Raw genomic sequence first — 57,671 nt, 5'->3', positions numbered from 1 at the left:
AACAAGGAATAATCATTTCTTCTAATGAAATTCCTCCGTGTTGATAGGTGTTTTTATAATACCCTACATAATGGTTGTAATTGTTTACATAAGCCAAGAACAAATCATTTTTAGCAAAAATATAAGAACTTGTCATATTTATAATAGGCAAACCGATTTTTCTTGGGTCTTTTACTGCATAAACATCTTTACTTTCGTAAGTAAGACTACGTCCTGTTTTGTATCTTAAATTCAAACTGGTGTTTTTGTCACCTACAACTTTAGATGGATTACGCACATTGATGGTACCATGATCAGTTGTTAAAACCAATTTGAATCCTAATAATTGTGCCTGTTGAATGATTTCTAACAAAGGCGAATTCTTGAACCAACTTAATGTTAAAGAACGATAAGCTTTGTCATCAGAAGCTAATTCTTTGACTACATCCATTTCTGTTTTAGCGTGTGAAAGCATGTCAACAAAGTTGTATACTACGGTAACCAAGTCGTTGTTTTTTAAAGCTTTGAAGTTTTCGGCTAGTTTTTTTCCTGCTGCTAAATTGGTGATTTTGAAATAATCCTCAGTAATATTAAGTCCTAAACGTTTTAATTGTGCTGTTAGAAACTCGGCTTCATAAAGGTTTTTTCCTCCTTCCTCAGGGTCATTTTTCCAGTATTGCGGAAACTTTTTTTCCATCTCTAATGGCAATAAGCCAGAGAATATAGCATTTCGTGCGTATTGAGTGGCAGTAGGAAGAATAGAGTAATAAGGCACTTCTTTTTCTAGCTTATAGTAATTTGCAACGACATCTTCAAACACTTTCCATTGGTCGTAACGCAAGTTGTCAATTACTACAAAAAGTACGGGCTTGTCTTTTTTGACTAATTCTGGTACAACTAATTCTTTAAAAAGAGTATGTGACTGAATAGGTTTATCTGCTTTTGGCTCAAACCAATCTTCATAATTGCGTTCAATGAATTTTCCGAATTGTGAATTGGCTTCCATTTTTTGAGATTCCAAAATTTCAGTCATCGCTTGGTCGTTGATGTTTTCGAGTTTGAGTTCCCAAAAAATCAATTTTTTATACAATTCAATCCAGTCTTCGTATGAGTTGACCATAGCCATTTCCATCGAAATCTTACGAAACTCTTTTTGATAATCGAGTGTTGTTTTTTCAGTTATTAGTCGAGAATGGTCTAGATTCTTTTTTAAACTCAATAAAATCTGGTTTGGATTCACGGGTTTGATTAGATAATCAGCGATTTTAGAACCTATGGCTTCCTCCATAATATATTCCTCTTCGCTTTTGGTAATCATAATCATTGGCACAGCCGATTTTTTTTCTTTCATTTCTGAAAGGGTTTCAAGGCCGCTCATTCCAGGCATATTTTCGTCTAGGAATACGATGTCAAAATTTTCGCTTTCAAATATTTCAATCGCGTCACGACCGTTGTTACATGTGGTTACACTATAATTTTTTTTCTCTAAAAAAAGGATGTGTGGCTTGAGATAATCAATTTCATCATCAACCCATAATATTTTTATTTTGTCCATATTGTAGTTTTAAAATCTGTGGTCTAATTAACAATCAATGTGCCAATTTACATTATTAGAACTATTTTGTTCCTAATATTTTTATAAAATTATTTTGCTAATATTAATTTAATTTGGTGATGATTTTTAAAACAGATAGGGACATAGCTTTTTAGAGAGAATAAAGGCGTAATGCTTTACATAGTAAATCATAGCTTATAAAAACTTAACTAATTTTTGAAAAAAAGACTTAGAAATTGACTCTGAAACTAACATTTGGCGTCAAGCCTAAGGATGTATTGTTGACTTCGACTGCTTTATCAGTATTGGATTGATCCACACGATAATAGCGATTAATGATATTTTCTTCATTGGTCAAATTGATAATTCCTGCACGGAGAATTCCTTTTGCGGAAGCGGAAATAGGGAATTTATAACTGATTGATGCGTCTAACCTTTTGAAATCATCGAGATTACTGCTGTTTGGATTATCATAATTGACAATCGTTGTGTTACCTGATTTAGTAGTTTCACTTCCAGAAACGGGTTGTGTATATGGATGACCGTTTCTCCAGATTCCACCAATAGATAAGCTTAGGTTTTGCATTACATTGTAATTAAAACCAAAAGTCACCGAATGGCGAATGTCTACATTATTGGGGAAACTTGGTGGTGTAAAACTATCAAATTCATAGTCGTTTTTGCTCAAGGTATAACTTGTCCAAATACTATAATTGGATGTTGTTTTGTTGGTTAAAAATTCAATTCCTTTGGCGGTATAACTACCATGTGCATTTTTATATTGGAAATTGTTATAAAAGCCTTGATTAGAAGCTGTAATCCCTTCAACAATTTTGTAAAAACCCGTTAGGTCAATGCTGAATGTTTTCTTTTTAAATTCGATTCCAAAGGAAGTTTGTTTGCTTGTAGCAATTGGAATTGTGGTATTGTTTACCAATACCCAACGTCTTTTTTCAACTCCCAAAAAATCATCTTCAAAGTCAATGATTTGTGTCGTAGTTTGGTTTTTGAATTCTCCCTCTAGTTTTAAAGCCCAATGATTGGAAAGTTCTTGCCTTAAATTGATTCGAGGTTCAAAAAGTAATTTACGGAATTTTTGAAAATAATTAAATCGCATTCCCAGTCTTAAAAAAGTACGGTTGTTGCGGAATTCAGCTTCGGTAAAAACAGCTTGGTTAATCAGTACGGTTTTCTTTGTACTAGAGTAAGACGGAGCGCTAACCGTGGTTTGATTCAGCATTCCTGTTTCGGTGATTTGATATCCTGCCAAAAGCTGAAGTTGTTCTTTAGGCTTGTATTTGATATTGACTTTAGCTCCCGTTTCTAAAACTTCATTGGCTTCGGTCAATAACTGATCGTTTAGGAATCGATAATCTCTTGAGTTGATATTATATTTTGAATAATAGGTGTTGAAGTTGGACGTCCATTTGTCAGTCCATTTTGCGTTCCACTGCGCACCAGCACCGAGGTTTTTTTGTCCTAAAAAGCTTGATTTAGCTTCTGAATTGTTTTGGTCATCCTGAAATTCGTTATAGTCTAGGGCATTGTTAATTCCGATAATATTGGCTCTTAATTGATGATTTTCGTTCAAATCGAATAGTAATTTGGCAGTATAATCATAAAAATAAAAATCTGATTTAGCATCAGCGTTTAGGTTGTTGTTAATTTCAGTGTCTTGAAAACTTCTTTTGTAATAGTTTGAAAAGGTTGGTGTGTTCAGCGCATCCGTGATAGAACGACGTCCAGAAAGGTGTACTGACCATTTTTTTGCCAAAGGAATTTCTAAAAAAACATCGGCATCAATAAGATTAATTCCTGCTCCACCAGAAAATTTGGTGCTCAGTTCATTTTTGGTAAACATGGAAATAGTACTTGAAACGCCGTCGCTGAATTCGGCACTTGTTCCGTTTTTTGTCACAATAACTTTTTCGGTAAGATTAGGATTGTAAGCTGAAATTAAGCCAAAAAAATGACCTGAATGATACATTTTAATATTGTCCCAAAGCGTTAAGTTTTGGTCATTCGTTCCTCCGCGGACATTGATGTTGGCTATGCTTTCGTTCGTGCTTTCAATTCCGGGTAATACTTGGATAGATTGTAAAACATCAGGTTGTATGAGTCCTGGTAAAATTTCGAATTTCTTAGTGGTAAGTACAATGCTTCCATCGGTGAATTTTTGTAAACCGGGAGTAAGATAGGTATTGATTAAAACAGGATTTAGTTCTTCCTTAGTAGGTTTTAGAAAGATGTTTTTACAAACGTTAGAAGTTGAAAAAAAATCTTTAGCAGCGATTTGTTGGCTTTCATAGCCTAAGTAAGAAATAATTAGGTAGGCATTTAAATCCACATTTGATAGATTGAAAACTCCTTTGGAATTAGTAGTTCCCTTTAAGGTGTTTCCTAAAATAATAGAAGCACCCGATAAAGGATTATTTGTGTCAGAAGCAACAATTTCACCACAGAAAGAAATGGTTTTATTAGCAACAGAAACGGTGATATAGCGGGAGTCTAATGCCTTGAAATTAAGTAAGCTGTTGGCATTCAAATAATCTATAGTTTGCGCTATAGTAAGACCTGTATTTGGTTTTTGAATTTTGATATTAGCAACATCCGAAACGGCATAGGAAAACTTCACATCAAACTGTTGTTCAATTTGTTTTAAGTAGTTTTCTAATGCTATTTTAGCAGTGTTTTTTTGTCCATAACTCGAAATTCCGAGAAGGAAAAGTACACAAATGAGCCATTTTTTAGTTTGCATTTTTGTAAAATATAACGGTTTTACCTTCTATTTTATAACGTATTTGTAATGGAATTGTGATAGCGTCTAATGCGGTTTTTTCGTTTGTATGTGTAAAAGTTCCTGTAAATAGTGAATCCGTATTAATGTCTTTTGTATTGATTTTAAGACCATATTGTCTCTCTAATTCATTAATTACTTGAATTAACGGAATGCGATCAAAACTAGATTCTTTTTGTAGCCAAGATGGAGCGTTAGCTTCAAAATCGGCTACGTTTTCAATTTGATTATTAATTAATCTAAATGTTTTTCTAGGAGGTAATTTTACGGTTTCATTATTATGAGTCACACTTACTAAACCCTCGTAACAACGAACTTCAAAATAGTTGTCGCGTTGTTTTACATTGAAATGCGTCCCTAAAACTTTTACGATTCCGTCAACGGTTTTGACACTAAAAGTCTTTCCTTTTTGTACCAAAAAATAAGCTTCACCTTCTAACTCCAAATCGCGTTTTTCGTCCCAATCGTTTTTCTTAAAACTAATTTTAGAAGCAGCGTTCAAAATCACTTCAGAGTCATCTGGTAACTGAAAGGTTTGTGTTTGTGCTATTTGTGTTTCAAAGGTAGTTGGACTATTATTCCATAAGAAATATGCCGATGTCAAAACGATAAAAAGTGCTGCTGCCACTTGAAACCATCTTGTAAGGTTCAGAGGAATCACTTTAGATTTCTTGTTTTTATCACGAGCTTGAAATGCGGCCAAAGCTTCCTTAGCATCTACTGTTGGTGTTTGTAGATGGGAACTGTAATGGGCTATTTTTTCGAATGTTTTAAAATCGGGGGATTTTTTTAACTCCTCGATTTCTTGGCTCGAAAGTTCGCCATTAAGCCATTTTAGTATTTTTTTATCATTTTCCATAATTGAAACGTTATACTGATAAGACAACTCAAATTAGAATTACCCTACTTTATAAATTTAATAATTAGATGTTATCGACTTGTGATTTCAGGATTTTTAATGCTGCTGACATTCTTTTTTCGACGGCTTTTTGTGAAATATCAAGTAGTTCCGCTATTTCACGGTATTTTTTTCCTTCAATTCGATTCATCAAGAAAACTTCGCGTTGTGATTCACTTAAGGAAGCAATAGCATTTTGAAGTTTTAGTTTGAATTCTTCTTCTTCTAATAAGTATTCAGGATTTTGATTGGTGATGTCTAAATTAGGAACTTCTTTTTCATATTGAAAAACTACCTTTTTATGCTTGATGGTATTCAAGAATAAATTATTGACAGTCGTTAATAAGTAAGTCTTGACTTTATTAAAATCAATTTGAGCGCAGTTTTCCCAGATTTTTGTAAAGGCATCTTGTACCAAATCCAATGCTGCATCACTATCACCACATTTATAGTAAGCAAAATTGGTTGCAGATTGGACATTTTTGATATAAAAGTCATTAAAATGTTGTTCTTCACAAAGACTTATTTTTTCTTCGTTCATTAGGGAAGGTTTGGGTTTTTATATTGGTAAAAGTAAATTATTTTTTAGATAGCTGGTGTTGATATTATTTTTTTTCCATTTGTATAAAATAAAGTGCGGGTGTAAGGTTTTGATAATTAGTTGGTTATTTGTTTTTTGGTTTTTTTATATACTTTTTTTTAAAAGTAGGGTAGGGTAAAATAAATATTGGTTGTCTTACTAACAGAAAGGGTTACTAAATAAGACTCAATAAAAAAATAAAAACATTAAATTTGAAAATTATGAAAAAGTTAAGAATTATTACAGGAATGGCATTATTAGCCGTATTAGGTTTCACATCATGCCAAAGCGAAGTAGATGAAGTACAAGGTGAAAATCCAAATTCAGTAAATTCAACTACTGCTACAAATATTAAAAGAGTGTCTATGTATGATGGTTCTTTTGATGATTTCTTAGATGGAGCCTCTTGTTCATCAATCGTCTTGCCAGCAACGGCTAAAGTAAATGGTATCAATGTAACTTTGTTAAGTCAATTAGATTACCAACAAGTGATTTCTATTTTAGGAACATATAATGATGATCAAGATACTGTTGTGTTTAATTTTCCAATAAAAGTTAAAACAAGCAATTACTCAGAAGTAACTGTTAACAATCAAACAGAGTACAATGCAATTATTAATGCTTGCACAACAGCTGAAAATGAGGGGAAAGCTGCAATTTCTTGTGTCAATTTTGAATTTCCTATTACCATTTTAACGTATAGTTTGACTTTTGAGCAAACTGGAAGTGTAGTGATTCAATCCAAAGAAGAATTATATGCCTATATGAATAATACGAGTAGTGATGTGTTATTTTCATTAAAATATCCAATTTCGATAAAATATAGTGATAATACTAAGGCTACAATTTCGAGTAATGCCCAATTGCAATCAAGTATAAATGAATGTACTGCTAAAGATGATGCTAAAGATGCAGCCAAAGAAAATGCAAAACGATTAGAAAAAATATTGGTTGATGGAGCTTTTAAAGTACAATCATATGTAAAATTAGGAGTAGATACCGCTAATGACTATAAAGATTTTACTATTGATTTCACTAATGATTATAAAATTAAAGCAACTAATCTAGTAGTTACAACGGTTAATGGAACTTATGCTGTTAGTTCTCAAACAGATGTGTTCTTGCAATTGAATTTTACAGGAAACGCTAATTTTAATTTGTTGAATAATACATGGAAAGTAGTTAGTTTTACGAGTTCAACGATTACCTTACAAAGCTCAACGAATGCTGCTATTAGCTTAGTGTTGAAACAAATTTAATAACCGAAAACGGTTAAGATAAAACAGCTTCTTTATTATTAAGAAGCTGTTTTTTAAACATAATTTAGGATAAAATAAATCAAGATGAAAAAAGGATTTGTAGTACTGATTACGGCTCTAACTTTGTTTGTATCATGCTCTAAAAATGATGCTTCCACTGATAAGCTTGTAGGAGGAAACCCAGTAAGTAATAATCAAAAAGCTACTGGACGTTCAGCGTTTGATTTATTATCTGATAACCAATTTAAAAGTATGGTTATTGAGTTGGTTTACGTTGAGGGGTATGAACCTAATGCTACTACAATTACTAATTTTGTTGCTTTTTTGAATGAACGCATACACAAACCTGATGGTATTAGAGTGGTAAAGAGAGCCATGGCTTCTCCAGGGAAAACAACTTTTTCGAATCAAGAAATTATCGCTATCGAAGAAGAAAACAGAACACTTTATAATTCTGCAACCGAGATTGCCGTTTGGGCATTTTTTGTAGACGGTGAGTCTGTTAGTAGTACGGAAAGCTCAGTTGTTTTAGGAACCGCTTATCGTAATACATCCTTTGTTATTTACGAAAAAACAGTTCAAAAACTATCTGGAGGCCCTTTTAAGCCTAGTCGAACTTTACTAGAAACAGCTGTTGTTGAACATGAATTTGGCCATATTTTGGGTTTAACCAATTTAGGGACTAATTTGCAAAGCAACCATGAAGATACAGAGCATGCTAAGCATTGTAATGTAAAAAGCTGTTTGATGTATTGGGAAACAGTGTCAGGTTCGGGGTTGATTTCAGGAGGAACTGTTCCTAAATTAGATGCACAATGCTTGGCTGATTTGAAAGCCAATGGAGGAAAATAATTGATTAAATTTAAAATAGATAAAAATGAAAACGAAATTTTTTTTACTAGCAGTTTGCTTCGCTCATTTTACAGCCCTTTTTGCCCAAGAGACTTCAAATGAAAAATCCAATGTTGGTATTAAAGGAGGATATAATCTAGCCGCAGTCAATTTTGATGGCGATGGAGAAACGGATCAAAGACATGGATTTCACATTGGTTTATATGGGGAGTCATTTGTAAGTGATAATTTTGCTATCCAACCAGAGATTATGTTTTCACAACAAGGATATGTGATTAATAATGGTAATGAAAAATTTACTCAAAAATTAAATTATATAAACATTCCATTAATGTTTAAAGCTTATCCAGCTGATAATTTTTTCCTAGAAGTTGGTCCTCAAGTAGGATTAGCAGTTACCCATAAAGAAGAATACAGTAATGGTTTTTTGAGTAGTAATAATGAGTATGATCCTAAAAAATTCGATTGGGGAATGAATTTTGGTACGGGTATAAAATCAAATTCAGGATTAAGTATAGGTGTTCGTTACCACTTAGGATTGGGAGATTTGTACGAACAAAGTAAAGCATTCAATAGAGTATGGCAGTTTTCTTTGGGGATTGATTTTTAATTTTTTGTACTAAAGAGTATATTTTAAATACAAAGGGTTTGACTATTTTATTAGTCAAACCCTTTTTTACATTTGTTAGTTACTTTTAAACTTCGTTTAAAAGTTTTGTATGATAAGGAAATAGATAGGCATTCCGATAGTGATGTTTATTGGGAATGTTACCGCAAGTGCCATTGGTAAGAATAATCCAGGATTTGCTTTTGGAACAGTAATTTTCATTGCTGCAGGTACCGCAATATAGGAAGCACTAGCTGCTAATATGGCAAAGATAAATCGATTTGCAATATCAGTTGTTACCATCGAACTTAGCACTGCAAACATACAACCGTTTACTAATGGAATGATGATGGCAAACAAGAAGGGAAACCAACCAAAAGAGAAGAATGCTTTTAATTTTTTACCACTTGTAATTCCCATGTCTAGTAAGAAAATTGCAAGGAATCCTTTAAAAAGGTCATTGGTAAAAGGCTTGATTCCTTCTGCTTGTTGCGCACTAGCTAGAAAACCAATCACTAAACTACCGAGTATTAGCAGTACACTACCATTGGTTAAAGAATGCTTGATAACAGTACGTTTTTTTACGGCGTTGGTCTCTTTTTTATTAAAAATAGTGATAAGTACTAATCCAATGATTATGGCAGGAGACTCCATCAAAGCCATGATAGCTACCATATGCCCGTGTAAAATCAAATTTTGTGATTCGAGATAAGAAACAGCAGTTACAAAGGTCACTGCACTTACGGAGCCATAGGAAGCTGCGATTGCACCAGAGTCAAACACATTTAGTTTTTTTCTTAAGATAAAATAGGTGTATAGAGGAATGATTACTGAAATGGCAATACCGAATAAGATTGACCATGCTATTTCGTTACTGAAAGTTTCGTGTGATAATTCTTGACCTCCTTTGAAACCAATTGCAAATAGAAGATATAATGAAATAAATTTAGAGGAATTTTGTGGTATTTCTAGATCACTTTTTAAACAGGCTGCTACTATTCCTAATACAAAAAAAAGTAAAGCTGGATTTGTTAAATTTTCTGTCAGTAAATTAAAGTTCATTTTGTTTTTCTATTGTTTAAAGGTTTTTTAAATAACTAGGTATTAATTTAGATTATTTTAGGATTTAATTATTTTCTATAAATTGTATTTCTACAATTGACTTAATTATTAGTTTCTTATTCAGTTCTTGAGCTTCTTTAATTTTAGTTTTAATAGTTTCAATATCTTCTTTAAGTTCGGCTATTCTTTTAGCTGCTACTGTATCGGTATTTCCACTGCATACTTCAGAACTAAAGTTTTTAAGTTCATGAAATTCTATTTTTCGATTGTAAACATTCATTAGTATTTCAATTGCTTCATTTGGAGTGTAAACACCATCTATTAGTTTTAAATCTTGTTTTGTCATAATTACTTTTTTTGAATTGATTTTTTTATTGTTTTAATGATTAGAATGCTTTTTGATTTGTTGAGTGTTTTTTTCTGTTGCAAAGGTTAGAATAGATATTCATAAATTTTTATTTATATTTGTGATGAAACGTATAAAAATAATTTATGAATTATACTCTAAATCAGCTTCAGATATTTTTACAAATCGTAAAAACTCAAAGTGTCACTAAGGCTTCTGAAGAATTACATTTGACCCAGCCTGCTGTTTCAATACAGCTCAGAAATTTTCAGGACCAATTTGATGTTCCTTTGACAGAAGTTATTGGGAGAAAAATTTATATTACTGATTTTGGTTATGAAATAGCCGAAGCAGCCGAAAAAATCATCAATCAGGTTCAGGAAATCAATTATAAAACGATGGCCTATAAAGGGCAGCTATCTGGTAAACTGAAAATATCAATTGTTTCAACAGGGAAATATGTTATGCCATACTTTTTGTCTGATTTCATGAAAGAACATTCAGGAATCGAATTGCAAATGGATGTAACTAATAAAACTAAGGTATTAGATAGTTTGAAAAATAATGAAGTTGATTTTGCTCTAGTCTCTATCGTTCCTACAACAATTGCTATAGAGAAATTTGATTTACTGCAAAACAAACTCTATTTAGTTGGGAATACAGAAACGAAATTCCAAGAAGAAAAAGCTCCTAAACGGATATTTGAAAATTTACCACTCATTTTTAGGGAAAATGGTTCTGGAACAAGGCAAACGATGGAGCGATATATTGAGAAGAACAATATTTCTATCTTTAAAAAAATGGAACTTACCTCAAATGAAGCAGTAAAACAAGCCCTTTTGGCTGGATTAGGTTATTCAATTATGCCTTTAATTGGTATAAAAAATGAACTTCATACTCATGAATTACAAATCATTCCGGTAAAAGGATTGCCCATTAAAACCAATTGGAGTTTGATTTGGTTAAAAGACAAAAAACATTCACCTATTGCCAAAGCCATTTTAGAGCATATCAAAAATGAAAAAGCTAAAATTGTTCATGATAAATTTAGTTGGTACGAACAATATTAGTCATTATTGGACATATCGGTTTAAAAACAGATATTTGTCATTACTTGCTTTAGAGTATTAGAGTAGATATTGTTGAAATAATAATAAAAAGAACAACATCCGATTATGAGTTGCAATTTAAAATTTAGTATAATCATCATTTTTTCAGTTTTGTTTACTTCCTGTAATTCTACTTTAGCCGTTGCTGTGGATAATCTAAATCCACTACCACAAGAGACAGATACTACTTTTGTAAAACTGAAAGACTACAGTCCAGATTTTGTATATGACATGAAATATGCTACGGCAGATAATTTCTTAAAAGCAAAAGTATATGATTGTCCAGAATGTTTTTTGAGGCTAAAAACAGTCAAAGCATTGGTTTTAGCAAACCAAGAATTTATTAAAAAAGGCTATCGTATTAAGCTTTTTGATTGTTATCGCCCTTTGGATATCCAGAAAAAAATGTGGGCTATAGTTCCTAATCCAGAATACGTGGCTAATCCTGCCAAAGGCTCCATTCATAATAGAGGAGGAGCGGTTGATATTACCTTAGTGGATAAAAACGGAACCGAATTAGATATGGGGACAACTTTTGACCATTTCGGCGTCGAGGCTAGTCATAATTATGAAAAAGTTTCGGATGAAGTTAAACAGAATCGAAATTTACTTAAAAGTATAATGACAGAACGTTACTTCATTTCATTCGATTCAGAATGGTGGCACTACAATTTAAAATCAGCGCTAAACGATAAGTTATCTAATGCTAAATGGGATTGTTTAGAGCAATGACTTAACTACAAAGAACACGAAGGAAGCACGGAGCAACACTAAGTATTTTTATATGAGAACTTAATATTTTGTGTATACAGATTAAAACATATTCAAAAATCACTAATCCATTCAAAATAGCATCTTGAATAATAGTTTAAAAAAACAAAACCTTTTTGAATCTTAGTGCTTCCTTAGTGACCTTTGTGGCTAAATAAATTATTCAATGCATTTTAAATAATTCATGAAATAAGTTTCAGGATAATAAACCTTTCCATTCATCTCCGAAGTAATTTCTTTTTTCAATACATAATCGTCTATACTAGTAAGGAATTTAATGCGCATTAAATTCACAACCGAGCTTTTAAGGTCTTCAATACTTCCTTTGATAAACATGAAAGTACCAACAGAAACTCTATTGTCAAAGCCTTTGTCATCTCGGATTAAACTACCACAACTTTCTTTGTCAAGATGTAAGAGCGTCACTATTTTTCCGTTTTGCAATTGTAAATAGAGTTTAGAGTTTTTATCAAAACAATTGGCTGGAATAAAATCTTTGCTTTTTTGAATCATTTGTACATTTAATACAGGAAAACCATTATCAGAAGCCAAAGAGCAAAAGATATAACTCGATTTTCCAGCAAAATTTTTCTCAGAAACGAGGTATTCGTTTGTCAATTTATAAGTCCCAATAGAATCTTTGATATTAGAACTATAGTCGCAGTCTTTTTGTGCAAAAACAGGAATTGATAGTAAAAACAAAAGTGCGAGGATAGTATTTTTCATAAGTTGATTTATTGTATTTTGTTGCAAATTAAAACTATTTTGTCATTATTTTCAATGGTTGTAAAAAAACAATAGCGGTTTCCTCCATCTTTTATTTTCCATTTCTTACGGATGTTTTCTACGGTTTCTGGAAAATTCCGAGTGGTAATATTGGCTTTTCCTTTTTCAAGTACCTTTTTCATCTCTGATTTTGCATAGGGAATATAATTTTCAATTTCGAAAATGCGTCCAGGAAAATCAATTAGAGTTGTTGAAGTGTATAAATGGGAGTGTTTGTGTAGTTTATCTAAGTTAAATTGTATTCCTACTTCATCAAAACCACCTGATTTCATAATGGCGCTGTTGGGTTCGTACAGGTACTTTTGTGGCAATCCGTAGTTTGGTAATCTTTCATTTTGATTCATTTCAAAACTAAAGGATTCTTCTTTTTCTTTAGTAAGATTGACGGTTTTAATAGTGGTTTCTCCTTGATATTCTTTGTGAATTTCCCACAGTAATTCTTTTACATCATTTTCAAGAGCGATAATATGGATGGTTTTTACATTTTTTAATTCAGATAAGCCAGAACTAAGGTCTAATAATGGCGCCGTTTTAATAAGTAGCTTGTCTGAATAATTAAAATAATAATCTAGATTTTCTGGAACATTAGGTAAGCAATCTTGAAGCATAAAAACTTTGCCTTTGGCATCATTTCGTCTGGAAGGATCGATGTATATCCAATCCCATTTTTGATTTAGTTTTTCCAAGGTTTCTTTGCTGTCGCCCTCATAACAGTCAATATTATCAATGCTTAATTGCGCTAAATTGTGTTTGACAATTGATGAAAGTTCCGAATTGATTTCGCAATGGGCTACATTTTTTATTCTTTTAGCAAAATAAAAATCGTCAATTCCAAAACCACCTGTAAGATCAATTAAACTATCACCAGAAATAAGGCTAGACTTATATTTAGCTGTTTTTTCAGAAGATGTTTGTTCAATAGAAACCTTAGTAGGATAAATAATGTTATTGGTTTTAAACCAATGTGGTAACTTATCCTTTGATTTGGTTTTTGCTTCAATCTGTTTCAAAATATCAATCCATTCTACTTCCGGAAAAGGATTTTTTTGAAGTGCTAATTGCGCAAGCGAAGTACCAATGTTTTGGTTTATAAAATCTTGAATTTTAGATTCTAAAATAGGATTATTCAATTCTAAATATTTTCAGTTAAAACAGCGACTATTTTATTGTTTGGGAAAAACTCTTTAGCGACAACTTTCAAAATAGTATAAATAGGAATTGCTATTACCATTCCAAAAACACCAAAAGTGATTCCGCTTATTAGTATGACTAAAAAGATTTCTAATGGATGTGAATTGACACTTTTCGAAAAAATAATAGGTTGGTTGACGTTGTTGTCGATGACTTGAACAATCAAAAAACCAATAACTACATAAATGGTTGTTGGTAGCATTTCTGTTCTAAAATCAGTTCCAATTCCGCCTATTAATGTCAATATAGCTGCTAATATAGTTCCAATAATAGGGCCTATATATGGTATGATATTCAGTAAAGCACATAAAAAAGCAATCACAAAAGCATTACTAGAATTGAAAATTAATAGCACGATATAGTAAAGGATAAAAACTACCGTAAGCTGAATCAATAAGCCTATAAAATAACGGGTTAGCAATTGGTTAATTTTCTCAATAGAGTTTAAAATTTTATCCTCATTTTCATCTGGAAGAATCATTTTGGCTTTTTCTTTAAATAGTAATTGGTCTTTTAAGAAGAAAAAAGTAATAAAAAAGACCGAGGCTATCCCCATACCAAAACCGGCTATCAAATTCATAATGGTATTAATAAAATCCGTAAAAAAGTTGTAATCAACTAATGAAGATAAATTGGACTGTTTCAGGATTTCTTGTAAGTCAATATGGTTGACATTAAAATAATTCTCAATATTTTTTTCGAGAATAATAAATTGATTTTGAAGTAAATTGGTGTCTAATAAAGATAAATTTTCGGCTTGAGAAATTATCAAGGGTACAAATAGAAAAACAAAGCCTACAAGTAATCCCATGAAAAATAAAAGGGTAATAATGGTTGCTAATGTTTTTCCAAACCTTAGTTTTTTATTCATAAATCGAACAAAAGGATTTGCAATCAAACAAAGAATAAGTGAAATGGCTATGTACAAAATCACGGTTTTGATTTGATATAAAAAATAGAGCGAAATACTTGATAATAATAGGAAACCTATAGCTTTAAGAATTCCGTTAGCAATTATTTTAGATGTAATCATAGGATTTGTTTTTATTCAATTTTTTTAAAAAACCGTTCTCAATTAATTATTGAAAATATAGTAAATGATATTTGCTCCCATTTTTAATGCCTTTTCTCTAATAGGTAATGGATCATTGTTAACCTCGGCATTTTCCCAGCCATCACCTAAGTCAGACTCGTATGTATAAAGTAAAACCAATCTATTTTTGACAAATATACCAAAGGCTTGTGGACGTTTTCCGTCATGCTCATGAATTTTAGGTAATCCGTTGGGAAAAGAATACGGTTTTTGAAAAATAGGATGACTACTTGGAATTTCAACAAGATTAATATTCGGAAATAGTTTTTTGATTTCTTTTCGAATGTATTGATCTAGTCCATAGTTGTCATCAATGTGTAAAAAACCACCCGAATTAAGGTAATTTTGAAGGTTTTTTACTTCCGAATTATTGAAAACTACATTTCCGTGTCCTGTCAAATGAATAAAAGGATAGGAGAAAAGATTAGGACTTCCAGGTTCAACAGTTGCTGGTTTTGTTTTTAAGGTTGTTTGGATATTAGCATTACAAAACTGAATTAAATTAGGTAATGATGTAGGGTTTGCATACCAATCGCCACCACCGTTATACTTTAATAATGCTAGTTCTTGTGAATAAGATGTTAGTGATATAAATAGAAAAACAAACCAGATTTTTTTCATTAGATTTAATTTTCATTAAAAAAAACAATACTATGACAAGCTACAATAGCAGCAGTTTCAGTTCTTAATCTTGTATTCCCTAGAGATACAGGTTGGAATTTATTTTCTAAAGCCAAATTGATTTCTTTTTCAGAAAAATCACCTTCTGGTCCTATTAATAATGTAACATCTTGATTGGGTTCTAAAACTAATTTTAATGTTTTCTTGTCTGTTTCTTCGCAATGAGCTATCAGTTGCAGTCCTGTGTGTTCTTGTGCGACAAATTCTTTAAAAGAAATAGCTGGATTCAATTTTGGCAAATACAATTCGTTAGATTGCTTTAAAGCGGATAAAATAATTTTCTCAAATCGTTCCATATTTACCACCTTCCTTTCGGAACGATCACAGATAATAGGGGTGATTTCTTGGATACCAATTTCGGTCGCTTTTTCCAAAAACCATTCGTAACGATCATTCATTTTGGTAGGAGCAACAGCTAAATGTAAATGAAATTTAGAAGGTTCTTTTTTGCTAAAAGATAAAATTTCAACCGTACATTTATTGTCTGATGCTAACGTTATTTTTGTTTCAAATAAATAGCCTAATCCATTGGTTACGTATAAGATGTCTCCATCTTTTTTACGTAAAACTTTAATAATATGTTTGCTTTCTACTTTGTCAAAAGAGAAGTTTTCTGTAGTTTCGTTTAGGTCTGTATTGTAGAATAATTGCATATATTAAAATTGTATTCGTGCTTTAGAAACTACTGTAGCAGTTTCAAATTTTTGAGATAAAAATTTTTGATATCCTACAATACCAATCATTGCAGCATTATCCGTTGTGTATTCAAATTTGGGAACAAAAGTTTTCCAACCGTACTTTTGTTCAGCTTCTTTTAGTGTTTTCCGAATGCCAGAATTAGCAGAAACTCCACCGCCAATCGCAATTTGATTGATGCCTGTTTCTTTGACTGCTAATTTTAATTTGTCCATCAAAATTTGGATAATAGTGTATTGAACTGACGCGCAAATATCATTGATGTTTTCCTCAATAAATTCTGGATTTTCAACTTTCTTTTTTTGAATAAAATATAAAATAGCCGTTTTAAGTCCTGAAAAACTAAAGTCTAAACCGGGAACTTTGGGTTTTGTGAACGGAATAGCTTTTGGATTTCCTAATTGTGCGTATTTATCGACTAAAGGTCCTCCAGGATAAGGCAGTCCAAGTATTTTAGCAGTTTTATCAAATGCTTCTCCTACTGCATCATCTGTGGTTTCTCCGATAATAGTCATATCAAAAAATCCATCCACTTTTACAATTTGAGTATGACCACCACTAATTGTTAATGCTAAAAATGGAAATTCAGGTTTGTCAAATCCTTCTTCATCAATGAAATGTGCCAATATATGAGCATGCATATGATTGACAGAAATTAATGGAATATTCAAGGCTACTGCCATAGATTTAGCAAACGAACCACCTACTAAAAGTGAGCCCATCAATCCAGGACCTTGGGTAAAAGCAATGGCACTGAGTTGTTCTTTTTTAATATTTGCTTTTTTCAAAGCAGCATCAATCACAGGAACAATGTTTTGTTGGTGTGCTCTCGAAGCTAGTTCAGGAACCACTCCTCCATATTGTGTATGGATAAGTTGATTTGCAACAACATTTGATAATACTTTGTCGTTATATAAAACAGCGGCAGCAGTATCATCACATGAACTTTCGATGGCAAGAATAAAAACTTCGGAATTTTGCATAAAAAGGCAGAAATTTTGAATTATATATGAAAAACCGATTTTAAATTTTTTACTTTTACGGCGCAGCCAAAATTAAAGAATTTTTGTGAAAGGAATGACTCTTTCCTCAGGCAATGTCCTAGTTTTTATAAAAAAATAAATAGCAAGAAGATCAAAAAGTTTTTTAAAATAATATTCCGATTCATAATAGGGTTAATTCTTCTATTGCTATTGCTCGGAATAGCACTTTCGACTTCTTATGTTCAGACTAAAATTGCGCAATATATCACTCAAACTTTAAATACCGACTTTGGTGTTGATATCAGTATTAGTAAAGCTAAAATTAATGTTTTTGGCGGAGTAAAACTAGGAGATGTTTTAATCAAAGACCATCATAAAAAGGCTATGATTTCTTCTAAGATAGTTAATACTACTATTTTGGATGTAAAGAAATTAATTGAAGGAGATTTGTTATTTGGAGATATAAAACTTGAAAGAGTTTTGTTTAATCTGACCACTTATAAAAATGAAGAAGATACCAATATTGATGTTTTTATAAAATCATTTGAGGATGATAAACCTTCTTCGGGTAAACATACCACTTTTATTGCAGATAAAGCGGCTATAATTGACGGACATTTTGTGCTTGTTGATGAAAATAGAGAGGTGCCTAAAGATCTTGATTTAACAAAGTTGAATGCTACTTTAGAGAAATTTGATTTATATGGTCCAGATTTAACTATGGTTGTCAAAACACTTTCCTTTTTAGACCATAGAGGATTGTATGTTTCTAATTTAAGTACGGATTTTAGTTATACCAAAAAGCAAATGAAGCTTCAAAATTTGGATATCACTACCAGAGAATCTAAGATTAAAGCTGATTTGTTTTTAAATTATAAAATTTCTGATTTTGCTAAATTTAATGATAAAGTAAAATTTAACGGAACTATTTATTCCTCTTTAATTGCCTCAAACGATATTCGCCATTTTTATAATGAATTGGGAAAAGATTTGTTTTTTAATCTTGAAACTAAGGTTAAAGGAACTTTGAATAATTTGACTTTAAATAATTTAAAATTATTTGATAAAAACGATACTCGAATTTTTGGTGCTATCAAGTTTAAAAATATTTTTGGCAAGGAGCATCAGTATTTTTACATGGATGCAAACCTCAGTAAAGCATCGTCATCCTATTCTAATTTAGTTACGGTTTTGCCAAATGTCCTAGGAAAGAAATTACCCATTGAACTGAAGAGAATTGGGAAATTTAATCTAGTAGGAAATGTACAATTAACAGCTAAGGCATTGGATGCTGATTTTTCTTTAACCTCAGAAATCGGGAAAATTAAATCAGTATTAAGTATGGATAATATTGATTTTATAGATAAAGCCTCATATGTAGGTAATGTAAAATCAGAAGATTTTGATATCGGGAAATTATTTGAAGAAAAAGATTTAGGTAAAATAACATCTGATCTTGAGGTAGAGGGAATTGGGTTTACTGAAAAATATTTGAATACAGGTGTTCGAGGTTCAGTTTCAAAATTAACCTATAATAATTACACTTATAGAAACCTTTCTTTAAACGGAAAATTTAAATTACCCTATTACAAAGGAAAGCTAATTGTAAATGATCCTAATTTGAAAATGGATTTTGAAGGGTTAGTTGATTTAAGTAAAAAAGATAGTAAATATGATTTCCATATTGATGTTGCCAATGCGGATTTGTATAAATTAAACTTAGTAAAGGATACCACTTCAATTTTTAAAGGGGATGTTGTTGTTCAAGTAGATGGAAACACAATTGAAAATTTGAACGGAAATATATATATCAAGAATACTTCTTATCAAAACAGCAAAGACATTTATGCTTTTGATGATTTTATGATTAGTTCGAGTTTTGATGGCGATAAAGTAAGAACAATTACTTTAAATTCTCCAGATATAGTTCAGGGTGAAATTGTTGGGAAGTTTCGTTTTGAGGAACTACCTTCTTTGATTCGAAATTCTCTAGGGAGTCTTTATACTAATTTTGAGCCTGAAAAGGTCAATAAAGGGCAGTTTTTAAAGTTTAATTTTACGATTTATAATAAAATTGTCGAGATTTTTTATCCAGATATTGCAATTGGTACTAATACTGTTTTAAAAGGAAATATTAAATCGGATTCAAAAGAGTTTAAGCTTAATTTTAATTCGCCAAAAATTGTTGCTTCAGACAATACATTTGATAATATAAGAGTTGCTGTAGATAATAAAAACCCACTTTATAATGCCTTCTTAGAATTGGATAGTATAAAAACAAAGTACTATAAAATTCGTGATTTTAGTTTGATAAATGTGACCGTAAAAGACACTTTGTTTTTTAGGTCAGAATTTAAAGGAGGTTCTAAAGGAGAGGATTACTTCAATCTGAACTTATATCACACTATCAATAAAAATAATGAAAATGTTGTTGGGATTAGTAAATCTGAATTGAAGTTCAAAGATTATCTATGGTATTTAAATGAAAATGAAACCTCTGAAAATAAGATTGTATTTGATAAATTATTTAAAAATTTCACTTTAGATAATTTTGTTTTATCACATAAAAATCAAGAAATCGCTCTTAAAGGAAAGCTTTCAGGGACTACCAATAAAGATTTAAAACTAAGTTTTAAAGATGTTGATTTATTCAAGATAACACCAGCAGATGATAAGTTTGTGTTTAATGGAAATTTAAATGGAGAGATTAATTTTTTACAAAATAATGCTGTTTATAAACCAACAGCTTCTTTGGCAGTTGACCATTTGAATATTAATAATACAGATTTAGGGGTTTTAAAATTGAATATTGAAGGAGACCATAATCTTGAAAAGTTTACTATTGATTCCTTCTTAGAAAATAAAAATTTAGAATCTTTTAATGCTAAAGGTAGTTTTAAGATTGTTGAAAAAGAAGCATTATTAGATTTAGATTTAAAGCTGGATAAATTTAATCTGGGTATTTTAAGTTCACTTGGGGGTGAGGTTTTGTCAAATATTAGAGGTTTTGTAACAGGAAATTCACGGGTTGAAGGAACGGTAAACAAACCAAAAATTAGTGGAAGGCTATTTGTGGATGATGCCGGTATGACAATACCTTACTTAAATGTTGATTATGAGCTAGCCAATAGGTCTATTGTTGATTTAATAGATAATCAGTTTTTGTTTAGAAATAATACAATCACAGATTCTAAATTTGGAACTAAGGGGATTTTAAAAGGTAGTATTGAGCATAACAAATTTCTAGACTGGAAATTAAACCTTGGAGTAAATACAAATCGATTGTTAGTCTTAAATACGGTTGATAGTGAGGATGCGGCCTATTATGGGACAGCTTATATTGATGGAAGTGCTACTATCTCAGGGCCTACTAATGGATTATTTATTAAGGTCGAAGCTCGGTCACAAAAAGGTTCAGCTTTGAAAATACCAATTAACGAAGCTGAAAGTATAGGGGATAATAGCTTGATTCATTTCATCAGTGAGAAGGAAAAAAATAATATTAAAAAAGGGATAATAGGGAATGATCGTAATTATAAAGGACTTGAGTTAGAGTTTGATTTAGATATTACACCAGATGCTGAAGTTGAAGTGATTTTGGATAGAAACTCAGGTCACGGAATGAAAGGTAAGGGTTATGGTTCTTTGTTGTTCAAAATAAATACACTTGGGAAGTTTAATATGTGGGGGAACTTTCAAGCATATGAAGGAACTTATAATTTTAAGTACGGCGGACTTATAGATAAAAAATTTGATGTCAAAAAAGGAGGGTCTATTTCTTGGGAAGGGAATCCAATGCGAGCACAATTAAATTTAGAAGCGGTATATAAAACAATTGCTAATCCTGCTGTATTGTTAGATAATTCTTCATTTAATAGAAAGGTTCCTGTAGAAGTTGTTATAGGGATAAAAGGGGATTTAGCTAGTCCAGAACCTGATTTTAATATTGAGTTTCCAACAGTAAGTAATGTTTTAAAGTCTGAGATTCAATATAAATTAAATGATAAGGATGTAAGGCAAACGCAAGCATTGTATCTATTATCTTCTGGTGGTTTTTTGAGTTCAGAAGGAGTTACACAATCGGATTTTTCAGGAAGTTTATTTGAAACGGCTTCCAGTTTAATAGGAGGTATTTTAAAAACAGATAATGATAAAATCAGAGTTGGATTAAACTACGTTTCTGCCGACAGACGCCTTGGAAAGGAAACAGACGGTCGAGTAGTTGCAACTATTTCTTCAAAAATAAATGAACGTTTTACTATAAATGGTAAAGTAGGGGTTCCTTTTGGAGGGATTAATGAATCGGCTATTGTGGGTGATTTAGAAGTACAATATAGAGTAAATGAAGATGGTACCTTAAACTTAAGGTTGTTTAATCGAGAGAATGATATTAATTATATTGGACAGGGTATTGGTTATACGCAAGGCTTAGGTGTGACTTATGAAGTAGATTTTGATACATTTAAGGAGTTAATAAATAAGATTTTTAAAAATGTAAAATTAGCTCCTGCTGTGCGTTATATCGATCAGTTTCAAGATTCAAATTTAGCTCCCGAATATATTAATTTTTCAAAGCAATCTGAGCCTAAGCCAGATAAACCAAAGTCAAATTTTGAAGGGATTATTCCGGAGGAGGAATAGTAAATAAATTTAGTTTTTTGGTCTTAAATAAGTGCTGTTATAAATGAATGGTTTTTATACTTTTATATTAAATTGTTAACAAAAATCGGTTTTATTTAATTTATGTTAATTATATGTGATTTTTTTTGTTTTTTTGAAAACTTATTAACGAAAACGTTTGAATTTACTGAGGTTGAGTAAATTAGCATTTAGATAGGGCGAAAAGTGCGATATGTTTCCTAAATTTACATTTTCAAAATAAAAAGTAATGTCAAATAAGATAAAAAAAATAGGTGTTTTAACATCAGGAGGAGATTCTCCAGGTATGAATGCTGCCATTCGATCTGTAGTTAGAACTTGTGCTTTTCATAATGTAGAATGTGTAGGTATCTATAGAGGTTACCAAGGAATGATTGAAGGAGACTTTATCGAAATGGGTCCTCGATCAGTAAATAATATAATAAATAAAGGAGGGACGATTTTAAAGTCAGCGCGTTCAGCTGAGTTTAGAACTGCTGAAGGAAGAAAGAAAGCTTACGATAATTTAGTAAAAGAAGGTATAGAAGCCTTTGTAGTAATTGGAGGAGACGGAAGTTTTACAGGAGCTTTAATTTTTAATGAAGAGTATAAATTCCCAGTAATGGGTATTCCTGGAACGATTGACAATGATATTTATGGGACAAGTCATACTTTAGGTTATGATACGGCTTTGAATACAGTTGTTGATTGTATTGATAAAATTAGAGATACAGCGAGTTCACACAACCGTTTGTTTTTTGTAGAGGTTATGGGACGTGATGCTGGTCATATTGCATTGAATGCAGGAATAGGAGCAGGAGCTGAAGAAATTTTGATACCTGAAGAAGATCTAGGATTAGAGCGTTTGTTAGAGTCACTGAAAAAAAGTAAGGCTTCTGGTAAATCATCTAGTATTGTCGTTATTGCTGAAGGAGATAAAATTGGTAAAAATGTATTCGAATTAAAAGATTATGTTGAAGCTAACCTACCAGAATATGATGTAAGAGTATCAGTATTAGGTCATATGCAACGTGGAGGTTCTCCTTCTTGTTTTGACAGAGTACTTGCTAGTCGTTTAGGGGTGAAAGCAGTAGAATCTTTGTTGGAAGGTATTTCTAACTTTATGGTTGGATTAAAAAATGACAAAGTTAATCTTACTCCTTTATCACACGCCATCAAAGGAAAATCAGAAATTGATTCAGAGTTATTGAGAGTTTCTGATATTATTACAACATAAGAATAAAGAATTTTTAAAATTAAAATAAATACTAAATAATAAACAAATGTCAAAAGTAAAATTAGGAATAAACGGATTCGGTAGAATTGGAAGAATTGTGTTTAGAGAGTCTTTTAATAGAGATAATGTAGAGGTTGTAGCAATCAACGATTTATTAGATGTTGATCACTTAGCTTACTTGTTAAAATATGATTCAGTACATGGTCGTTTTGATGGTGATGTAGAAGTAAAAGAAGGAAAATTATACGTTAACGGAAGAAATATTCGTATCACAGCTGAAAGAAATCCAGCTGACTTGAAATGGAATGAAGTTGATGTTGATGTTGTTGCTGAGTGTACAGGTATCTTTACAACTGTTGAAACAGCTAATGAGCATATCAAAGGTGGTGCTAAAAAAGTAATTATTTCTGCACCTTCTGCTGATGCTCCAATGTTTGTAATGGGAGTAAACCACGAAACTGCTAAAGCTACTGATTTAGTTGTTTCTAACGCTTCTTGTACAACTAACTGTTTAGCTCCATTGGCTAAAGTAATTAATGATAACTTCGGAATTGTTGAAGCTTTGATGACAACTGTTCATGCTACAACTTCAACTCAAATGACTGCTGATGGTCCTTCTAGAAAAGACTGGAGAGGTGGACGTGCTGCTGCTATCAACATTATCCCATCATCTACAGGAGCTGCAAAAGCAGTTGGAAAAGTAATTCCTGAATTGAATGGAAAATTGACTGGTATGGCTTTCCGTGTTCCTACAGCTGACGTTTCTACAGTAGATTTAACTGTAAAAGTTGCTAAAGAAACTTCATACGAAGAAATTATGGCAGTTTTGAAAAATGCTTCTGAGACTTCAATGAAAGGTATCTTAGGATATACTGAAGATGCTGTTGTATCTCAAGATTTTATCTCTGATAAAAGAACATCTATCATTGATGCTACTGCAGGAATTGGATTAAACTCTACTTTCTTCAAATTAGTATCATGGTATGATAATGAGTATGGTTATTCAAGTAAATTAATTGATTTATCAGTTCATATTGCAGGATTAAAATAATCAACAAATTACACATAATAAAAATCCCGTTATGATTATTTAACGGGATTTTTTTATACTTTAGAATTTAGATTAACTATAAAACCAAAAAAGAAATGAGATTATTAGTGGATAGTGGTTCTACAAAAGCTGATTGGGTTGCAATTGATGATGCTGGAAAAGTATTATTTACTACCCAAACTTTAGGTTTGAATCCAGAGGTTCTGGAAAAAGAGGTTATTGTGGAGCGTTTGAATGACCGTTTTGATATTTTACAAAATAAAGATACTGCAACCCATTTGTTTTTTTATGGAGCTGGCTGTGGTACTGACAAAATGAAAAAAACACTAACTGGGATATTTAAAGAGTATTTTTCAAATGCCAGTATTGTGGTTGAGGAAGATACCTACGCGGCTGTCTATGCTACAACACCAAAAGACGAAAAAGCAATTGTATGTATTTTGGGAACTGGTTCTAATTGTAGTTATTTTGATGGTACTACATTACATCAAAAAGTACAATCATTAGGTTATATTGTGATGGATGATTGTAGTGGAAACGTTTTTGGTAAAGAATTAATTAGAAAATATTATTTTAATAAAATGCCAAAAGAGTTAGCTGTTGAATTTGAAAAAGAATATAATTTAGAGCCTGATTTCATTAAGGCAAAATTATATAAAGAAGCTAATCCCAATGCTTATTTGGCAACTTTTGCTAAATTCTTAATTCAAAATAAAGAGCATCCTTTTTGTCAAAAAATAATTTTTAAAGGGATGAAATCTTTTGTTAAAAATTATGTAAAGCAATATGATAATTGCAAGGAAGTACCTGTTCATTTTGTAGGTTCAATTGCATTTTATTTAAAAGAAGAATTGCAGCAAACTTTTGATAAATATGAATTACAATTAGGAAATGTATTGAGAAGACCAATTGATGGTTTAATCGCATTTCATGGTCAAAATAAATAAATAATTATTATGGAAATAGCAGTTATAGCTCACGATGGTAAAAAAGTGGATATGGTTCAATTCTTAAATAAGAACATCGACTTATTACGACAAGAAAATATTAAAATTATTGCTACTGGAACTACAGGAGGTAAAGCTGAAAATGCAGGTTTTAAAGTTAAGAAAATGCTTTCAGGCCCAATGGGTGGGGATGCTCAAATTGCAGCCAGAGTAGCAGAAGGAAAAACGAAAATGGTTTTATTCTTTAAAGACCCCTTGGCAAGTCATGCACATGAGGTAGATATTAATATGCTTCTGCGTGTGTGTGATGTACACAATGTGCCTATTGCAACAAATGAAGCTTCGGCACAATTGTTTTTAAATGCTATAGCATTGCAATCATAGAGATTTCAATATTTACATTTTTTGGCAAACATGATACTTGAACCGTTTCACGAGCTGGAGCGGTTGTTTCATTTAAATAGGAGCCGTATACTGCATTGATACTCGCAAAATCATTCATATTTATTATGAAAATAGATGTCTTTACAACATTTTCAAATGTCATACCTGCTGCTAATAATATAGCATTTAAATTCTCCATTACTTGCTTCGTTTCAGCTTCAATAGAATCACTAATGACTTCTCCTGTTTTAGGATTTATAGGAATTTGGCCTGAAATATAAAGAGTGTCATTTTTTAATATCGCTTGATTGTATGGGCCAATAGGAGCAGGAGCTTCTGGTGTAAAAATTACATTTTTCATGGTTTAGGTATTAACGTGAATTATAAAAATAGATAGAATAGTAAATTTACAATTTTAAATTTATTCTAGAAATAAATTAACTTCCTTTACCTTGTTGTCGTGCTGTTTTTATCCCATTTAATGTCGCTAAGAACACCTGATTTGATTCCGATAAAAAAGTTCCAGTTAGCATTTGTTCCAAATGGAGTCCAGTTCACACTCATTCTCCAACTCAATAAATCTCTTTCAAGACGCAATTGTGTGTAGGTTACACCCTTTTGTACAAAATCGTATCCAGTAGAAACTCCAACTTTCCATTTTGGAGTTAAATCTGTATTGGCTGAAATCATAATCGAGTTAGCCGTAATTGATTTTTCACGGTTATTATTCCCATAAGTCAATGAGTAAGCAAAAGTAATATCCCATGGCAATTTAGAATGGAAAAATTCAGATACTACGTCGTCCCCTTTTTCTTCACTTCCGTCAAAAGAGCTTCTTCGGTTATTTCCAAAATCATTACTGGTTCCAAACAAATCATCTTCACGTCCACCGTTACGAGTAGTCTGTGAGTCTTTAGCTTTATTTCTGTCTTCCTTATCGGTACTAGAAATCGAGTAATTCAGAGTCATATTAGCACTTGTCATACGAAATAAACTTCCTCCATTGTCAATATTAAAGGTGTTAATTCTGTTTCCTGAATTGTCAATGGCATAAGGATCTAATGTCGCTCCAAAATTGACATTCATTTTATCTTTGAATAGCTGAGTACCACCACTTACCCTAACAGGTGACCATGCAAGATTAGTTTCTCCGTCAGCATTCAAATTATAGCTTGTTGATAAATTGAAGTTGTTAAGCAGCATTATTTTTTTAGGCTCCGTTTTAGTACTGTCTCTATCGGTTACTTTAGCTTCAAATGTATTGCTAATACTAATTCCTAAATTACTAGAGTTAGTTAAACCAGGGGCTCCATAGATGCTGTTTTCAAATCGTGAGTATTGTTTGGTCATTGTTCCACTAGCATCAGTAGCATAAGTGTCGTAGTATTTTTCAAAACTAGGAGTATAGCTATACGATAACGATGGACGCATAACGTGTCTTATAGATTTAATTTTTTTGTCTTCACCAAAATTAAAAGTACCATAAATAGTTGTTCCTAAACTTGAAGAAAAATTGTACGTACGGTAAGCGTCAAATCCATTTTTGGTTACATCTACAACGGCACTTTGGTCAACATCATAGCTTCTATTTAGTGTTTTTGCAGTCCAAACCTCTTCGTAATTAGCAGATGTTGATGCACTGAAATATTTAAACAACTTAAAGTTAGTACTAATTGGAATACTATGTTGAACTCCCAATTTAGCATCATCAAACATTTGTGGTTTGAAAAACAACGAATCGGTTGTTGTAATACTATTTCTTCCGTTTAAGTTATACTGTAAGTTGATGTTTTTGATAAATCCTTTTTTACTATCATTTTCTTTTGAGAATGGGTAAATACGGTCTACACTTAATTGAAGTGTAGGAAGGGTCATATCTATGGTTTCGGTTTGGGTGTTTTGAGAATGGGTTGCCGTTAGCGACATTCTAACTTGAGGAACCGAATTGAATGTTTTGGAATAGGAAACAGATGAGCTTAGTGTATTATTTAATCGGGAACCAATATTAGATTGATTTATCGATTGATTGAAATATTTACTACTTCCTAAATTGACAGAAGCAGAAAAGCTAGCATTAGGATTCGCTTTTGAATCTCTAGAGTGCGACCATTGAATATTGTAGATTTTCTGTTTTGAATAGTCTGGATAACCTCTCTCGCTGGTAATTAAGTTTTCATATCTAAAATTCATATTCCCTCTAAAACGGTATCGTTTAGCGTAGGACGATTCAAAACGTAATCCATAACTTCCATTGGTATAATAATCTCCAATAGCTGTTAAGTCATAATTATCTGTTAGTGCAAAATAGTATCCTCCATTTTGTAATGAAAAACCTCTTGTATTTGAATCATTATAACTGGGTAAGATAATTCCAGATACACTCGTTTCTTTACTCATTGGGAAATAGGCAAACGGTAGAGCGATAGGTGTGGGAACATCAGCAATGACCATATTAGTTAAGCCTGTAATTACTTTTTTTCCAGGGATAAATTTTACTTTATTTGTTTGAAAATAATATTCAGGTTTGTCCACATTTGTAGAAGTTGTAAATCGGGCACCTTTTAAAAAATAAACAGAATCATTTTCTTTTTTTGTTATAGAAGCTTTGACTTTAAACTCTCCTTGGTCAGTTCTAGAATTCCAAATTAATGCTTTTTTGGTTTTGAAATTAAACCTAATTGAGTCTGGTTCTACAACATTAGTTCCTTGTTTGAAATTAGGATATTGGGTATATTTACCAGTAGAATCTTTAATTCTTCCTGCGTAAACTTCATTTTTTTCATAATCTAGTACAATGATTCCCGATTTTAATTCAACATCTTGGTAGTAAAGTTCGGCTTGATCATATAAAGTGATATGCTTTTTCTTTTGGTCTATTTTAGCATATTGAGCAGCCTTATACTTTACTTTTCCATCAAGAAAAGGCTTTTTAGTTTTTATACTATCTACTTTTTTAAGGCTATCGATAGGTTTTTTAGTATCTATGTTCTTTTTTTGAGAAACTTCTAAGGAGTTGTCTATTTGCGTTTTGGCGGGGATAGAAGTTGACTTTTTGCGCAAATCCTGTGAATATAAATTATTATATCCAAGACTTAGAATGAACGATAATAAAACGATATTAAATAAGTTTGTCTGCAAAGGTTTAAATACTATTTTTGTAAAAAATTATGGCTTGTTATTTGATGTGACAAACTTACATATTATTTTTTGCCAAAAATAATCAATTGAACAAATTATAGCGATAGCTTTTTAATTAAATTAACTTTATAATTTATGTATACTTTGAATAAAATTAAAGTGATTTTTACTTTTCTTGTAATTATATCTTCATTCTCTTCTTATAGTCAATCCAATATATTTAAAGTAACATTAGATGCTGGACATGGTGATCATGATTTTGGTGCTGTTTATAGTGGTCATGTTGAAAAAAACATTGCTTTAGCTATTGTACTTAAAGTCGGAGAAATGCTTGAAGCGTATCCAAAAGTTGAAGTGACGTATACACGAAAAACAGATGTATTTATAGATTTGGTTGAAAGAGCAAATATTGCCAATAGAGCTAATGCAAGTGTATTCGTTTCTATTCATTGTAATGCCAGTAAAAATACTTCTGCTGATGGTACTGAAACTTATGTGATGGGTATGAATAAGATTGCTTCTAATTTAGAGGCAGCAAAGAAGGAAAATGCAGTTATTACTTTAGAAAAAGATTACAAAAGAAAATACGAAGGTTTTGACCCCAATTCTCCAGAAACGATGATTGGAATGAAATTAATGCAAGAGGAATATTTAGAAAACAGTATTTCTTTGGCCAGTAAGATCGAAAATGAATTTGAAAAGATTGGAAAAAAGATTAGAGGAGGAGGGGTAAAGCAAGCGCCATTTATGGTGTTGCATAAAGCCTATATGCCTAGAGTTTTAATTGAAACTGGGTTTATTTCAAATCCTGTTGAAGGTAAAATATTAGATTCAGAAGAGGGGCAAAGAGAAATTGCGAGAGCGATTACCAATGCAATCATTAGGTATAAAAATGAATATTTTGGGAATGGTACTGAAAGTTACGAACCGGCAAAAACGACTCCAAAAGTAGCTGAAAAACCAGTTGCCAAAGACACTTCAACACCAGTTAAAACGACTGCTGATACCACAAAAACATCTTCAGTAACGTCACAGGGTAATAATGACACTGTTTTTAAAGTACAAATCACAGCGATAAGTAAAAAAATAGCTTTGGTTCCTAAAAATTTTAAAGGACTTGATCGAATTTCGGTTAATTATGAAAATGATTTGTATCGTTATATGTATGGAGAAACAGCAGATTATAACGAAGCAAAAAAGCTTTTAGATGAGGCAAAATCAAAAGGTTATGAATTTGCATTTATCACCGCATTTGTAGGAGGGAAGAAAGTCAGTGTACAAGATGCTATCAAATAAGCAACCGTTCTAAACTATTTTATATTAAATTTGTAATAAATTCAATCATTTTGAAACTATCAAGAGAAATTAAAACAGCAATTTTAGTAATTGCGTCGATATTGTTATTTATTTGGGGATACAGTTTTTTAAAAGGAAGAGATCTTTTTACAAATTACAAAACCTTTTATGTTGAGTATGAAAATGTAGAAGGGCTTGCACCTTCGGCACCAGTAACACTTAATGGTTTGGTTATTGGAAAACTAAACGGAATAAAAATCAATGAATCTACTGGGAAATTATTAGTCGAACTTCAGATTAAAACAGATTTCCCTATCTCAAAATCAAGTGCGGCAATAATTTATGAGCCTGGTTTTATCGGAGGAAAGCAAATCGCAATCGAGCCTAATTTTGAAGATAAGGTGTTGGCAGTTTCTGGTGACCATATAAGCGGTAACGTAAGAGTTGGCTTGACTCAAAAACTAGGTGATCAACTAGTTCCTTTGCAAGAAAAAATCGAAAAGTTAATGGCTAATGCTGATTTACTTATTACCAATGTTAATAACGTTTTAGATAAAAAAGCACAAGAAGATCTGAAAAAATCTTTGTCTGAAATGAGCAAAACAATGGAAGAATTCCATAAAGCATCTGCAAATGTCAATACTATTTTAGATGAAAATAAAACACAAATTAAAGGCGTAGTAACTAACTTTAATAAAATTTCTACTAATTTCTCTAAAATTTCTGATTCAATAAACAAAGCTAATCTGGGGAAAACTATTAGAACATTGAACAGTACCATGGTAAAGGTTAATGGCATTATGACTGGTTTAGAAGCTGGTAAAGGATCAATGGGGAAACTATTGAAAGATGATGCTTTATATACCAACTTTTCTAAGAGTTCTAAAGAATTAGAATTGTTATTACAAGATGTTCGATTATATCCAACAAGATATATTAATGTATCGCTTTTTGGTAAAAAGAACAAACCATATAAAGCTCCAGTTGTAGATTCTCTTTCTATTAATAAAAACAAATAGTTATGAACTATTTAGATAACATATTATTTGCAGTATTACTGATTGTAGGTTTCGGTTATTTTTATACTAACGTTAAAAAACTAATCCGAAACATTAATCTAGGTATTGATATTGACCGTACTGACAATGCTTCGGCTCGTTGGAAAAATATGGCGATGATTGCATTAGGGCAATCTAAAATGGTCAAACGTCCTATTGCGGGTATTTTGCATATTATCGTTTATGTAGGTTTTATTATTATCAACATCGAGTTACTTGAAATAATTATTGATGGATTATTTGGGACACATCGTATTTTTGAATCTCTTGGAACTGCCTACGGTTGTTTGATAGGTTCTTTTGAAATTCTCGCAGTATTAGTTTTAGTGGCAGTAATCGTATTTTGGATTCGTCGTAATATAATAAGATTACAACGTTTCATTAATCCAGATTTAAAAGGTTTCCCAAAAAATGATGCCAATTACATTCTTTATTTCGAAATGGTCTTAATGACTCTTTTCTTATTAATGAACGCGACTGATATTCATTTCCAAATGAATAGTTCAGGGAATGTAATTTCTCAATTTATCACACCATTATTTTCAGGTTTTTCAGAATCGACACTTCATCTTGTTGAAAGAACAGCATGGTGGTTGCATATCACAGGTATCTTGATTTTTTTGAATTATCTGTATTTTTCAAAGCACCTTCATATTTTATTAGCTTTCCCAAATACCTATTTTGCTGATTTGAATCCGTTAGGACAATTCAATAATTTAGAGGCAGTTACCAATGAGGTAAAACTAATGATGGATCCTAACGCTGATCCGTTTGCTGCTCCTGCACCAGCAGAAGGAGAGGTTCCTGCTAAGTTTGGTGCTAGTGATGTACAAGATTTGAATTGGGTTCAACTACTAAATGCATATACCTGTACTGAGTGTGGTCGTTGTACTTCATCCTGTCCAGCAAATCTGACAGGCAAGAAGTTATCACCTCGTAAGATAATGATGGATACTAGAGACCGTCTAGAAGAAGTTGGTAAAAACATCGATGCTAATAAAGGGATTTTCATACCTGATAATAAAACTTTACTTAACGATTACATCACTCCAGAAGAATTATGGGCCTGTACTTCTTGTAACGCTTGTGTTGAAGAATGTCCAGTAAACATCAGTCCCCTTTCTATAATTATGGATATGCGTCGTTATTTAGTAATGGAACAAAGTGCTGCTCCTATGCCTATTAATGCTATGATGACGAATGTAGAAAACAACGGTGCACCATGGCCATACAGCCAGCAAGATAGATTGAACTGGAAAAACGAAATATAGTTGAAAAGTTTAAATGTTTAATCGGTTAATCGGTTAAACGTTTAACCGATTAACCGATTAAACAAAATATAATGTCAGAAAATTTAATAGTGCCAACAATGGCTGAAATGCTTGCTCAAGGGAAACAACCCGAAGTACTATTTTGGGTAGGTTGCGCAGGAAGTTTTGATGATAGAGCCAAGAAAATAACAAAAGCATTTGTACGTATTTTAAATCGCGCTAATGTACCTTTTGCCGTTTTAGGTGCCGAAGAAAGTTGTACTGGTGATCCTGCCAAAAGAGCTGGGAATGAATTTTTGTTTCAAATGCAAGCCATGATGAATATCGAGCTGTTGAATGCTTATGAAGCAAAAAAAATCGTTACCGCTTGTCCACATTGTTTTAATACTTTAAAGAATGAATATCCAGAACTAGGAGGACAATACGAAGTAGTTCACCATACCGAGTTTTTGAAATCATTATTAGACGATGGTCGTTTAACAATTGAAGGCGGGCAATTCAAAGGAAAAAAAATAACATTCCACGACCCTTGTTATTTAGGTAGAGCAAACAAAGTATATGAAGCGCCTAGAGATTTAATTCAAAAACTTGATTCAGAGTTGGTAGAGATGAAACGCTCTCGTGCTAATGGATTGTGTTGTGGTGCAGGTGGAGCACAAATGTTCAAAGATGCTGAACCAGGTAACAAAGAAGTAAACATTCTAAGAACCGAAGATGCTCTTGAAACTAAGCCTGAAATTATCGCCACTGGTTGTCCATTTTGCAACACCATGATGACGGACGGAATCAAAAACAAAGAAAAAGAAGGAGATGTCAAAGTATTAGACATTGCCGAATTAATTGCCAATGCTCAGGATTTGTAAATTATTATAAATTATAAAGTAAGATTTCAAGTTCGTTTATCGAATATCTAAAACTTGAAACTTTAAACTTGAAACAAAAAAACAAAAAAATGTACGTACCATTTGAAAATTTACCCAATGAATCCAGAATTTGGATTTACCAATCCAACAGAAAGTTTTCGGATGCCGAAATTTCAGAAATTGAAACGGATTTAAAATTATTCTTAGAAGGTTGGGCTGCACACGGAACAAGTTTAGAAGCCTCATACCAATTAAAATACAATCGTTTTATTATTTTAGCTGTGAACCAAGAGGTTCAGGCGGCAACTGGTTGTTCTATTGATGCTTCAGTTGTATTTATTCAAAAATTAGAAAAAAAATATAATGTAGATTTGTTAGACAAGATGAATGTTACCTTTAAGCAAGGAGAACATATTGCTCACAAACCATTATTAGATTTTAAGAAAATGGTCAAAGATAAATCTGTTACTGAAAACACAATTGTCTTTAACAACCTAATTAATAATGTTCAAGAATTCAATGAATCTTGGGAAGTTGAAGCAATTGATAGCTGGCACAGCCGATTCTTTTAAACATAGTTTACACAACCAACACTAAGTAGATACTAAGATTTTATAGAAGCCTGATTGAGAAAATTGTAATTTTTCAATCGGGTTTTTTTTGAAACATATAAATAATAGATTTGTATTTAAGCTGTGTGCTTTGGATGAGTTTTAGTTTATTTAAGTTTTTCAAAATCCTTTTAATCTATGTAATCTGTGGTCAAGTTTTTAAGTGATTATATGCCAAATAATTTTGTTTAATTACAATCACTCACTAATTTTTACAACGAAACAAAACTAATATCTCTTTAGTTTTAACTTATTTTAACTCTTTTGTGGAGCTATTTTGAGTAATTTCGCTTTATATAAAATACATTAGATGAAAATTGCAATAGTTTGTTATCCTACTTTTGGTGGGAGTGGAGTGGTAGCTACTGAGTTAGGATTAGAATTAGCTCGTATGGGACACGAAATTCATTTTATAACCTACAGTCAGCCAGTACGTTTGGCGCTATTGAATTCTAATGTACACTACCATGAAGTAAACGTACCCGAATATCCATTGTTTCATTACCAGCCCTATGAATTAGCTTTATCTAGCAAATTAGTAGATATGGTAAAGTTGTATAAAATTGAAATATTACATGTTCACTATGCTATTCCACATGCCTATGCAGGTTATATGGCAAGACAAATGCTAAAAGATGAAGGAATTCATATTCCAATGGTAACAACCTTACATGGTACTGATATTACACTAGTTGGAAACCACCCCTTTTATAAGCCAGCTGTAAGTTTTAGTATTAATAAATCTGATGTAGTTACTTCGGTATCTCAAAGTTTAAAAGAAGACACTTATCGTTTATTAAATATTAAGAAAGACATTCATGTAATTCCTAATTTTATCGAATTAGATAAAAATACGCAAGATCCTCATATTCCATGTCGTCGTTCAGTAATGGCAAATAAGGATGAGAAAATAATTACTCATATTAGTAATTTCAGAAAAGTAAAACGTATTCCTGATATTATTACTATTTTTTATAAAATTCAGCAAAAAATCCCAGCAAAACTGATGATGGTAGGAGATGGTCCCGAAAAGGAAAAGGCTGAAATTTTATGTCAAGAATTGGGCATTTTAGATAAAGTTATCTTTTTTGGGAATAGTAACGAAATAGATAAAATTTTGAGTTATTCGGATTTATTCTTATTGCCTTCATCAACAGAAAGTTTTGGATTAGCAGCATTAGAGGCAATGGCTTGGAGTGTGCCTGTGATTTCCAGTAATTCTGGAGGATTACCTGAAGTAAATTTTGATGGTGTTTCTGGTTATTTGAGTGATGTTGGAAATATTGATGAAATGGCAGAGAATGCAATAAAAATTCTATCTGACGAAGTAGTTCTTTCGAATTTCAAAAAAAATGCGCTTGAAGTAGCCAAGAAATTTGATATAAAAAACATATTGCCACTATATGTGAGTATATACGAGAAAGCATTAGAAAAATATGCTAAAAAAAGTAAGTCATCCTCTTAAAATTTTATAACAATTGAAAAATATAAAGTATATAGTGCTAAGTTTGGTTCTAGCTTCTTGTGGTGCATCGTCAACCAAGAAGGGAGTTATTCCTCCTTTGTTTGAAGTGTTAACTCAGCAATCAGATGGTGGCGCAAATATTCAGTTCTATGAAATTCTGACGGAGCCAAATGAAATTAAAATGTTGCAAAATGACGAATTTTTGAAAAAGAAAATAAGCACATTAGATGTGCAGAAATCAAATTTCCTTATTTTGAATATGGGCGAGAAACCTACTGGAGGGTATTCTATTGGTGTTGAAAGTGTAGAACAAGTTGCTGACTCAATTCATGTCAGAGTAAAGGAAGTAAAACCCGAAACTGGCGCTATGGTTACACAAAGTATTACTTATCCATACTGTGTTGTTAAAATAAATTCCAAAAAAGGAATTCGTATAAAATAAAAAATGCCGCAATCAAAGCGGCATTTTTGTTATCTTTTATAAGGTATTAGAATTGGTATCTCAACGATAACGCAACATCAGAGCCATAATTATTTTTATAATATCCACTTCCTCCAAATTCAGGTCTGAAGTCTAATGAAATTAACAATGGGATATCAAAGTTGTACTCAATACCGATATCACCAGCAGCAAAAACAAAGGTATCATTATAGTGTACATCTTTGTGATCGTAGCTATAACTACCTAATCCTCCACCAACACCTGCATACCAATTAAATCCTCCATCAATGTTCCATACCCATTGGTAAATACCAGTTAGTTTTATAGCCTTGTCATCGTATCCATAGTTATTGTAATTGTTACGATTTCTCCACCCTAAGTCTAATTCTAGTCTATTGTTACTAGACAGACCTCTTTGGTAAGAAAGTTCTCCTCCAAAACCACCACTATCCCCAAAACGTAATCCTAAAGCGTTTTTAGAAATTTCTTGAGCTTGACTGCTGAATGCTAATCCCATTAGCATAAAAGCTGATAAAATAAGTTTTTTCATAATTTTTCAAATTGTTTTAAACAAAGTTACAGCTAAAGTTAACATTAAATTTATATAATATTAGTAATAAATTATAGAATTCACATAGTTGACTTGTAAATAATTTATTATCAATATTATATGTAGGTTAATTATTTGGAAAAAAGAATTGAAGCGATTAACTTATGATTTAAGACTTCTTCGTTATCTTCCTCATTTCCAATGTCTGAATAGCAATGATCTTGAAATCGTCTTAACTTCCATTTTTTCTTATTGTACTCTAAAGCGGTTAAATTTTCGACCCAGTCTCCAGAATTAAGATATAAAGTAGTCCCGTTTTTAGTGATTTTTTGAACCATTTTAGGTTCATGAATATGGCCACATATAACGTAATCATATTTATTTTCAATAGCTAGTTCAGCAGCTGTGAGTTCAAAATCTGAAATATGTTTAACAGCTTTTTTGACACTGGCCTTTATTTTTTTTGAAAAAGAATAAGGTTCCTGTTTCATTTTGCTAAGGCACCAATTTACAAAACGGTTCACTAATATTAGGTAATCGTATCCGATACCTCCAAGTTTTGCAATCCATTTGGCATGGTTTACAGAAGCATCAAAAACATCCCCATGAAAAATCCATGCTTTTTTATCATCTAATTCCAAAACTAACTTGTCTACTAATGAGAAGTTTCCCATTTCGAAGTCGCTAAATTTACGTAGCATCTCGTCATGATTTCCAGTTATATAGTAAACCTTTGTTCCTTTTGATGCTAGAGACATAATTTTTTGAAGCACCTTCAAATGTGACTTTGGGAAATAGGATTTTCTAAATTGCCAAATATCAATAATGTCTCCATTTAATACTAAGGTATCGGGTTTTATCGAAGATAAATATTTAAATAGTTCTTTGGCGTGACTTCCATAAGTTCCAAGATGTGTATCCGAAATCACAACTAATTCGACCTTTCTTTTTTTCAATGTAATCTAAATTTGATTTTCAGCAAATTAAATAAATTAGCTTCTGTCAAAATGAAAATTAAGGTTAAGAAAAAGATTCTAATATTAACTCAATATCAATATTTTCCTGTTGTTTTTTTAAAACTTAAACTTAAAAATTTAAAACTAAAATAGTACTTTTGTTCAAAACTAATTATAATGGCAGGAAATAGCTACGGCACACTATTTAGATTAACAACATTTGGAGAATCACACGGAGAAGCCTTAGGCGGAATTATAGATGGATGTCCATCAGGAATAACTTTAGATTTTGACGCTATTCAACTTGAAATGTCAAGAAGAAAACCAGGTCAATCAGCAATTGTAACCCAAAGAAAAGAACCAGACGATGTTCAGTTCCTATCAGGTATTTTTGAAGGTAAAACAACAGGAACACCTATTGGATTCATCATTCCAAATACCAATCAAAAATCAGACGATTATTCACATATTAAAGATAATTATAGACCAAGTCATGCTGACTATGTTTATGATCAAAAATATGGAGCTAGAGACTACCGTGGTGGTGGAAGAAGTTCAGCTCGTGAAACTGCTAGTAGAGTAGTAGCAGGTGCTGTTGCAAAACAAATGTTACCTGAGATTAAAATCAATGCTTATGTTTCTTCAGTAGGGCCAATCTATTTAGAAAAGCCATACCAAGATTTGGATTTTTCTAAAATCGAAAGTAATCCTGTACGTTGTCCTGATGAAGCTTTAGCTGCTCAAATGGAAGAATACATTCGTGAAATCCGCAAAGAAGGAGATACTGTTGGTGGTACTGTAACTTGTGTGATACAAAATGTGCCAATTGGATTAGGAGAACCTGTTTTTGATAAATTACATGCCGAATTAGGAAAAGCAATGCTTTCTATCAATGCAGTAAAAGGTTTTGAATTTGGAAGTGGTTTTTGTGGTTCTAAAATGAAAGGAAGCGAACACAATGATTTGTATAATCCAGATGGAACAACAAAAACGAATCTTTCAGGAGGAATCCAAGGGGGAATTAGCAACGGAATGGATATCTATTTCAGAGTTGCTTTTAAGCCAGTGGCAACTATTATGAAAAAACAAGAATCATTAGATAATAAAGGAAATATCACTGAAATGACAGGAAAAGGACGTCATGATCCTTGTGTCGTTCCTCGTGCAGTGCCTATTGTTGAAGCAATGGCAGCGATAGTTTTAGCCGATTTTTATTTAATCAATAAAACATATAAATAATTTAGACTTGGTTTAAAAACGTTTATAGCTTATTTTTGAAAGGTGTAGCACTAGTTTTTTAGAAAATTATGCGCACCTTTTTCTTTTATATCAAATTTAAATAGTAATCAGAATGATAAAAAAAATGGCTTTGCATTGGAAAATCTTAATCGGTATGATTCTAGGATTGCTTTTTGGTTTGATGATGAAAAATTTAGAACAAAAAGGAATTGTCGTCGATTGGATAAAACCTTTTGGAACTATTTTTATCAATTTACTAAAAATGATTGCTGTTCCTTTAATCGTTGTTTCTTTGATAGTAGGACTGGCTGATTTAAAGGATATTTCAAAGTTATCTAAACTAGGAGGAAGAACAGTCGTATTTTATTTGTGTACCACTGTTATTGCAGTATGTTTGGGATTAGTCTTGGCTAATGTGATAAAACCAGGGAGCTATATTAATGATGATTCACGAAAAAGTCTAATTGAAAACTTCTCGGCTGATGCTTCCCAAAAAATTGAATTAGCAGATGAGACAAAAAACAACGGACCTTTACAGCCAATTGTTGATATCGTTCCAGATAATTTTTTTTATGCTTTATCTGATAATGGGAGTATGCTTCAGGTAATCTTTTTTGTTATTCTAATCGGAATTGGATTGATTTTAATCGAAGAAGAAAAAGCCAAACCTGTTGTTGATTTTTTCAAAGGTATGAATGATGTGATTCTAAAAATTATTGATATTATAATGTTGTTTTCTCCTTATGGAGTTTTTGCTTTGATTGCAGCATTAATGGTCGAAATCCCTGATTTTTCAACATTAGGGGCTTTAGGGATTTATGGACTTACCGTCTTGATAGGATTAATGTTAATGGTGTTTATTTTATATCCGACTATATTGATGATTTTTGCAAAAATAAATCCTATTACATTTTTTAAAGCGATTGCACCCGCTCAATTATTAGCTTTTTCAACAAGTTCTAGTGCAGCTACTTTGCCTGTAACAATGGAATGTGTTACCGAGAATTTAGGTGTTGATGAGGAAGTTGCAAGTTTTGTTTTGCCTTTGGGGGCAACTGTAAATATGGATGGAACAAGTTTGTATCAAGCGGTAGCTGCCATTTTTATTGCACAAGCAATGTTGCCTTATCCTTTGGATATGCATACGCAGTTGATGATTGTAGTAACTGCAACTTTAGCTTCGATAGGTTCGGCAGCTGTACCAAGTGCAGGCATGGTGATGCTTGTAATTGTACTTGGGCAAGCCGGAATTCCAGAGGCAGGATTAGCACTTATCTTTGCTATTGACAGACCGCTTGATATGTGTAGAACGGTAGTGAATATTACGAGTGATGCTACTGTTGCGACCATCGTGGCTAAATCTGTTGGTAAAATAAATCATATAAAAAGTTGATTTTTATATTAAATAAGGAACGAAATCATTTTTAATGTATATTTGATGAATAGCAGTGATTTATGTTTCAACTAAGAACTTTAATTTGTGTTTTTTTCTCCTGGTCTGCTTATTGCAGTGTCAATGATACTATAGAAGGTATACCATCCAGAAAAGATATTCTAAAATTAGCGAATGAAGCCTCAAACTTACTTCATGAATCTAATTTTGAAAAATCGTTTGCTACTTCCCGATTAGCGTTGCATTATGCATTAGCCTTAAAAGATAATTATCTAATAGCCAAATCGTACAATACTATTGGAGCTAATTATGAAGAATTGTCGGAATTTGATAAAGCCATTTTATATTATAAGAAAGGATTGGAATTTGCTAATTTGGCCGAGAATGATACTGTCAAAAATTGGATAAACAATAATTTGGGAAACATTTATTGTTTTGAAAAAAAGAATCATAAAGTTGGAATTCCATTTTTAAATCAGTCTTTATTATTTAATGAAAAAAGTAAAGACACCACTAAAATTGTGTATACTAAATCAAATATAGCTTGGGCTTATTTTGATATTAATCAGTTTGAAAAAGGGAAACCCTATTTGGATTTTGTCAATAAATACAGTTTAAAGTATGGGCACGAATCTGATTTAGTTATTTTGAATATGCTAAATGGCATGTATCAGGGGCACATTAAAGATTATTCTAAAGCTGATTTATACTTTTTGAAAGCTATTGAAATTGGTCAAAAGACTAATAACGGAGTAGATTTGGCAACTTCATATTTGGAATATTCGAATCACTTATTCAAAATAGAAGATTTTAAGAAAGCCTATTTGTATTTAGTCAAGTACAATCAATTAATAAAAGAAATTAATAATTCACAGAATATCAAAAGAGCAAAATTAGTTGGTATTAATATTGAATTAGATGAGTATAAAAGAAAAGTAGGCACTATTACAGCCGAAAACAGTTTGCAATATCAAAATTTAAAAAAATCTAAAGTAATTGTAGTACTTTTTATAATTGTTCTTTGTGTATTATTGTTGCAAATGTACACTTTGTATAAAAATTATCTATTTAAGAAAAAAGTGAACTTGGATTTAACCCTTGCAAATGCTGAGCTAATTGTCGCTAAAGAGAAAGCAATAGAAGCTTCTATGTTGAAATCTCAATTTGTATCTACTATTAGTCATGAACTGCGAACTCCTTTATATGGAGTTGTAGGCATAACAAATATGCTGTTGGAAGAACATAAGGAATTAGAAAACAGCCCTCATCTGAATTCCTTGAAATTTTCGGCAAGGTATTTATTGTCGTTGATAAATGATGTTTTACAAATCAATAAAATTGAAGAAAATCGAATTGTTCTAGAAGATTTAACGTTCAATATTTCAGACGAAATTGAAATGATAGTTAATTCACTATCATTTATTGGAAAAAATCACAACAATACTATTGAAATTAAATTGGATGATGAAATTCCTGAATTTTTGATTGGAGATAAGTTACGTTTTTCACAAATACTAATCAATTTGATTAGTAATGCTTTAAAGTTTACAAAGGATGGTACAGTTACTGTTTTTGCAAAATTAATAAAAACAGAAGGCATTAAATATTATATTGAATTCAAAATTAAAGACACAGGTGTCGGTATTGATAAGGAAGATCAAAATAAAATATTTGATAAATTCACTCAAGTAGGTAGGAAAGAAATTGATTACCAAGGTACTGGATTAGGTTTGCCTATTGTAAAGAAATTACTAGAACTATTTGGTAGTACTATTACAATTGATAGTAAATTAGGTGAAGGCTCTACTTTTACATTTACAATTGCATTTGATTCTGATTTAAAAAAGACAAATGAAATCATCAATAATATGGAAGTTGATTTGTCATCAGGTCAAGTTTTTACCGTTTTGATTGTTGATGATAATATCATAAACTGTATGGTTACTCAAAAAATTATTGAAAAAAGAAACTATAAATGCATTGTTGTGAATTCAGGTAAAGAAGCCATTAAAAGATTAGAAAACGCTTCTTTTGATGTTGTTTTAATGGATATAAATATGCCTGAAATGAATGGTTTTGAAGCTTCAAAAATAATTCGATCTATGGGAATAGTAACTCCTATAATTGCACTTACCGCTTTTAATAAAGAAGAAGTTATAGAAGAAGCACTGTCTGCAGGTATGAATGATATAATTGTAAAGCCTTTTGAATCTTATGTCTTATTTAAAACCATCAATCAATTAATTTATAAGGATTCTGAACCTCTAAATGTGTAATTATTTCAATTAAATTACATTAAGCTGTTTTTACTTCAAACACTTTTATAAGTCTAAACAAAACATGATTTTTATCATTAATCAATACTATAAACAATAGTAAATTTGATGAACTGAGTGTTCTAAAAAAAACATTTTTCATATTTGATTATCTTAATGGTAAGAAGCGTTTTTTTTTGAGTCTTTTTTTGTAATATTATTGTAAAATTCATTTGTAATGAGAAAAATAAAATTTCGAAAAGTAAGAAGAACGCAGTCAAACCCATTAGAATATACAGGTAGGCATAAGCAATTTGAATCTCAAATGCAGTTGTTTATTTATGATGATACAATGGTTAAAGAAGATCGTGAATATTCAATTGAAAATTTTAATGAAATTGAAAACTCTAAGAATAAATGGCTTAATCTTCATGGTTTAAATAACATTGAATTGATTGAAAAAATTGGTTCATTTTTTATGATAGACCAATTTATACTTTCGGATATTTTAAATACGACCCGAAGAACAAAAGTAGAGCAGTATTCCAATATTTTATTTTTTAATATTAAGTCTTTACTTCCAACCGAGGATTCTGAAAATATTAACGTTGAGCAAATTAGCTTTTTAATCAAAGAAGGAATTTTGATTTCATTTCAAGAAAAAAGAAGTGATTTTTTTACCCATATTAGAGAGCGAATACGAACACATACGGGGGTTGTTCGCTCTAAAAAAGTAGATTATTTACTTTGTTTATTGTTGGATGCTATTATGGAAAACTTTTATATTACAATAGAGAATGAGGAAGATAAGGTCGAAAAATTAATTGTGCTTTCAAAAACAAGTTCCAAGCCTGAAATCTTGATTAAGATTGAAAAACATAGGGAAAATTTTAATTTCTTAAAAAGATCCATTATCCCCTTGAGAGATTCATTATTAGCAATAAAAAGTTTAAAAGAAGATGATAATTTTAAAATAATAGAATCCGAGACTTATATCTATTTTTCTAAACTGTATCAAAAAAGTTTGGAACTTTTAGAGCAAATTGAATCAGATATGGGGACTTTAGAAAGTGCTTCCAATTTCTTTTTTTCGTCACAAGGTCATAAGATGAATGAAATAATGAAAACATTGACAGTGATATCGGCAATATTTATTCCATTGACATTTATTGTTGGTGTTTATGGGATGAATTTTGAAAATATGCCTGAGTTAAAATATGAAAACGGTTATTATACCGTCATGGCAATAATGTTACTAATAGGAATTTTGATGGTGCTGTATTTTAAAAAAAGAAAATGGTTTTAAGATAGATTTAGAGATAAAGTCTAAACTCCATTTTTACCACAAATTTTACTAATTCTCAGAAAATAATTTGCCCTAATATATGTATTTTGTAACATCAAAATAAACATTATTAACTTATTTAAGTTGATTCAAAAAGTAAAGATTAGGAATTCCAAAAAGATGAATAAAATAATATAAATAATGAATAAAGCCATATACATAGCAACAAGTGAACCTAATAGTGGTAAGTCAATTGTTACACTAGGTTTAATGAGTATGCTGATAGGAAAGACTGCAAAAGTGGGTTACTTTAGACCTATTATAGAGGATTTCGAAGAGGGAAAGATGGATAACCATATTGAAACGGTTATTTCGTATTTTAACCTAGATATTGATTTTCAAGATGCCTTTGCTATCACGAAAAGTAAACTAATAAAGAAGAAAAACAGAGGACAAATAGGAGAAGTACTCGATTTGATTATTGAAAAATTCAAAAGGCTTGAAGAACAATATGATTTCGTATTAGTAGAAGGAACTAGCTTCAGTGGTGAAGGGACTGTTATCGAATTGGATATGAACGTTCTTATTGCTAAAAATCTAGGGATTCCAGCTGTGATTGTTAGCTCTGGTGTAGGGAAAACTCTGGATGAATTTGTTGATAGTTTGTATTTGACCTATGATACTTTCAAAGTAAAAGATGTAGATATATTAGCTGTAATAGGTAATAAAGTCCAGTTTGAAAATTTAGCATTAGCAATTAATGGTTTAAAAGCCAGTCTTCCCGAGAGTGTGTTGGTTAATGCTATACCATTGATTCCAAGTTTAAAAAATCCAACTATAAAAGAAATAATTGAGGTTTTGGATGCTAAAGTAGTATTTGGTAATGAATATTTAAATAACGAAGTAGGGAATTTTAGTGTAGGAGCTATGCAGTTGCGTAACTATTTGTTACACCTAAAGGAGCATTCGTTAGTTATCACTCCTGGTGATAGAGCTGATATTATTCTTGGCGCTTTACAGGCTAATGAATCCGTTAATTATCCATCAGTTTCAGGAATTATATTGACAGGCGGTATTTTGCCAGAAGACAGTATTTTGAAATTAATTGAAGGATTAACTACAGTTGTACCAATTATTTCGGTTGACAAAGGTACTTATATGATTACTAACGAAATAGGAAATATAAAATCTAAAATATATGCGGATAACAGTCAGAAGATTGAAACATCAATAGCAACGTTTGAAAAGTTTGTTGATATTGATTCTTTGGCAAACAAATTAAGCGCCTTCGAGGTTGAAGGTATGACACCTAAAATGTTTCAATATAATTTGGTTAAACGTGCCAAAATGCATCGAAAACATATTGTGTTACCTGAAGGGACTGATGAACGTATTATAATTGCAGCATCAAGGTTGTTGGCAATAGATGTTGTTGATATTTCAATTATTGGAAATAAAAAACAAATTGAAAACAAAGTCAATGAACTGGGAATTGCTTTTGATTTTTCAAAAATCGAAATCATCAACCCCATAGAATCTCCATATTATGAAGATTATGTAAACACCTATTATGAGTTAAGAAAAGCAAAAAATGTCACAGAGCGTATGGCCAAAGATTTGATGGAAGACGTATCATACTTTGGAACAATGATGGTATACAAAGGTCATGCTGACGGAATGGTTTCAGGAGCAGCTCATACAACGCAACATACTATTTTACCCGCTTTACAATTTATCAAAACTAAACCTAATTCTTCGGTCGTTTCTTCTGTATTTTTTATGTGCCTTGAAGATCGAGTTTCTATCTTTGGTGACTGCGCTATAAATCCAAATCCTACAGCTGAACAATTAGCAGAAATTGCTATTTCATCTGCAGATACTAGTTTAGCATTTGGGATCGAACCGAAAGTTGCTATGCTTTCGTATTCATCAGGTTCATCAGGTAAAGGAGACGAGGTGGATAAAGTTCGTAAGGCAACAGAAATTGTCCGTCAAAAACGACCAGATTTAAAAATTGAAGGCCCTATTCAATATGATGCTGCAGTTGATAAGATTGTTGGAAAAAGTAAAATGCCTGAATCTGAAGTTGCGGGTCAAGCAAGTGTTTTGATTTTTCCTGATTTGAATACTGGAAACAATACCTACAAAGCTGTTCAGAGAGAAACAGGAGCCTTAGCAATTGGTCCAATGTTACAAGGATTAAATAAGCCCGTAAATGATTTAAGTCGTGGTTGTACCGTTGATGATATAATTAATACGGTTGTGATTACAGCCATTCAGGCGCAGGGATTGTAGATAGGGAGTTATAAGAGAAGAGTAAATAGTTCAATGCAATTTGCGACTAGTTTTAAGAAAAATAATCTTTGCGACTTAGCGCCTTTGCTGTAAATAAAATATAAATGAAAATAGTCATAATCAATTCAGGGAGTTCATCTATCAAATACCAATTAATCACCATGCCAGAAAGGACAGTTGTTTGTTCTGGAATGATTGATAGAATAGGATTAGAGACATCTAATTTTAGTTATAAAACAGAAAAAAATACGATTGATGAAGTTTTGCCCATTGCTGATCACAAAGTAGGATTGGAAAAAATTGCTCAATTATTATTGGATAAAAATGTAGGAGTAATCAAAAGCAAATCTGAAATTGATGCGGTAGGTCATCGTGTCGTACATGGAGGCGCTTTCTTTTCTGAAACAGTAGAAATCACATCAGAAGTTAAAGAACGTATAAAAGAGTTATTTGAATTGGCTCCTTTGCATAATCCGTCACATTATGTAGGGATTGAAGTGTCTGAAGAAATATTTTCAACGGCAAAACAAGTAGCAGTTTTCGACACCGCTTTTCATCAAACCATTCCAGTTGTGGCCTATAAATATGCCATTCCGAATAAGTTATTAGAGGAAAATAAAATCAGGTTATATGGCTTTCATGGAACTAGTCATAAATATGTTTCAGAGCAGGCTATTCGGTATTTGGACCAACATTCAAAAATAATAGCCATTCACTTGGGTAATGGTTGTAGTATGACAGCTATCAAAGATGGAAAAAGTATCGACCATACTATGGGGTTTGCTCCCTCAAGTGGTTTGATTATGGGAACACGTAGTGGCGATATAGACCAATCGGTTATTTTTTATATGATTAATACTTTAGGTTATAGTCCCAATGAGGTTAATGATATGTTGCTCAAACAAAGTGGGATGCTCGGACTTACAGGTTTTAGTGATTTAAGAGATATTGAAGAAGCAGCTTCAAAAGGGGATAAATCATGCCAGTTAGCATTAGATATGAATGTCTATCGAATTAAGAAATATATTGGTTCTTATGTTGCTGCTTTAAACGGATTAGATGCAATAATTTTCACTGCAGGAATTGGGGAGAATTCGTCTTATATTCGAAAATCAGTTTGTACAGATATGGAATATTTTGGAATTCAATTGGATGTAAATAAAAACGAAATGCGTTCAAAAGAAATTAGAGAAATAAATACCAACGATTCTAAAACGAAAATTTTAGTAATTCCAACAAACGAAGAACTAGAAATAGCCAATCAGGTATATAGTTTGGTATTGAAAGTTTAATAGCTACCAAATTATTTTTATAAAGGGGCATTTGATTTTTTAATTAAGTGCCTCATTATTTATTAATAATATAATCGAAAATCGAGTAGCTTACAAAGTGCATAATGTTTTTTGAATAAATCTTCCACAATAACCTTGACATCGGTTTCATCTTGAAATAAGCTAAAGAATGCTTTGTCAAGATTGTCACTAGAAAATTGAAAAGATGCCAATCCATAACCTGAAACAGCTTTTGCTCCAGTAACGTCCAAAAAATATTGTGCTTCTTCTTCGTCTAAGTCTAATGGTTTTTTATTAGCAAAATGAACAATTTTACCTTTTAGTTTTCCCTCAAAAAGTTCGGCAATTTCTTCAAAACTATAGAAGTAATTATTAATGCAAATATTGTTTGCTTCTCCAGAAATAACTAGGTAAATGATTTCATAATCTGTAAAATTATGATCGTCATAAAGTAAAGTACTTAAACTTTCTTCAAAACCTTCAATAGTATCACAATTTTTATAGATAGACGCTATTCCTTGTTCAAACGCAAGTAATTCTAGATTTTTGAATACCTCTGTAGTGTCGATTATTTCTGTATCAGGAACAGCTTCGAGACAGAAAATAAATTTATCCTGATTCATTGTCTTTTTTTGGGAGGTGATTTATTGCATACAAAAGTAAAATTTTAAACTAGATAATTATTCCTCATCATCCTCAAAAAAATCATTTATATCAAAATCAGAATCAATATCCCATTCATTTTCGGTAGGAGGAATAGCACCGGGAGGGTTGAATAAGCCCCATTCATCCCAAATATGATTAGTAGTGTCAAAACTTTCTACCCATTCAATAAATAAAGTTCGAAATACATCTAGCTCTTCACGGACTAGTTTGATGTATTCAAGCTCTTTATAATTTTTATGCATTCTTAAACTCCCTACTTGAGTATACAAATGCATGGCATGTTCTCGAATTATTGCTGCATTTTGCATCCTAATACTATACAAATCTCCACCTTCGGCTCCTGCTATTTTGGCAGATAGCATCATGGCGTCTTCACGCATAAAATGTTTGGTGTCCTGTATAAAATCATCATCTTCTGGAAGAGAAGCGAGCAAACTCTCAACTAATTGATAGATTAATTTTGCTTTTTTATATATTGGTAAATTTGATGTATTGTCAAAATGGGACATATTATAAAATGGTTTAGTGATAGAATCTAAAAGGTATTATACTAGTCTTACTTAGTTCATACCAGGAGATTCAGGAATTTTAATATTTATTTTTTTCTTTTTAACGATTAACAAATATAAAGCTAGTCCACTTAAAATGACTAATAATCCGATTTCGAGTTCCCCCAATAAAGTATTACCCGCATACAGTTTATTAGAGTGAGCTAATTTTGATTTACCTTCTTTAATTTGGATTTGAGACAATTTCTCTAAGATAAACAATGCGCTTTCTGTTTGTATATTTACTTGAAACCAATTGGATTGATCCGATTCATGTTTTATGTCAGTGCATGTTCGTAGCAAAGAATAAAAGTGATTTTTTTCCTTTGGAGTTAGAACTGTTTTTAAATATAAAAGATCAATATTTTGAATCTGTTTTATAGAGGTGTTAATTAGTTCTTTTTTTTGACTATTACTGAGTTCTGTCTCTTTGGCAATTGCTTTAACAGTATGGAATTCATTGGTATATTGAAAAATATAAGTAGCAACAACTAATCGGTCATTATAAATGGCATTGATATTTTCATTGGTCTTTTTTGAATTTTGTAGGGTATTGAAATTGCTCAACAGGATGATAAGCATGGCAATAAGTAGAACAAAGGCAGCTTTAGTTTTGTTGTTATACTTTTTTAAAAAATTCATAATTAAAACTTTTAGAACAATGCAATATAGTTCTTTAAGATTGATTTGTGAAGTAGATAGGAATAAAAAAACCTACTCAGCGTAAATAACAGAGTAGGTTTTAAATGTTTATTAAAAAGGTTAGAAGCTTATTTATTGTACCCTTTTCTCTTCAAAATATCAGATGCCGTTTGATAGTAAGCAATGGTTTCGGTTACCAATTCCTTTCTTAGAGTTGCCAATGGCTTTTGGTTATAGTAAATTTGACAATCGCTTGCAACACCTTCTTTTGGCTTTAATTCTAATGCAAATTGCTTTACTTGTTGTTTAGGTGAAATAATAGTCAATACATTGTCTTTTAACAAACCTAAGTCTTGGTAAGTAGCAATTAATGCTCTTGGTTTGTAATTTGGTTTCATTACATCTTGCCCGAAAAATTTAGATTGGTAATTGAAGTTCAATAATCCAAATAAAGTAGGCATAATGTCAATTTGGGACATTAATTGTGTGTAATGTTTGGGTTCTACAAATCCTGGAGCATATATCATAGCAGGAATATGGTATTTATCAACTGGTAGTTCCGTTTTTCCAGCACTCGATGCACAATGGTCGGAAATAATTACAAAAACGGTATTCTTAAACCAAGGTTGTTTTTGAGCTTTTGTAAAGAATTTATTTAGTGCGTAATCCGTGTATTTTACCCCGCCTTCTCTTGATTTTGCATCCCCAGGAATATCAATTTTCCCATTAGGATAGGTAAACGGACGGTGGTTACTTACGGTCATCCAATGATTAAAGAATGGTTTTCCTGTTTGTGCTTCGGCATTCATTGTTTGGATGGCTTTATTGACCATATCTTCATCACAAACACCCCAAACATTTGAAAATGTAATTTCTTCAGGTGCAAATGTTTTTTTATCTACAATATCATAGCCGTTTCCAGAAAAGAAATCTTCCATATTATCGAAAAAAGCATCTCCTCCGTAAAGATATTTAACTTGATATCCTTTTTGATGAAAGACACTTCCTGTTGTGAACTTATTTTTGTTGTCTTCACGTTTTACAACACTTTCACCTGCAGTAGGAGGTAAGCATAAAGTTACTGCTTCTAAACCACGAACGGTTCTGTTTCCTGATGCGTATAAATTGGTAAACAACAAACTTTTGGTTGCTAAACTATCTAAGAAAGGAGTAATGTTCTGTTCGTTACCATACATTTTCATAAAATCAGCACTATAACTCTCAATCGTAATTAATACTACATTTTTGTGAATTTCTACACTGTCAGAATGTATCGTTCTTGTAGAAGAAAACGGTTTTAAATTATGTATTTGATTATTTAATAAAGCGTATGCTTCTTGTTTAGGTACTGTTTTGTAGAACTTAAAATAGTCTAATTCACTATTCATAAAAGCTAAATAAAAACGGTAAATACCATTGGCTTGTAATTCATTGGTAAATACATTTGGAGAGTTTTCGGCCGTAGCCAATTTAGGAACAGCCCATAAGGCAAGTCCGAACAACGAAAAATAAACCACAGACAATTGTATTTTTTCAAAAACAGAAGGGATCTTTTCAATATAAATTTTTGATTTTTTAATAATGAAAAAAGTGATAGTTCCTGCAACAATAAATAAAGTTCCAAAAATGGGAACTACAGGATATGATTCCATTATATTACCAATCACCTCATTAGTGTAAACTAAATAATTTACAGCAATAAAATTATATTTCACTCCAAATTCATTCCAGAAAAAGTACTCGCTAATAGCATTTTGAAGAATTAATACAACATATAAGAACATTACAAAAGCAAATAACCAATACCTGATTTTGTCTCGTTTTGTAGGCAAAAAAAGTAACAACCCAAAAAGGAATGTTTTAATTCCAACAAAAGCCAATCCTATTTCGGGTAAGGCACCGCCGTATTCTGTTAAAATTGATTTTCCTGAAAAAATATATAACAATAGTGCTATTAGTATTCCAAAATGAATATAACCATAAGGTTTTAAATACTTTGAGTTAGATATAAATATGAGGTATAACCATAAAAATCCACTCGCTAGAATAAAAACTAAGATGTCTGATATCAAGCCAATTGAAAAAATAGACAAGGTGTCAATGAAAGAAAAAGAAGATTGTGTGATTGGGTGAAAAAGAAGAATTATTCTCAAAACAATACTTACTGAGATGTAAAAAAGTGTAAGCGAATAAAAAGGGGCTAATTTTTTTAAAAAAGACATATTGTTATTTTTTTTGTAAAAGTAGAAAAAACTAAATGATGTAGTTAATATTATCTTATAGATTGATATTTTTTTGGGAATTCAAACGAGAAAATCTATTTTTGAAGAAAATTTATAAATAAAATACTTACTATGAACGACGCACATTTACACTTGATGGTAAATCATTTTCCTATTTTAGGATTGATATTTGGTTTCGGAATTTTAATCTCGGGATTGATTTTCAGAAATAACGGTATTAAAAACACGGCTTATTCTTTGTTTGTAGTAGCAGCTATCTTCGCCTTTTTTAGTATGGCAACAGGAGAAGGTGCAGAAGAATTGGTTGAAGACATGCCAAATATTGGACATCATATTATTCATGAACATGAAGAATACGCTGAAAAATTGGCATTAATTCTTTACGCTTTAGGTGCGTTGTCAATTTATGGTTTCTATTTGAATGTAAAAACACATGCAAAAGCTAGGCTAGTTTCGGTAATCATCTTAGTAATTGCTGCAATCGGATTGATATTTGCTTTGAAAACAGGAACTTCAGGAGGAGAAGTAAGACATACAGAAATTAGAGAAAATACAGTGGAGTTAATTCCTGTTGAAACTCCAGATTGAGATTAATTTTAGGTTTGGTTGTTTTTAAATATATAAGTCATTTGAGTTTTTCGGTTTTTAACCATTTAAGAAAAGAAAGAGTATTTAAGAAGCGACTCGTCCTTCAGTTGAAGTTAAAATCAGTGTAGATTTATCTAATTTCTTCAATCTGTGTTCCTGAATTGTTTTAACTGTAATGATTCGTGAATTTATGGCAACCTTTTTTTATTTTAAAATGAAATAAAAATTGCTTGTATTTAAAATAAAAAGTATATTTGCAATCGAAAATAAAAGATAGTTCAATTTTACAAAATATGTTATCAAATCAAGTACATCATCATCATTCTCACAATTGCTCTCAAGCGATGTGTTAATGGTATGCATGTAAATCATCATATTAATAAACCCGTTTGAGTACATCAAACGGGTTTTTCATTGTGTGTTAAGTCCTTTGTACTCAGGCACATTCCATAAAATATAAAAAAACAAAACAATGAGTACTTTAAAAATTGCAATTCAAAAATCAGGTAGATTAAACGAAGATAGTATTCAAATCCTTAAAGATGCAGGGATTTCTATCAACAATGGTATTGATCAGTTAAAGGCTGAAGCATCCAATTTTCCATTGGAAGTTTTGTATTTAAGAAACTCCGATATTCCTCAATATTTGATTGATGGAGTAGTAGATATCGCTATTGTTGGTGATAATTTATTGGTTGAAAAAGGAAAGAATATTGAAGTAATTCAAAAATTAGGTTTTTCTAAATGCAAAGTTTCGATTGCAGTGCCTAAAGCTTTTAAATACAATTCAATTCAAGATTTGGATGGTTTGCGTGTTGCAACTTCTTATCCAAATACTGTTATTGATTTTTGTAATTCAAAAGGAGTAACGGTTGATATTCACCAAATTTCGGGTTCAGTTGAAATTGCTCCCAATATTGGTCTTGCTGATGCAATCGTAGATATCGTTTCAAGTGGAAGTACCTTGTTTAAAAATAATTTGAAAGAAGTAGAAGTAATTTTCAAAAGTGAAGCTGTTTTAGCGGTTTCTCCAAAAGTTTCTCCAGAATCTCAAAAAATCATTGATACACTAAAATTCAGAATCGAATCAGTTTTAAGAGCACGTAAATCAAAGTACATTTTGATGAATGTACCTAACGATAAAATTGAAGCAGTAAGTAATATTCTTCCAGTATTGAAAAGTGCTACAGTTATGCCATTAGCACAAGAAGGTTGGAGTAGTGTGCACACCGTAATTGATAAAGATACTTTCTGGGAAGTAATCGATCAATTGAAAGAAGCAGGTGCTGAAGGAATTTTGGTTTGCCCAATTGAGAAAATGGTACTTTAAATTTTAAAAGTTCAATTTTAAAATTCCAAATTCCAATCTTCATAACTTGGAATGTGGCATTTAAAAAATTGGAATTTATTTAACTCAATACAAAATGAACAAGATATACAATCCAACACCCGACTCTTGGACATCTATTTTAGAAAGGCCAACGAAAACGGTTAACGATATCGAAGGAACAGTAAAAGAAATTTTTGCTGCTGTTCAAAAAGACGGAGATTTGGCTGTAGCCAAATATACCACGCAATTTGACGGTGTGAGTTTTGAGAACATCGAAGTAACGACTGCTGAAATTGAAACAGCAGTTGCAAGTTTGCCGAATGATTTGAAAGAAGCAATTGCTTTGGCAAAAGCCAATGTAGAAAGCTTTCACCAAGCCCAAAAAACAACACGTATTTCTGTAGAAACTGCCGAAGGGGTGCAGTGCTGGCAAGAAAAAAGACCAATTCAAAAAGTAGGTTTGTACATTCCTGGTGGAACAGCGCCTTTGTTTTCGACAGTATTAATGTTGGCTGTTCCTGCTAAAATAGCGGGTTGCAGCGAAATTGTATTGTGTTCACCTCCTGATAAAAACGGAAATATCAATCCTGCGATTTTATATGCTGCCAATTTGTGTGGGGTGACTAAAATCATCAAAGTAGGTGGAATCCAAGCGATTGCCGGAATGACATTTGGTACACAAGCGATTCCAAAAGTCTATAAAATTTTCGGACCTGGAAATCAATATGTAACGGTAGCGAAACAATTAGCAACGCAATTTGGAGTGGCGATTGATATGCCTGCTGGACCATCGGAGTTATTGGTAGTGGCTGATGATACGGCTGTTCCTGCTTTTGTAGCTTCGGATTTGTTAAGTCAAGCGGAACACGGAACGGATAGTCAAGTGATTTTAGTTTCGACTTCTAAAGTGATGATGGATGCTGTGGAAAGCGAAATTCAAGCGCAATTAGAAGTGTTACCAAGAAAAGCGATTGCTGAAAAAGCGATTGCGAATTCGAAATTGATTTTTGTCGAAAACGATGCGATTGCTTTAGACTTAATCAATGAATATGGACCAGAACACTTTATTGTGTGTACGGCTGACAATGATTTTTATGTGGATGGAATCCAAAATGCTGGTTCGGTTTTTATAGGAAACTATACGCCCGAAAGTGCTGGAGATTATGCCTCAGGAACCAATCACACCTTGCCAACGAATGGTTATGCGAAGAACTATAGCGGTGTGAACTTAGATAGTTTTATGAAATCAATGACCTTCCAAAAAATCTCTGAAAAGGGAATTCAAAACATTGGGAAAGCAATAGAAATCATGGCAGAAGCCGAAGGCTTACAGGCACACAAAAATGCAGTTACATTACGTTTAAAAGCGATTGAAAATGAAAAATAATTTCGATATAAATAATTTAGTTCGTGCGAATGTTAAGGTGTTAAAGCCTTATTCTTCAGCGCGTGATGAGTTTGAGGATTTTGATACGGCTCAGATGGTGTTTTTGGATGCCAATGAAAATCCGTTTCAAAATGGAGTCAATCGTTATCCTGATCCACAGCAAACTTCTGTGAAAGTAGTCTTGGCGCAAAATAAAGGTTTGAATACCAATCAAATTCTGCTAGGTAACGGAAGTGATGAAGTATTGGATTTATTGTTCAGAGCGTTTTGTGAGCCTAAAGAAGACAATGTTATCAGTTTGCCACCAACTTATGGAATGTATGGTGTTTTGGCTAATATCAATAATGTAGAACACAAAGAAATCGTACTTTCTGAAAGTTTTCAACCACGAGTAGAAGCTATTTTAGAAGCGGTTACACCGAATACGAAAATCATTTTTTTGTGTTCGCCAAACAACCCAACCGGGAATTCGTTTACCGAAGAAAGTGTAACGACTATTTTAGAAAAATTCAATTGTTTTGTGGTGATTGATGAAGCCTACATTGATTTTTCAGACAAAGCGAGTTGGTTAGCTAAACTAGACCAATACCCTAATTTAATCATCACACAAACGCTTTCTAAAGCCTATGGTTTGGCAGGAATTCGTTTGGGGATTTGTTATGCTTCGGCTGATGTAATTGCGGTTTTGAATAAAATCAAACCACCGTATAACGTTAACGAACTAACGCAACAAAGAGCTTTAGAACGATTGAAAGATCAATCTAAAATTGATAACGAAATCACTTCTATTATAGCACAAAGAGAATCTTTACTTGAAGTATTAAATGAAGTATCTTTTGTAGAGAAAATTTATCCTTCTGAGGCTAATTTTATCTTAGCAAAAGTAGATGATGCCAATAAACGTTATGATGAATTGATTGCTAAAGGAATCGTGATTCGTAACAGAACTACGCAACCTTTATGTGAAAACTGTTTGCGTTTTACCATTGGAACGGAGGAAGAGAATAAGAAGTTGATGGAGGCTTTACAGTCTTAAATTTTAATACCCGACAGGTTTCAAAAACCTGTCGGGTATAATTAAAAAAACATGCATAATGAAAAAAGTACTTTTTATCGATCGTGATGGAACGATTGTTTTGGAACCAGAAGGATATCAATTAGACAGCTTGGAAAAATTAGAGTTTTATCCAAAAGCGTTTCAATATTTGGCTAAAATCGCTACCGAATTGGATTATGAACTAGCAATGGTGACTAATCAAGATGGATTAGGAACTGATTCTTTTCCAGAAGATACTTTTTGGCCTACACAAAATTTCATTTTGAGAGCGTTCCAAAACGAAGGAGTTTTGTTTGACGATATTTTTATCGACCGTTCGTTTCCTGAGGAAAATGCGCCTACACGTAAACCTAGAACTGGGATGTTGACTAAATATTTAGATAATCCAAACTACGATTTGGCGAACTCTTTTGTATTAGGAGATCGTTTGACTGATGTGGAATTAGCTAAGAATTTAGGTGCGAAAGCCATCTTTATGAACACGACCGATGGTGCTGGAAGCGACGAAATCAGTGCTAAAAGAGAAGAATTGGATGCTACAATCGCGTTACAATCTACCGATTGGAAACAAATCTATGAGTTCTTGAAATTAGAAGAACGCACGGCTTCAATTACCAGAAAAACACACGAAACAGATATTTACATCAAATTGAACCTTGACGGAACTGGAAAAAGCAATATCGATACTGGAATTGCCTTTTTTGACCATATGTTAGACCAAATTTCGCGTCATGGCCAAATGGACTTGGATATCAAAGTGAAAGGCGATTTGGAAGTGGACGAACACCATACGATTGAAGACACTGCAATTGCTTTGGGAGAGGTTTATGCTAAAGCACTCGGAAATAAGTTAGGAATTGAGCGTTACGGTTTCTGTTTACCAATGGACGATTGCTTGGCACAAGTAGCGATTGATTTTGGTGGGAGAAACTGGTTGATTTGGGAAACCGAATTCAAACGTGAAATGGTAGGAAAGATGCCAACAGAGATGTTTTTCCACTTTTTCAAATCATTTTCAGATGGTGCGAAAGCCAATATCAACATCAAAGCAGAAGGCGATAACGAACATCACAAAATTGAAGCTATCTTTAAAGCTTTTGCGAAAGCAATAAAAGTAGCGGTAAAACGTGATACGGAAAAAATGATTTTGCCTTCAACAAAAGGGATGTTGTAAAATTAAATTTTCTCGGATGTTTAGTTTTCATAATGTTATAAAAAAAATTATAAAATGAATCTAGAAAATTATCCAATTCTTGAAGCTTTTAAAAAACATAATTCAAATTTTAATAAATCACATTTTATTAAATTACCCGATGATTCCAATTTTGGTAATTTAACTTTAAGTATTCATCAAATTATAGTTAGAATTGATTGTGTAAATAATAAAATTATTGAATTATATAATGATTTTATAATAACAAAAAAAAAGATTGAAATATATGGATTTGCAGAAGGTTCACTTAGTGAAGGATATAAAGAATTAATGATAATTGAAGAGATTTTTTATTTTCTAAAGAAAACTACAGATGAGTTAATTTCGATGATATTTATATTAACTTATTTTAAAGCTGAAAATAAATTTCCTCCAAAAATTAAAATTAGTTCAATTGGAAATTTAATTTATGAACATAAAAAGGATAAAAAGCCATTAGGAGGTTTGTTTGATAGATATATTAATTTATTTGACACATTAAATAATGTACATAATGCTTATAAACATTCATTTATAAATTCTCAAATAAATGCATACAGAGGTGCTGAATATCCAGTTGCATTTGCTTATTATCTTGAACATAATGATTTGAAAAATAGTCCTGGTTTTTACACTATTGATATAAAAGTTTTTTTAAATGATTATGATGTGTTTTTAAAATACATAAAGAATCATATTATTATTAATTTTCAGATAGATTAAAAAAGGATATTATACAAGGTGTTAAAAACACTTTATTGAAACAAAAAACAATGAAAATAGTTATCATAAATTACGGAGCAGGAAACATTCAGAGCATAATGTTTGCCATCGAAAGATTAGGTTTTCATGCTGTTTTGAGTAATGATCCAGCCGAAATCAAAGCGGCCGACAAAGTGATTTTTCCAGGAGTGGGAGAGGCGAGTTACGCCATGAAAATGCTGAAAGAAAGCGGACTTGATGCTTTGATTCCAACATTAACTCAACCTGTTTTAGGAATTTGCTTAGGTATGCAATTAATGTGTAAACACACTCAAGAAGGAAACACTGATGGTTTAGGAATTTTTGATGTGGATGTGTTGAAATACACTCCAAAAGTAAAAGTGC

50 protein-coding genes (2 of these 50 cut by a window edge) are annotated in these 57,671 nt (G+C 31.8%); 30 read left to right on the top strand and 20 right to left on the bottom strand.

Annotation, left to right across the window (positions count from 1 at the left end; translation table 11 throughout):
* The 4 genes from SLW70_RS12930 to SLW70_RS12915 form a co-directional block, all read right to left on the bottom strand.
* Positions 1 to 1,534, bottom strand: the 5' portion of a protein-coding gene (locus tag SLW70_RS12930) for a response regulator (protein ID WP_320888895.1). 20 nt of this gene lie to the left of the window's left edge; only the first 1,534 of its 1,554 coding nucleotides appear in the window; the start codon lies at positions 1,532 to 1,534; the stop codon falls past the left edge of the window.
* A 229-nt stretch (positions 1,535 to 1,763) separates the two neighbouring features.
* Positions 1,764 to 4,292 (bottom strand): carboxypeptidase-like regulatory domain-containing protein, encoded by a 2,529-nt coding sequence (locus tag SLW70_RS12925; RefSeq protein WP_320888893.1) that lies wholly within the window; start codon positions 4,290 to 4,292, stop codon positions 1,764 to 1,766.
* The gene (locus tag SLW70_RS12920; protein ID WP_320888891.1) at positions 4,282 to 5,190 is read right to left on the bottom strand and encodes a FecR family protein; all 909 of its coding nucleotides are present in this window, start codon (positions 5,188 to 5,190) and stop codon (positions 4,282 to 4,284) included. Before SLW70_RS12920 ends, SLW70_RS12925 begins: the two co-directional genes overlap by 11 nt.
* Positions 5,191 to 5,254: 64 nt before the next feature.
* A complete protein-coding gene (locus SLW70_RS12915; RefSeq protein WP_320888890.1) occupies positions 5,255 to 5,770 on the bottom strand; it encodes an RNA polymerase sigma-70 factor in 516 nt (171 codons plus the stop codon).
* Between the two features lie 260 nt (positions 5,771 to 6,030).
* Between SLW70_RS12915 and SLW70_RS12910 the strand changes: the two genes are divergently transcribed.
* The 3 genes from SLW70_RS12910 (at position 6,031) to SLW70_RS12900 (ending at position 8,530) form a co-directional block, all read left to right on the top strand.
* Complete coding sequence (locus SLW70_RS12910) at positions 6,031 to 7,068, top strand: hypothetical protein (RefSeq protein WP_320888888.1); 1,038 nt, start codon at positions 6,031 to 6,033, stop codon at positions 7,066 to 7,068.
* 84 nt (positions 7,069 to 7,152) lie between these two features.
* Positions 7,153 to 7,920 (top strand): membrane metalloprotease, encoded by a 768-nt coding sequence (locus SLW70_RS12905; protein WP_320888886.1) that lies wholly within the window; start codon positions 7,153 to 7,155, stop codon positions 7,918 to 7,920.
* 25 nt (positions 7,921 to 7,945) lie between these two features.
* Positions 7,946 to 8,530, top strand: a complete 585-nt coding sequence (locus SLW70_RS12900; RefSeq protein ID WP_320888885.1) for a porin family protein — start codon at positions 7,946 to 7,948, stop codon at positions 8,528 to 8,530.
* Positions 8,531 to 8,626: 96 nt separating this feature from the next.
* On the opposite strand, the gene SLW70_RS12895 is transcribed toward SLW70_RS12900, so the two are convergent.
* Together SLW70_RS12895 and SLW70_RS12890 are read right to left on the bottom strand one after the other, a co-directional pair.
* Positions 8,627 to 9,589 (bottom strand): sodium-dependent bicarbonate transport family permease, encoded by a 963-nt coding sequence (locus SLW70_RS12895; protein ID WP_320888883.1) that lies wholly within the window; start codon positions 9,587 to 9,589, stop codon positions 8,627 to 8,629.
* Positions 9,590 to 9,653: 64 nt separating this feature from the next.
* On the bottom strand, positions 9,654 to 9,935 hold the full coding sequence (locus tag SLW70_RS12890) for a hypothetical protein (RefSeq protein WP_320888881.1): 282 nt from the start codon (positions 9,933 to 9,935) through the stop codon (positions 9,654 to 9,656).
* Between the two features lie 146 nt (positions 9,936 to 10,081).
* Here SLW70_RS12890 and SLW70_RS12885 point away from each other — a divergent pair, with 146 nt between their 5' ends.
* Both SLW70_RS12885 and SLW70_RS12880 read left to right on the top strand, forming a co-directional pair.
* Positions 10,082 to 11,005 (top strand): LysR family transcriptional regulator, encoded by a 924-nt coding sequence (locus SLW70_RS12885; RefSeq protein WP_320888879.1) that lies wholly within the window; start codon positions 10,082 to 10,084, stop codon positions 11,003 to 11,005.
* A 105-nt stretch (positions 11,006 to 11,110) separates the two neighbouring features.
* Positions 11,111 to 11,776, top strand: a complete 666-nt coding sequence (locus SLW70_RS12880) for a M15 family metallopeptidase (protein ID WP_320888877.1) — start codon at positions 11,111 to 11,113, stop codon at positions 11,774 to 11,776.
* A gap of 198 nt (positions 11,777 to 11,974) precedes the next feature.
* Here the strand turns inward: SLW70_RS12880 and SLW70_RS12875 are convergent, their stop codons facing one another.
* From SLW70_RS12875 to tsaD, 6 genes are read right to left on the bottom strand one after another with little or no spacing between them, the layout of a single operon-like run.
* On the bottom strand, positions 11,975 to 12,541 hold the full coding sequence (locus SLW70_RS12875; protein ID WP_320888876.1) for a hypothetical protein: 567 nt from the start codon (positions 12,539 to 12,541) through the stop codon (positions 11,975 to 11,977).
* An 8-nt stretch (positions 12,542 to 12,549) separates the two neighbouring features.
* On the bottom strand, positions 12,550 to 13,731 hold the full coding sequence (locus tag SLW70_RS12870; protein WP_320888874.1) for a THUMP-like domain-containing protein: 1,182 nt from the start codon (positions 13,729 to 13,731) through the stop codon (positions 12,550 to 12,552).
* A gap of 2 nt (positions 13,732 to 13,733) precedes the next feature.
* Complete coding sequence (locus SLW70_RS12865; protein ID WP_320888873.1) at positions 13,734 to 14,825, bottom strand: AI-2E family transporter; 1,092 nt, start codon at positions 14,823 to 14,825, stop codon at positions 13,734 to 13,736.
* A gap of 42 nt (positions 14,826 to 14,867) precedes the next feature.
* Positions 14,868 to 15,506 (bottom strand): DUF4159 domain-containing protein, encoded by a 639-nt coding sequence (locus SLW70_RS12860; RefSeq protein WP_320888871.1) that lies wholly within the window; start codon positions 15,504 to 15,506, stop codon positions 14,868 to 14,870.
* A gap of 5 nt (positions 15,507 to 15,511) precedes the next feature.
* The gene (locus SLW70_RS12855) at positions 15,512 to 16,219 is read right to left on the bottom strand and encodes a 16S rRNA (uracil(1498)-N(3))-methyltransferase (protein ID WP_320888869.1); all 708 of its coding nucleotides are present in this window, start codon (positions 16,217 to 16,219) and stop codon (positions 15,512 to 15,514) included.
* A gap of 3 nt (positions 16,220 to 16,222) precedes the next feature.
* On the bottom strand, positions 16,223 to 17,245 hold the full coding sequence (gene tsaD, locus SLW70_RS12850; protein WP_320888867.1) for a tRNA (adenosine(37)-N6)-threonylcarbamoyltransferase complex transferase subunit TsaD: 1,023 nt from the start codon (positions 17,243 to 17,245) through the stop codon (positions 16,223 to 16,225).
* 210 nt (positions 17,246 to 17,455) lie between these two features.
* On the opposite strand from tsaD, the gene SLW70_RS12845 reads away from it, so the two are divergent.
* The 5 genes from SLW70_RS12845 (at position 17,456) to SLW70_RS12825 (ending at position 25,502) form a co-directional block, all read left to right on the top strand.
* The gene (locus SLW70_RS12845; RefSeq protein ID WP_320888865.1) at positions 17,456 to 21,886 is read left to right on the top strand and encodes a translocation/assembly module TamB domain-containing protein; all 4,431 of its coding nucleotides are present in this window, start codon (positions 17,456 to 17,458) and stop codon (positions 21,884 to 21,886) included.
* Between the two features lie 247 nt (positions 21,887 to 22,133).
* Positions 22,134 to 23,120, top strand: coding sequence for a 6-phosphofructokinase (gene pfkA / locus SLW70_RS12840; protein WP_320888864.1), 987 nt, complete (start codon positions 22,134 to 22,136; stop codon positions 23,118 to 23,120).
* A 46-nt stretch (positions 23,121 to 23,166) separates the two neighbouring features.
* Positions 23,167 to 24,171, top strand: a complete 1,005-nt coding sequence (gene gap / locus SLW70_RS12835) for a type I glyceraldehyde-3-phosphate dehydrogenase (RefSeq protein ID WP_320888862.1) — start codon at positions 23,167 to 23,169, stop codon at positions 24,169 to 24,171.
* A gap of 95 nt (positions 24,172 to 24,266) precedes the next feature.
* The gene (locus tag SLW70_RS12830; protein WP_320888860.1) at positions 24,267 to 25,118 is read left to right on the top strand and encodes an N-acetylglucosamine kinase; all 852 of its coding nucleotides are present in this window, start codon (positions 24,267 to 24,269) and stop codon (positions 25,116 to 25,118) included.
* Positions 25,119 to 25,127: 9 nt separating this feature from the next.
* On the top strand, positions 25,128 to 25,502 hold the full coding sequence (locus tag SLW70_RS12825; protein ID WP_320888858.1) for a methylglyoxal synthase: 375 nt from the start codon (positions 25,128 to 25,130) through the stop codon (positions 25,500 to 25,502).
* Here the strand turns inward: SLW70_RS12825 and SLW70_RS12820 are convergent.
* Positions 25,483 to 25,863: a Rid family detoxifying hydrolase gene (locus tag SLW70_RS12820; RefSeq protein WP_320888856.1), complete on the bottom strand. Its 381-nt coding sequence runs from the start codon at positions 25,861 to 25,863 to the stop codon at positions 25,483 to 25,485. The two genes, SLW70_RS12825 and SLW70_RS12820, sit on opposite strands and share 20 nt — an antisense overlap.
* Before the next feature lie 86 nt (positions 25,864 to 25,949).
* The gene (locus tag SLW70_RS12815; RefSeq protein ID WP_320888854.1) at positions 25,950 to 28,640 is read right to left on the bottom strand and encodes a putative LPS assembly protein LptD; all 2,691 of its coding nucleotides are present in this window, start codon (positions 28,638 to 28,640) and stop codon (positions 25,950 to 25,952) included.
* Between the two features lie 135 nt (positions 28,641 to 28,775).
* Between SLW70_RS12815 and SLW70_RS12810 the strand changes: the two genes are divergently transcribed.
* The 7 genes from SLW70_RS12810 to SLW70_RS12780 all read left to right on the top strand — a co-directional run bounded on the left by SLW70_RS12810 (position 28,776) and on the right by SLW70_RS12780 (position 35,646).
* Positions 28,776 to 29,936, top strand: coding sequence for an N-acetylmuramoyl-L-alanine amidase (locus tag SLW70_RS12810; RefSeq protein ID WP_320888852.1), 1,161 nt, complete (start codon positions 28,776 to 28,778; stop codon positions 29,934 to 29,936).
* A 50-nt stretch (positions 29,937 to 29,986) separates the two neighbouring features.
* Positions 29,987 to 30,955, top strand: a complete 969-nt coding sequence (locus tag SLW70_RS12805) for an MlaD family protein (RefSeq protein ID WP_320888850.1) — start codon at positions 29,987 to 29,989, stop codon at positions 30,953 to 30,955.
* A 2-nt stretch (positions 30,956 to 30,957) separates the two neighbouring features.
* On the top strand, positions 30,958 to 32,265 hold the full coding sequence (locus SLW70_RS12800) for a 4Fe-4S dicluster domain-containing protein (RefSeq protein ID WP_320888848.1): 1,308 nt from the start codon (positions 30,958 to 30,960) through the stop codon (positions 32,263 to 32,265).
* Positions 32,266 to 32,336: 71 nt separating this feature from the next.
* Positions 32,337 to 33,128, top strand: a complete 792-nt coding sequence (locus SLW70_RS12795) for a (Fe-S)-binding protein (RefSeq protein WP_320888847.1) — start codon at positions 32,337 to 32,339, stop codon at positions 33,126 to 33,128.
* 89 nt (positions 33,129 to 33,217) lie between these two features.
* The gene (locus SLW70_RS12790; protein WP_320888846.1) at positions 33,218 to 33,700 is read left to right on the top strand and encodes an ABC transporter ATPase; all 483 of its coding nucleotides are present in this window, start codon (positions 33,218 to 33,220) and stop codon (positions 33,698 to 33,700) included.
* A 349-nt stretch (positions 33,701 to 34,049) separates the two neighbouring features.
* Positions 34,050 to 35,204 (top strand): N-acetyl-alpha-D-glucosaminyl L-malate synthase BshA, encoded by a 1,155-nt coding sequence (gene bshA / locus SLW70_RS12785; protein ID WP_320888845.1) that lies wholly within the window; start codon positions 34,050 to 34,052, stop codon positions 35,202 to 35,204.
* Between the two features lie 13 nt (positions 35,205 to 35,217).
* Entirely contained in the window at positions 35,218 to 35,646 is a 429-nt protein-coding gene (locus SLW70_RS12780) for a protease complex subunit PrcB family protein (protein WP_320888844.1), read from the top strand.
* 46 nt (positions 35,647 to 35,692) lie between these two features.
* On the opposite strand, the gene SLW70_RS12775 is transcribed toward SLW70_RS12780, so the two are convergent.
* Positions 35,693 to 36,196, bottom strand: coding sequence for a hypothetical protein (locus tag SLW70_RS12775; protein WP_320888842.1), 504 nt, complete (start codon positions 36,194 to 36,196; stop codon positions 35,693 to 35,695).
* Between the two features lie 131 nt (positions 36,197 to 36,327).
* Positions 36,328 to 37,152, bottom strand: coding sequence for a UDP-2,3-diacylglucosamine diphosphatase (locus tag SLW70_RS12770; protein ID WP_320888840.1), 825 nt, complete (start codon positions 37,150 to 37,152; stop codon positions 36,328 to 36,330).
* A gap of 177 nt (positions 37,153 to 37,329) precedes the next feature.
* Here SLW70_RS12770 and aroC point away from each other — a divergent pair, with 177 nt between their 5' ends.
* From aroC to SLW70_RS12740, 6 genes are all read left to right on the top strand, one after another.
* On the top strand, positions 37,330 to 38,391 hold the full coding sequence (gene aroC, locus SLW70_RS12765) for a chorismate synthase (protein ID WP_320888838.1): 1,062 nt from the start codon (positions 37,330 to 37,332) through the stop codon (positions 38,389 to 38,391).
* A 115-nt stretch (positions 38,392 to 38,506) separates the two neighbouring features.
* Positions 38,507 to 39,784, top strand: coding sequence for a dicarboxylate/amino acid:cation symporter (locus tag SLW70_RS12760; RefSeq protein ID WP_320891796.1), 1,278 nt, complete (start codon positions 38,507 to 38,509; stop codon positions 39,782 to 39,784).
* Positions 39,785 to 39,846: 62 nt separating this feature from the next.
* Positions 39,847 to 42,060 carry a response regulator gene (locus SLW70_RS12755; protein WP_320888836.1) on the top strand — a complete coding sequence of 738 codons (2,214 nt, stop codon included), beginning with the start codon at positions 39,847 to 39,849 and terminating at the stop codon, positions 42,058 to 42,060.
* A 217-nt stretch (positions 42,061 to 42,277) separates the two neighbouring features.
* Positions 42,278 to 43,345: a magnesium/cobalt transporter CorA gene (corA, locus tag SLW70_RS12750; RefSeq protein WP_320888834.1), complete on the top strand. Its 1,068-nt coding sequence runs from the start codon at positions 42,278 to 42,280 to the stop codon at positions 43,343 to 43,345.
* 180 nt (positions 43,346 to 43,525) lie between these two features.
* A complete protein-coding gene (pta, locus tag SLW70_RS12745; RefSeq protein WP_320888832.1) occupies positions 43,526 to 45,619 on the top strand; it encodes a phosphate acetyltransferase in 2,094 nt (697 codons plus the stop codon).
* A 104-nt stretch (positions 45,620 to 45,723) separates the two neighbouring features.
* Positions 45,724 to 46,911 (top strand): acetate kinase, encoded by a 1,188-nt coding sequence (locus SLW70_RS12740; RefSeq protein ID WP_320888830.1) that lies wholly within the window; start codon positions 45,724 to 45,726, stop codon positions 46,909 to 46,911.
* Between the two features lie 62 nt (positions 46,912 to 46,973).
* Here SLW70_RS12740 and SLW70_RS12735 read toward each other — a convergent pair whose 3' ends face one another.
* The 4 genes from SLW70_RS12735 to SLW70_RS12720 form a co-directional block, all read right to left on the bottom strand.
* A complete protein-coding gene (locus SLW70_RS12735) occupies positions 46,974 to 47,534 on the bottom strand; it encodes a DUF6642 family protein (protein WP_320888828.1) in 561 nt (186 codons plus the stop codon).
* Positions 47,535 to 47,591: 57 nt separating this feature from the next.
* Positions 47,592 to 48,086 (bottom strand): hypothetical protein, encoded by a 495-nt coding sequence (locus tag SLW70_RS12730; RefSeq protein ID WP_320888826.1) that lies wholly within the window; start codon positions 48,084 to 48,086, stop codon positions 47,592 to 47,594.
* Positions 48,087 to 48,137: 51 nt separating this feature from the next.
* Positions 48,138 to 48,707, bottom strand: a complete 570-nt coding sequence (locus tag SLW70_RS12725) for a hypothetical protein (RefSeq protein WP_320888824.1) — start codon at positions 48,705 to 48,707, stop codon at positions 48,138 to 48,140.
* A gap of 188 nt (positions 48,708 to 48,895) precedes the next feature.
* Positions 48,896 to 50,989, bottom strand: coding sequence for an LTA synthase family protein (locus SLW70_RS12720; RefSeq protein WP_320888822.1), 2,094 nt, complete (start codon positions 50,987 to 50,989; stop codon positions 48,896 to 48,898).
* 132 nt (positions 50,990 to 51,121) lie between these two features.
* Here SLW70_RS12720 and SLW70_RS12715 point away from each other — a divergent pair, with 132 nt between their 5' ends.
* The 7 genes from SLW70_RS12715 to hisH all read left to right on the top strand — a co-directional run.
* Complete coding sequence (locus tag SLW70_RS12715) at positions 51,122 to 51,598, top strand: hypothetical protein (RefSeq protein ID WP_320888820.1); 477 nt, start codon at positions 51,122 to 51,124, stop codon at positions 51,596 to 51,598.
* A 472-nt stretch (positions 51,599 to 52,070) separates the two neighbouring features.
* Complete coding sequence (gene hisG / locus SLW70_RS12710; RefSeq protein WP_320888818.1) at positions 52,071 to 52,928, top strand: ATP phosphoribosyltransferase; 858 nt, start codon at positions 52,071 to 52,073, stop codon at positions 52,926 to 52,928.
* A gap of 94 nt (positions 52,929 to 53,022) precedes the next feature.
* Positions 53,023 to 54,315, top strand: a complete 1,293-nt coding sequence (gene hisD, locus SLW70_RS12705; protein WP_320888816.1) for a histidinol dehydrogenase — start codon at positions 53,023 to 53,025, stop codon at positions 54,313 to 54,315.
* Positions 54,305 to 55,351: a histidinol-phosphate transaminase gene (hisC, locus tag SLW70_RS12700; RefSeq protein ID WP_320888815.1), complete on the top strand. Its 1,047-nt coding sequence runs from the start codon at positions 54,305 to 54,307 to the stop codon at positions 55,349 to 55,351. The genes hisD and hisC overlap by 11 nt, the downstream gene beginning before the upstream one ends.
* A 58-nt stretch (positions 55,352 to 55,409) precedes the next feature.
* The gene (hisB, locus tag SLW70_RS12695) at positions 55,410 to 56,546 is read left to right on the top strand and encodes a bifunctional histidinol-phosphatase/imidazoleglycerol-phosphate dehydratase HisB (RefSeq protein WP_320888814.1); all 1,137 of its coding nucleotides are present in this window, start codon (positions 55,410 to 55,412) and stop codon (positions 56,544 to 56,546) included.
* Positions 56,547 to 56,600: 54 nt separating this feature from the next.
* Positions 56,601 to 57,287 carry a hypothetical protein gene (locus tag SLW70_RS12690; RefSeq protein ID WP_320888813.1) on the top strand — a complete coding sequence of 229 codons (687 nt, stop codon included), beginning with the start codon at positions 56,601 to 56,603 and terminating at the stop codon, positions 57,285 to 57,287.
* A 50-nt stretch (positions 57,288 to 57,337) separates the two neighbouring features.
* A protein-coding gene (gene hisH / locus SLW70_RS12685; RefSeq protein ID WP_320888812.1) for an imidazole glycerol phosphate synthase subunit HisH crosses the window boundary here: on the top strand, positions 57,338 to 57,671 show its 5' portion. The gene runs 260 nt beyond the window's last position; only the first 334 of its 594 coding nucleotides appear in the window; it begins with the start codon at positions 57,338 to 57,340; the stop codon falls past the right edge of the window.

Origin of the sequence: Flavobacterium sp. NG2 (genome assembly GCF_034119845.1) — a bacterium.
Lineage (GTDB): Bacteria > Bacteroidota > Bacteroidia > Flavobacteriales > Flavobacteriaceae > Flavobacterium.
The sequence above is the reverse complement of the archived record's forward strand: the minus strand, read 5'-3'. Positions and strand labels throughout refer to the sequence as shown.

Excerpts from the sequence above, each read along its gene's own strand:
- SLW70_RS12820 (WP_320888856.1), bottom strand. The coding sequence starts at position 25,863 with ATGAAAAATGTAATTTTTACACCAGAAGCTCCTGCTCCTATTGGCCCA.
- SLW70_RS12740 (WP_320888830.1), top strand. The coding sequence starts at position 45,724 with ATGAAAATAGTCATAATCAATTCAGGGAGTTCATCTATCAAATACCAA.
- SLW70_RS12690 (WP_320888813.1), top strand. The coding sequence starts at position 56,601 with ATGAATCTAGAAAATTATCCAATTCTTGAAGCTTTTAAAAAACATAAT.
- SLW70_RS12915 (WP_320888890.1), bottom strand. The coding sequence starts at position 5,770 with ATGAACGAAGAAAAAATAAGTCTTTGTGAAGAACAACATTTTAATGAC.
- hisB (WP_320888814.1), top strand. The coding sequence starts at position 55,410 with ATGAAAAAAGTACTTTTTATCGATCGTGATGGAACGATTGTTTTGGAA.
- SLW70_RS12720 (WP_320888822.1), bottom strand. The coding sequence starts at position 50,989 with ATGTCTTTTTTAAAAAAATTAGCCCCTTTTTATTCGCTTACACTTTTT.
- SLW70_RS12800 (WP_320888848.1), top strand. The coding sequence starts at position 30,958 with ATGAACTATTTAGATAACATATTATTTGCAGTATTACTGATTGTAGGT.
- SLW70_RS12880 (WP_320888877.1), top strand. The coding sequence starts at position 11,111 with ATGAGTTGCAATTTAAAATTTAGTATAATCATCATTTTTTCAGTTTTG.
- corA (WP_320888834.1), top strand. The coding sequence starts at position 42,278 with ATGAGAAAAATAAAATTTCGAAAAGTAAGAAGAACGCAGTCAAACCCA.
- SLW70_RS12795 (WP_320888847.1), top strand. The coding sequence starts at position 32,337 with ATGTCAGAAAATTTAATAGTGCCAACAATGGCTGAAATGCTTGCTCAA.
- hisD (WP_320888816.1), top strand. The coding sequence starts at position 53,023 with ATGAACAAGATATACAATCCAACACCCGACTCTTGGACATCTATTTTA.
- SLW70_RS12890 (WP_320888881.1), bottom strand. The coding sequence starts at position 9,935 with ATGACAAAACAAGATTTAAAACTAATAGATGGTGTTTACACTCCAAAT.
- SLW70_RS12790 (WP_320888846.1), top strand. The coding sequence starts at position 33,218 with ATGTACGTACCATTTGAAAATTTACCCAATGAATCCAGAATTTGGATT.
- SLW70_RS12900 (WP_320888885.1), top strand. The coding sequence starts at position 7,946 with ATGAAAACGAAATTTTTTTTACTAGCAGTTTGCTTCGCTCATTTTACA.
- SLW70_RS12810 (WP_320888852.1), top strand. The coding sequence starts at position 28,776 with ATGTATACTTTGAATAAAATTAAAGTGATTTTTACTTTTCTTGTAATT.
- SLW70_RS12905 (WP_320888886.1), top strand. The coding sequence starts at position 7,153 with ATGAAAAAAGGATTTGTAGTACTGATTACGGCTCTAACTTTGTTTGTA.
- SLW70_RS12825 (WP_320888858.1), top strand. The coding sequence starts at position 25,128 with ATGGAAATAGCAGTTATAGCTCACGATGGTAAAAAAGTGGATATGGTT.
- SLW70_RS12730 (WP_320888826.1), bottom strand. The coding sequence starts at position 48,086 with ATGTCCCATTTTGACAATACATCAAATTTACCAATATATAAAAAAGCA.
- SLW70_RS12735 (WP_320888828.1), bottom strand. The coding sequence starts at position 47,534 with ATGAATCAGGATAAATTTATTTTCTGTCTCGAAGCTGTTCCTGATACA.
- SLW70_RS12865 (WP_320888873.1), bottom strand. The coding sequence starts at position 14,825 with ATGATTACATCTAAAATAATTGCTAACGGAATTCTTAAAGCTATAGGT.
- tsaD (WP_320888867.1), bottom strand. The coding sequence starts at position 17,245 with ATGCAAAATTCCGAAGTTTTTATTCTTGCCATCGAAAGTTCATGTGAT.
- SLW70_RS12925 (WP_320888893.1), bottom strand. The coding sequence starts at position 4,292 with ATGCAAACTAAAAAATGGCTCATTTGTGTACTTTTCCTTCTCGGAATT.
- pfkA (WP_320888864.1), top strand. The coding sequence starts at position 22,134 with ATGTCAAATAAGATAAAAAAAATAGGTGTTTTAACATCAGGAGGAGAT.
- SLW70_RS12910 (WP_320888888.1), top strand. The coding sequence starts at position 6,031 with ATGAAAAAGTTAAGAATTATTACAGGAATGGCATTATTAGCCGTATTA.
- SLW70_RS12875 (WP_320888876.1), bottom strand. The coding sequence starts at position 12,541 with ATGAAAAATACTATCCTCGCACTTTTGTTTTTACTATCAATTCCTGTT.
- SLW70_RS12895 (WP_320888883.1), bottom strand. The coding sequence starts at position 9,589 with ATGAACTTTAATTTACTGACAGAAAATTTAACAAATCCAGCTTTACTT.
- hisC (WP_320888815.1), top strand. The coding sequence starts at position 54,305 with ATGAAAAATAATTTCGATATAAATAATTTAGTTCGTGCGAATGTTAAG.
- SLW70_RS12755 (WP_320888836.1), top strand. The coding sequence starts at position 39,847 with ATGTTTCAACTAAGAACTTTAATTTGTGTTTTTTTCTCCTGGTCTGCT.
- aroC (WP_320888838.1), top strand. The coding sequence starts at position 37,330 with ATGGCAGGAAATAGCTACGGCACACTATTTAGATTAACAACATTTGGA.
- gap (WP_320888862.1), top strand. The coding sequence starts at position 23,167 with ATGTCAAAAGTAAAATTAGGAATAAACGGATTCGGTAGAATTGGAAGA.
- hisG (WP_320888818.1), top strand. The coding sequence starts at position 52,071 with ATGAGTACTTTAAAAATTGCAATTCAAAAATCAGGTAGATTAAACGAA.
- SLW70_RS12920 (WP_320888891.1), bottom strand. The coding sequence starts at position 5,190 with ATGGAAAATGATAAAAAAATACTAAAATGGCTTAATGGCGAACTTTCG.
- SLW70_RS12855 (WP_320888869.1), bottom strand. The coding sequence starts at position 16,219 with ATGCAATTATTCTACAATACAGACCTAAACGAAACTACAGAAAACTTC.
- SLW70_RS12885 (WP_320888879.1), top strand. The coding sequence starts at position 10,082 with ATGAATTATACTCTAAATCAGCTTCAGATATTTTTACAAATCGTAAAA.
- pta (WP_320888832.1), top strand. The coding sequence starts at position 43,526 with ATGAATAAAGCCATATACATAGCAACAAGTGAACCTAATAGTGGTAAG.
- SLW70_RS12725 (WP_320888824.1), bottom strand. The coding sequence starts at position 48,707 with ATGCTTATCATCCTGTTGAGCAATTTCAATACCCTACAAAATTCAAAA.
- SLW70_RS12830 (WP_320888860.1), top strand. The coding sequence starts at position 24,267 with ATGAGATTATTAGTGGATAGTGGTTCTACAAAAGCTGATTGGGTTGCA.
- SLW70_RS12715 (WP_320888820.1), top strand. The coding sequence starts at position 51,122 with ATGAACGACGCACATTTACACTTGATGGTAAATCATTTTCCTATTTTA.
- SLW70_RS12775 (WP_320888842.1), bottom strand. The coding sequence starts at position 36,196 with ATGAAAAAACTTATTTTATCAGCTTTTATGCTAATGGGATTAGCATTC.
- SLW70_RS12860 (WP_320888871.1), bottom strand. The coding sequence starts at position 15,506 with ATGAAAAAAATCTGGTTTGTTTTTCTATTTATATCACTAACATCTTAT.
- bshA (WP_320888845.1), top strand. The coding sequence starts at position 34,050 with ATGAAAATTGCAATAGTTTGTTATCCTACTTTTGGTGGGAGTGGAGTG.